The organism is Helicobacter mesocricetorum (assembly GCF_900198605.1).
GTDB classification, from domain to species: Bacteria; Campylobacterota; Campylobacteria; order Campylobacterales; family Helicobacteraceae; genus Helicobacter_D; species Helicobacter_D mesocricetorum.
The window spans coordinates 1-53,505 of record NZ_FZPJ01000034.1 but is presented as its reverse complement, the minus strand read 5'-3'; the positions used below and the strand labels follow the sequence as shown (position 1 = coordinate 53,505).

Here is a 53,505-nt window from a genome sequence, read left to right as displayed (position 1 = left end):
TCTAAAAGATTAGAATCAATTTTTACAGAAGATAGGCTTGGTGGAGTAGCTACAAGAGAAGGCATTATTGCCCCCCCCCCCCTAATATTTATTATATTGTTAGTTGGTTGCTTGATAGAGTTTTTTGTCATAATTCACCTCATTTTTATTTTTTTTGGAGTATAGCTAAAATATGATTAATCTGTATTTAATTTTATTTGGAAGAATGTTGTAGTAAGAATGTTTTTAGGGAGATTTTAAATATCTATGGCAGAGAGGAAGGGATTCGAACCCTCGAAAGCTTGCACTTTACACGCGTTCCAGGCGTGCTCCTTCAACCACTCGGACACCTCTCTATATCCCCATTAAGGGGAAAGGTTATTTGATAGCTACCATTTTACGACGCAAATAAGCAATCTTGCTTTGAAGCGGGAGGTCTTTTGGGCAAACATCGTGGCACGCAAGTAAGCTCATACAACCAAAAACCCCGTCATCATCTCCTATTAGTTCGTAATAGTCTTCATTGTTTCTTTCATCGTGTGGGTCAATCATAAACCTAACAATACGATTAAGCCCGGCTGCTCCTACAAAGTCTTCTCGCATAAGTTTTGTCCCGCAAGCTGCAATGCAACAACCACATTCGATACATCTATCAAGCTCAAAAACTTCTTGGGCTACTTCTGGTTCTACTCTTTCTTCAAGCTTACTCATATGCTCTTCGCTTTTTTCTTGAGCGTGAATCCAGCTTTCTACTCTCTTACTCATTCCATTAAACCAATTTCCTGTATCAACGGATAAGTCTTTAATAAGCTTAAAGGCTGGTAGAGGCATAAGCGTAATAATACCATCTGGAAAGTCTTTTGTTAAGGTTCTACAAGCAAGTCTTGGACGCCCATTAATCATCATTCCACAGCTTCCGCAGATTCCAGCTCGGCATACAAAGTCAAAGCTTAAATCGGGGTCATATTGCTCTCTAATCATATTTAATACGATAAATACAGTCATTGAATGCGCTTCTTGGAGTTTATACTCTACAAAATGTGGTTTTGAAACCGCACTATTGGGGTTAAACTTTAATACTTTAATTGTTAGCGTTCTACCGCTATTTTCGGTTGCTCCACTCATTGTTTGTCTCCTATTCTTTCATTGCGGGTTTTATAATATGCTTGTAAATCAAAGGGCATTAATGCTTCTTGAATATCGTATCTATCTTTGCCTTGTGCTTCCATATCAGAACGTATTCTATCAATTTCCTCTTGTCTTCTTAGGCTTTCTGGGTTTTCGATAATCATTCCTTTAGCACCATATCCACGGAATCCCGGAGCAATTTCCATTGTTGCAATATCTAAGGATTCATAGGTAAGTGTTGGTAAGGTTTGATTGGGGTCTTCCCAAGAAGCCAAAGTTCTTTTTAGCCAATTAACATCATCACGTTTTGGATAGTCTTCACGGCTATGCGCTCCTCTTGATTCTGTTCTATCTAAAGCTCCTTTGGCGACACATAGAGCGATTTTAAGCATTTTTGGGACGCGGTAAGCTTCTTCTAGCTCCGGATTAGCCTCTAATCGCTTTGTGCTAATGGAGATATTTTTGCAACGAATGTAGAGTTGTTCAAGTTCATCAACGGCTTCTTTAAGGTGAGTCCCATCACGGAATATGCCGACTTTATCTCCCATAATCTCTTTCATTCTATTTTTGATCTCAAAAACATTTTCTTTGCCCTCACTAGCTAAAATGCTATTAAGATAGGTTTGTTGCTTTTGGATACATTCTTCTACAAGTTTTGTCTCGATGGTTGCGTAAGTGCTTTGGCAACTCTCTGCGAAATAGTCTCCGATAATCATCCCAGAAACCACCGCTTCGCTCACAGAATTTCCACCTAATCTGTTAAATCCGTGTAAATCCCAACAAGCAGCTTCTCCTGCAGAGAAAAGCCCTTCTAGTGCAGTCTCTCCTTTGTAGTTTGTGCGGATACCACCCATTGAGTAGTGTTGCATAGGCTTAACGGGAGCCCATTTTTCAGCAGGGTCGATTCCTGCAAAGCATTCGCAAATTTCTTGCACATCTCTTAAATTGGTTTCGATATGTTGTCTGCCTAAGATAGAGATGTCAAGCCATAAATGCTCTCCATAAGGAGATTTTACTCCTTTGCCTTCTCGTATTCTTTGAATCATTCGACGCGCAACGACATCACGACTTGCAAGTTCCTTTTTTTCAGGCTCATAATCGGGCATAAAGCGGTATCCATCCACATCTCTTAATATCCCACCATCTCCGCGACAACCTTCAGTTAGTAAGATTCCGCTAGGGAAAAGTGCGGTGGGGTGGAATTGCACCGCTTCCATATTGCCTAATTTTGCTACACCTGTTTCTAGGGCAATGGCACTTCCTATCCCCTCGCAAATTACCGCATTAGTTGTGTCTTTGTAGATTCTGCCATATCCACCTGTGGCGATTAATGTGCCTTTGGCGACATAGCCGATTAATTCTCCTGTGATTAAATCCCTTACAATCGCTCCATAGCATCGTTTGTCTTTGTGGATAAGGGCAATGGCTTCTTTTCTATCGTGGATGGTAACATTATGCTTTAAGGCTTCGTTGGCTACGGCAAATAGCATAGTGTGTCCTGTGGCATCTGCTGTGTAGCAAGTTCTCCATTTTTTTGTCCCGCCAAAGTCTCTGGAATGGATTAAGCCGTGGCGAAAATCTTCTTCGGTGATAGTTGTTTTTTGCGCATTAATAATGGCTGTTCTATCTCCCTTTTTAATCCTTGTCCAAGGCACACCCCAAGCGGCTAATTGTCGGATAGCTTTAGGGGCGGTTGTAACAAACATTCTTGCTACCTTTTGGTCGCAACCCCAATCACTCCCTTTTACGGTATCTGCAAAGTGCAAGTCTTCATTATCCCCATCACTCATTTTAGAATTACCAAGGCTTGCTTGCATACCACCTTGTGCGGCTGCAGAATGGCTTCTCTTGACAGGAATTAAGCTTAAAACGATAGTGTTTAAGCCTTTTGATTGACAAGCCACAGCTGCTCTAAGTCCTGCTAACCCTCCACCAATTACTAGTGAATCGCAATATATAATTTTCATTGATAACTCCTCATTTTTTGCCATAGAGGGTATGATCTAAGGTTCTCATATCCTCAATACTTGTATCGGGTGATACATTTTGGTTTAGACCTATTTTTACATAGGCTCCAAAGGTTAATAAGCCAAGAGCGATAAAGAAAACGCTCATACCTTTTTTGATGTTTCTTAAAGTGTTTAAACCTAAGTTTTCAAACCAACCCCATTTTACACAGAGGCGGTATAAACCAATAGAGGCGTGTAATTCCACAGCAAAAAGTAAAAAGATATATAAAATCCAAAAATGTTGATGCACGAAGCGGTAAGCAGAGGCGTTAGGTCCAATCGTATCTGGAGCGGTTAGCATTACAAAGAGATGCACGCTTGCTAAAAAGAATAATGCAAATCCGCTACAGGCTTGAATCCACCATAATGAGGTATCGCCGTGTTGCATTAGGGTTTTATGTATTTTAAAAACACTGAATTGCTGAAAATTAATAGGAAACTTTCTTAATGCTAAAAAAGCATGGATAACAAAGGCTGTGATTACAATTATTGCAACAATACTAACTAGGAATGGTTGCTCTTTTTCTAAGAATACACTGCCTTCAAAAAATTTTGTTACTTTATACATAATCTCTTCGCCTAGTAAAATACTAGAGACAAAAAACATATGTGCTATCATAAAAAGTGCTAGAAATAAACCTGTGGCACTTTGCCAAAAATCTAAACGCGCAGGAAGCTTACTTTTCTTGCGCTCTGAAGTTATTTTTAAATAACCTTGGATAATTCCTTCATCATTTTGCATAAAATCCTCCCGAAGTGGAATATTTGAGTGCTTTTGCACGACATTTAGCTTGAGACTATAAAACCTGCATTATAAAATAAAATCAATTAAATTTTATTAAATACTTAAACATAGAATGCAAAAAATGTAAAATCCCTATTGATGTAGTTATGGAATCGATAAAAATGCAACTTTTAAAGAAACTTAAAGGATAAAAAAGTATTATCGCTTGGGTTTGTTATGAAACCTGCAAACTCATTAATAACCTAAAAATTATATTAATATTTGTCAAAAGTTATATTATTAAGGAGAATTGCAATGATGCCCTTTAGTGATGAAGAGTTAGTAAAACCTGTGGAAATTGTAATTGATAAAGTTCGTCCAATGTTGGTAGCTGATGGCGGAAATGTAACTTTATTAAGGATTCAAGAGGGTAAAGTGTATGTCCGTTTAGAGGGAGCCTGTAAAGGCTGTGCTAGTAGCTCTAAGACTTTGAAATTTGGTATCGAACGAGCTTTAAAAGATGAGATTCACCCAGAGATAGAACTTATTAATATCGCTTAAAGTAAAGACAATGGCTTACTATTGGAAAAATAAAATCAAAGAGCACTTCATTAAGCGACATTATTTAGAGGTTTTGAAGCATTGTTCTTACTTATATGCAAAAATCATAGCGGAGTTAGATTCTAAGAAAAAACCATCTAAGCTTAAGGAGATTAAAACGGTTGAAATGTTTTCTATGCTTGCAGATATGGCATTAGAACATGAAGAGGAAGCAAGAGCTTTATTTGAATATTATCAAGTAACAAAAACAAAGAATAATTGGCAAACTGAAGAGAATATTATAGAAATGATTGGGAATTTTGATAAGAATCTTTGTGAGTTAAGTATGGTTATCCAAAGTATCCAAGATATTGATATTGATAAAAATGATGGAATTTTATACAAAGATTTTGAAGCATTAGAAAAAGATATTGGCTTTAAAGAGGCTTTTGAGGATTTAATGTTTAGCTCTAAAATCATTTTTACAAACAAAAATGATTTTTTATATTTTGTTAAAAATCTTGTGAAATTTGGTTTTGAAGATATTGCTATGAATTATTTTGAAAATTCCGGAAATTTTTTGTTTTTTGATAGAGATTTTTTAAATTTTTATAAAGAAATTTTACAAAATAGAAAACATCAATGAAGCTTTTACTAAGGAATCCTAAAACCTTTCGTTTTATTAGTGATGATTCAAGAGAAGATTCTAAGGATTGTGCGTTTTTAGTTACGCAAAGTTCTAAGAAATATTTACAACAAGCCAAAGAAAATGGCTTTAAAGATTTCTTAAGCCCACAGGAGTTGGGAGAATTTTTAGATTTAAATTTAAAAATCATTGGAATCACTGGAACTAATGGTAAAACAACGACAGCTGCAATGATTTATTCTATTTTATTAGATTTAGGTTGTAAAGTAGGGCTTTTAGGGACAAGAGGGTTTTTTATTAATGAAAAACAAAGACGTCCTAAAGGCTTAACTACCCCTAGTCTTTTAGAGATTTATTCTGCTATTGATGAAGCTAGATTAGAAGGATGTGGATATTTTGTTATGGAGGTTAGCTCTCATTCTATTGTCCAAAACAGAATAGAAGGCTTAACATTTGCCTTACGCATATTAACAAATATTACAAGCGATCATTTAGACTATCATAAGACTTTAGAAAACTATATTGCTACGAAAAATTCTTTTTTTAGGAATCCTAATGATAAGAAACTTATCAATAAAGATGAACCCAAGGCTCAATATGCTTTGCAAAATACACTTACTTATGGGATTGAATCTAATGCGACTTTTAGCGTGAAAGCGTATAGTCTTAGAAATGGAATTATTGCACAGATTGCCTATGGTAAAGAAGAATCCACACTTGAGGCGACATTTTTTGGAAAACATAATCTTTATAATGCCCTAGCGGCTATTGGGGCTATTAAGATTTTAGAGGATTTACCTTTAGAGGATATTGTTACTAAGTTAGAAAATTTTGGTGGAGTTAAGGGGCGTATGCAAGTAGTTAATGAGAATCCTCTTGTTATCGTGGATTTTGCTCATACAGAAGATGGAATGGAGAAAATTTTTGAATCTTTTTTGCATAGAAAAATCGTTGTTGTCTTTGGTGCTGGAGGAGACAGGGATAGATTTAAGCGTCCAAAAATGGGACTTTGTGCAGCAAGATATGCCCATACAATTTATCTTACAAGTGATAATCCAAGAAGTGAAAACCCTCGAAACATTTTAGAGGAGATTTTAGCGGGAATCCCCGAAGAATTACAAAAACAAAGAAATATTTATTTAGAGGAAAATCGTTCTGTTGCTATCAAAAAAGCCTTAGAGAATCTGCAATTTGATGAAGTATTGCTTATTTTAGGGAAGGGTGATGAGAGTTATCAAATCATTGGTGATGAGATTTTGGAATTTGATGATTGTAAAGAAGTTGAAAAATATATCCAAGCAAAGCACTAAGGCTTTACTTATTTGCTAGGATAGAGATAGTTTTCTTTTACTAGTAATTCTACTACTTCTTTGAATAGCGGAACAGCTGTTGTTGAAGCAAAATAGGCTTCTATCTCATTAGGTTCAAATACACTAATTCCAATGGTGTATTCATTGCCTTTGCTATCACTTACAAAACCAAAGAAAGAGCTATTGTATTTGCGGATATATTTGCCCCCTTGTGCTATGTGTGCAGTCCCTGTTTTACCACCTATGGTTAGCCCTTTAACTTGAGCGCTCCTGCCTGTCCCTTCTTTTACTGTTTTAATAAGCGTATTTTTAACTTCTGTGGCTGTTTTGTCGCTTAAGATTCTAAGTGGTTCTTGGTGTTTTAGTTTGTAGCGAACTTGCTGGGAATCTTGTAGGTATTCTACGATATAAGGGTCATAGGCTATTCCGTGATTGACAATAGTGTTATAGCCTTTTAACATTTGCATAAAGGTTGTCCTTAAGCCATAACCATAAGAAACGGTTGCTTTATAAACTTCACTTCGAAATCTTGCTATATCTGGAATGGTCCCGTTTTTTTCATAGGGTAAGTCAATGCCTGTTTGAGTCCCAAACCCAAAAGCCTGTAAGCTTGCGTAATATTCTTGAGGTCCTAGACGTTGGGCGATTTTTGCCATTCCTATATTGCTTGAGTAGAGTAAAATTTCTTCTACGCTAGAGGATTGGAGTTTGTGTGTATCAGTGATGTAGAAGTTGTGTAATTTATAGCGTCCATTTTCTAAAAAAATATTTTCTGTGGGGGAGATGAGATTTTTATCTAATAAAATAGAATAAATGATAGGCTTTATAATGCTACCTGGCTCATAAGAGTATTCAACTGCACTTGCATTTAAGGCAGGATAATCATTTTTGGTAATAGCATTAGGGTTAAATCTAGCACTACTAGCTAAAGCAATAATTTTTCCACTTTTGCTCTCCATAATGCCTACTAGGATTTCTTTTGCCCCTAATGCGATTTTGTTTTTATCTGTTAGTCGTTCAATCTTTTTTTGGAGTTTTAAAGGAATGCTTGAGATAATATCATATCCATCTATTCTGTCTTGAAAATTGGAATCTTTGTTTAAAATCACATTAAAGCCAATATCTCTTATACCAGTCATTAATAGATTGCTAATGGGCTTTAATTCTTCATTAAAGCTTCTTTCAATCCCTTTAACACCCCTTACTCGGGTTATTCTTTCATCATTTTCTTTATAAATATAGCCTAAAATTGGCTCCATTGCATCATTATAGAGATAATCTCTTGATTCCCCGCTCTCAACAATGGATAATCCATATTTAAAAATATTTCCATTTTTGTCTTCATAGGAGCGGAATACATTGAGTGCGTTGAGTTTGATATTGAGTTGTTTTAAATGGCTCGCACTTTTAGAATCAATATCATAAGAGAGAACAACATTTCCCTTTTCTTGGAGCTTTAGTTCAATCTCATCGCGTGGGATTTTACTATAAATCGAAAAAAGACTAACGAATAAATCTTTTTTTTGTGGGTCAATATTATAAGTATTTACTACTGCTTTATAGATTTTTTTACTAGAGGCTAAGAGGAATCCATCGTTACTATAAATAGAGCCTCTAATAGCACTTTCTATTTTTTTAGCTTGAAAGTTAGGGAGTTTTCTATCGGTGATAAATTGGTAAAAAGTAGTGCCTAAAAAAATGCAAAATCCCCCTGCTATGGTAAGAAAAAGAAGTAGGATTTTTCCTGTTTTTTTAGAACCAGAATTGTGCATTACATTTGAGTTTTAATAAGCTCTTTGTAGGCACTAATAGCTTTGTTTCTTACTTCTAGCATTAATTTCATACTATTTTCAGCTTTTCCTATGGCAACAGCAGCTTGGTGTAAATCTTTAATTTGTCCTGTTGCCATATCTGCCATAGCTTGTTCGCTAACTTTTTGGCGGGTATTGACTTCATCCACCGCTTCTTTTAGCATACTTCCAAAAGTTTTATTTGGAGCATTGAGATTATGGTTTGGCGATAGATTTGGGACATTTTGTAATTTTGATTCTGATTTTTCTAAATCTATACCGTATTTTTTAATTTCCATTTATATTCCTTTATGCTTGGAACATAGAAATAGCAGTACTCGCCATATTTTTGGCACTTTGGAATGCTGCAACATTGGCTTGATAAGCTTTAGTTGCTTCGATTAAATCTGCCATTTCCACGACAGGATTGATATTGGGATAGGCAACATAACCTTCTGAGTTTGCATCTGGATGGTTTGGCTCGTATTTCATTTTAGGTTGTGTGTCATCCCTGACAATCCTATCTACATATACGCTCATAAGCGTAGGTTTAGGCTCTAATCCTTTATCAAAAATATCCATTTCATCCAATGGATCTTCGTATTTTAGCAAATTATTGCTTTTTTCATACTTTTGGTTTAAAACTTTATCAAAATCAAAGGCTTTAAGGATTAGTTCTCGTCTTCTATAAGGACCACCCTCATCAGTTCTTGTGGTATTTGCATTTGCAATATTGCTAGAGATTACATTTACTCTTTGACGCTGTGCAGATAGTCCATAACCACTTATATCAAAGCTTGATAAAAACATTAGAACTCCTTAAATATTTCTTGAAGATTCAAGGGCATAGGCGTAAATTCCTGCCTGTTTTCTTAAAGCACCCACTAAAGCTTGATACATAATGTCATTTTTCCCCATTTCGGTAGTTTCAATATCTATATCAACACTATTTCCGTCGTTTCTACTTAGATGTCCATCACGATAAAAGATGGTTGGTAGATTGCTATTCTTATCTTCTAAAGGCAGGAGATGATTGGTGTTAGTAATAGCTACTTTTAATTCTAAGTTTCTCTTATTATCAAATATTTCCTCGGATTTTTTTGCCATCATTTGCTCAAAATTTAAATCTTTTGGGCGATACATAGGGGTTGAAATATTAGCAATATTACTTGCAATCATATCTCTTCGTAAAGCCCTATAATCTAGTGCTTCTTGTGCTAATTGTCTTGCTTGACTATAATTAAAAATACTCATTTAATCTCCTTAAGAGATAATATATACACAAGCTATTAAGCAAGTATTATTCCAATTTTAATAATATAAATTTAAGGGTAAAAATTATAGTCTTAGTTTAAAACACATTGATGAAATTTAAGAGTTCAAATGATGAATAATAAAATAAAAGTCTCTTTAATCCAAATGTCTAGTATTTCAAGGGATGTTGAGGGTAATTTAGAGATTGCTTTAAAGTTAGCCAAAAAAGGCGTTGAAAATGGTTCAAAGCTTGTTGTCTTTCCAGAGCTTTTTGATAGTGGTTATTGTGTGGAATTAGAAGATTATAAATATGCAAGTGATTTTGAAAACTTTGAAGATTCTAAAACTTTGACTACCCTTTTAGATTTTTGTTTAAAATATCAAGTTTATGTTGTAGGCTCTATCATAGAAAGAGATTCTCATAATAAAGTATTTTATGATACGGCTTTTATTCTTAGTCAAAAGGGTTTAGTGGGCAAATATAGAAAGATTTATTTATGGGGAGATGAGATCAGACGCTTTTGCAGAGGTGAGGATTATCCTGTTTTTAGCTTAGATTTTGGGGGTTTTAGGGCTAAGGTTGGTTTGCAGATTTGCTATGAGATAGGCTTTAGTGAGGGGGCTAGAATTTTGGGTTTAAAGGGTGCAGATATTTTGATATTTCCATCAGCTTTTGGGAGGGCAAGGCTTTATGCTTGGAATCTCGCAAGTAGAGCTAGAGCATTAGAAAATGGAGTGTTTGTTTTAGCGGTTAATCAAAGCAGGAGTCAAATTAGCCAATTCACCCACCAAAAAATAAATTTTGCGGCAAATTCTCAAATTATTAATCCCCAAGGGGAAGTTTTAGCAAGAGCAAGAAAAAGCAATGAAGTTTTAATATGTGGGCTTGATTTAGGAGAGTGTGCCAAACAAAGAAAAGCAATCCCTTATTTGCAAGATATGGATGTGTCTTTGCAAATAAAGGCTTTGCAAAGCTTAGAGAATAGACTTTAATCTAATTTAAAAGGAGTAAAAATGGCAAAAGAAATTTTAGTTGGTTATGGCATAGATATTGATGCAGTGGCAGGTTGGCTTGGAAGCTATGGAGGTGAGGATTCCCCTGATGATATTTCACGGGGATTGTTTGCTGGAGAAGTTGGAATCCCACGACTTTTAAAGCTTTTTAAAAAATATAATCTTAATGTTACTTGGTTTGCCCCGGGACATTCTATTGAAACTTTTCCAGAGCAGATGAAAATGATTATTGATGCGGGGCACGAGATTGGAGCGCACGGGTATTCTCACGAAAATCCTATTGCGATGACTCCTAAGCAAGAAGAAGATGTTTTGCTTAAAAGCATTGAGCTTATTAAGGATTTAACAGGCAAAAAGCCCACAGGTTATGTCGCTCCTTGGTGGGAGTTTTCTAATGTAACAAATGAACTTTTATTAAAACACGGAATCAAATATGATCATTCTTTAATGCATAATGATTTCACTCCCTATTATGTTCGCGTTGGGGATAAATGGACAAAGATTGATTATAGTGCAGAGGCAAAAGATTGGATGAAGCCTCTTGTTAGGGGAGAGGAAACAGATTTAGTAGAGATTCCAGCAAATTGGTATCTTGATGATTTGCCTCCTATGATGTTTATTAAAAAGTCTCCCAATAGCTTTGGGTTTGTTTCTCCTCGTGATATTGGGCAGATGTGGATTGATCAATTTGATTGGGTATATGAAAATATGGATTATGCGGTATTTCCTATGACTATTCATCCTGATGTAAGCGGACGCCCACAAGTGCTTTTAATGCATCAAAGAATTATAGAACATATTAATAAGCACGAAGGTGTGCGATGGGTAACTCTTAATGAAATGGCAGAAGATTTTCTAAAAAGAAATCCTAGAAGGAAATAAAGAGGGTTTAGCCCTCTTAAAATAGGAGATTTTATGTGTGTTTTATGCGGAGAGTTAATTACAAATATTCATTGGAGTGAGGGTGTAAATTCTGATGAAAGGGAAGTTATTGTAGGGGATAAACAAAGGGAGAGGATGCGCCAAAGGTTGCAAAAGGTAAAGGTTGTAAATATGGTTTTAAGTTTCTATGGTTTGCAATTAAAAGAATGGAATGCCTCTAAATTTGTCTTAAGTGATAAAAAGGGAAATACAAAGATTATTAATCATTTAGGAGAGCTTTGGGAAAGGGCAGATTCACTAACTTCTAAAGATATTGATGTTTTAGATATAAAACTTTTAGAGTTTTTACAAAAAAATTATGGCTAAGATACCCCTTACAATTATTACGGGCTTTTTAGGGAGTGGTAAAACAACTTTTTTAAGCGAAGTTTTACAAAACAATGCGGATAAAAAGTTATCCGTTATTGTTAATGAGTTTGGTGAAGCGGGATTAGATAACACTATTTTAAACCAAGCAATTTATCACATAGAGGAAAGAACGATTTTATTGCAAGGTGGTTGCATTTGTTGCAGCAAACGTGAAGATTTGGTGTTTCAGCTTAAAGAAATTTTAAATAATGGGGATGTAGAGTATGTTATTATAGAAACTACGGGACTTGCTAATCCCGCTCCTATTATTTTTAGTCTTTTGACAGATAGTGTCTTGCAACACCATTTTTTTGTGAATGAGATTCTAACTTGTGTTGATTGCTTGAATGTATTTTCACATTTAAAGCACGAGGAGGCAAGGCTACAAATTGCTATCTCTGATAAGGTTGTATTAACTAAACAAGAGCTTTTTAATGGAAATATTCAAGAGATTATAAATTGTATTGCAAACCATAATGCTTTTGTTGAGATTCTGCCCAAAAATTTAGTAGATTTTAGGGATATTTTAACTTCAAGAGAGATTAAACATTCAATTCCAATACAAACAAACTTGCATAAAGATACTACCTATTCCCTCTCCATAAGTTTTCAAGAGTTTTTAGATTGGAATGTTTTTAGTGTATGGCTTAGTATGCTTTTGTATAAATATGGCGAGAAGATTCTACGATTCAAAGGTATTTTAGATACTAATGAAGGGTATCCTATTGCTATTAATAGTGTCTTACATATTATTCATCCTCCTTTACACCTTAAATCTTGGGATAAGAAAAGAGGTTCGGAGATGGTGTTTATTTTTAGAGATATTCATAAAGAGGAGCTATTGGAGTCTTTTGAAGTTTTTGCGGGTTTATTAAAGCAAAAAATCGTGATTAACATTCATTGATTTTAGTTTGTGTTGGTTGATGAAGGTTTGATAAATGCTGAATTTATGCAAAATAATCATTTAATAAGAACTAAGTTTTTGGTTGGAAAAGTCGTTAAAATTTATTATTCATTGTTTTTATATTTATCAAATAAATGTTAGAATTTTAGAGTTAAGGAGAGAGAATGAAAGTATTATTATTGCAAGATGTCAAAGGCTTGGGCAAAAAAGGAGAGATTTGCGAAGTCAAAGATGGCTATGGAAAAAATTTTCTTATCGCAAAAAAGATGGCAGATTTTGCGACTAATGAAGTGATTAACCGCTATAAAGCAGCGCAAAAAAAAGCTTTAGAAATCGCTGCAGAAGAGAGGGCTTTAATGGAAATGACTGCAAAAAAGATTGCGGAAATTACTTTAAAGATTCAACAAAAGGTTGGTGCTAATGGTTCGCTTTATGGTGCTATAACAAAAGAAGATATTGCGGAACTTTTACTAAAAGAGCATCGCTTAAATATTGATAAAAAAACCTTAGAATTAAAAAACCCCATTAAATCCACCGGCGTTTATGAGGTGGAAGTTAAATTAGGGCAGGGTATTCACGCTACTTTAAAAGTCGATGTTGAGGGGATATAATGTTTGAGGCAACAACGATACTTGCGTATAGGAATGAAAAGGGTGCGGTAATTGGTGGAGATGGGCAAGTAACATTTGGGAATTGTGTATTAAAGGGAAATGCTACAAAGATTCGCTCTCTTTACCATAATAAAATTTTGAGTGGCTTTGCAGGTAGCACCGCCGATGCTTTTAGTCTTTTTGATATGTTTGAAGGGATTTTGGAAAACAAAAAAGGAGATTTATTAAAGTCTGTGATAGATTTTTCTAAAGCTTGGCGTAAAGATAAATATTTAAGAAGATTAGAAGCTATGATGATTGTGCTTGATAAAGAACATATCTTTATCCTAAGTGGGACAGGAGATGTTGTAGAGCCAGAAGATGGCAGAATTGCCGCTATTGGAAGTGGTGGAAATTATGCACTCTCTGCCGCTAGAGCTTTGGATAGATTTGGCAATCTCTTAGAGCCTAAGGATTTGGTTTTAGAATCTCTAAAAATTGCTGGAGAGCTTTGTATTTATACCAATGAAAATATTAAAATTTTAGAGCTTTAAAGGGGCTATTTTGGAAAAATTTTTAAACTTGACGCCTAAAGAGATTGTTGCTTATCTTGATGAATATATTATTGGTCAAAATGATGCTAAAAAGGTCGTTGCCATAGCACTTAGAAATCGTTATAGGAGATTAAAACTCCCTAAAGAGATACAAGAAGAGATTATGCCAAAAAATATTTTGATGATTGGCTCTACGGGTGTGGGTAAGACAGAGATTGCAAGGCGAATGGCAAAGATGATGGGGCTACCTTTTGCAAAGGTTGAGGCAAGCAAATATACGGAAGTAGGGTTTGTAGGGAGAGATGTTGAATCTATGGTTAGGGATTTGGTGATTGCCTCTATCAATCTTGTAAAAGAGGAACATCAGGTAAAAAATGTAACTAATATCGAAAAATATGTGCTAGATAAGATTATCCAAAAGCTTATTCCTCCTCTGCCAAAAGGTGCGAGTGAGCAAAAAATAGAGGAATACGAAAAAGCAGCGGCTAAGATGCGATCTCGGGTTGAAAGTGGGGAGATGGATCATTTAAAAATAGAAATTGAGATTATCAAGCGTCCCTTAGAAATTGATGATAGTAATATGCCAGTAGAGCTTGCAAAAGTGCAAGAGACTGTCGCAAAGGTGTTTTCTGGTTATTCAAAAGGGGATTCTAAAAAAGAAGTAACGATTAAGGAAGCTAAAAATCTCTTGAGGACTGAAGCTAGTGAGGCACTTTTAGATATGGAGAGTATTAGGCAAGAGGGATTGAAAAGAGCAGAGAGTAGCGGGATTATCTTTATTGATGAGATTGATAAGGTTGCTGTAAGCTCTAAATCTCAAGGTAGGCAAGATCCTAGTAAAGAAGGGGTACAAAGGGATTTATTGCCTATTGTAGAAGGGAGTCTTGTTAATACCAAATATGGTAGCATTAAAACCGATCATATTTTATTCATCGCAGCGGGTGCTTTTAGCCTTAGTAAGCCTAGTGATTTGATTGCGGAATTGCAAGGGAGATTCCCTTTGAGAGTGGAGCTTGATAGCCTTGATGAAGAGGTTTTGTATAAAATACTAACTCAAACTAAAAATTCTATTTTGCGCCAATATGAAGCACTTTTAAAGGTAGAAGAAGTGATTTTAAAATTTGAGGATGAAGCCATTAGGGCATTAGCGCATTATTCTCAAAAAGCTAATGAAAAGACAGAGGATATTGGAGCTAGGAGGTTGCATACCGTCGTCGAACAAGTGCTTGAAGATATTAGTTTTGAAGCAGAGAGATACCAAGGAGAAGTTGTCAATATTACTAAGGAATTGGTAAAAGAAAAGTTAGAAGCACTTGTTGCAAATGTTGATATGGCGCGTTATATTTTATAATTGGGAATACATTGGATACTAAAGCAGGATTTGTAGCAGTGATTGGGCGTCCAAATGCTGGTAAAAGCACTTTGTTAAATACTCTCTTAGGGGAGAAATTAGCTTTAGTTTCACATAAGGTAAATGCTACAAGAAAAAGGATGAATCTTGTTTTTACTCAAGATAATGTGCAGATGATTTTTGTCGATACACCCGGAATTGATAAGCAAGAGAAGATGCTTAATGCCTTTATGCTAAAAGAAGCAATTAGGGCTATGCAAGATTGTGATTTTTTACTCTTTTTATCTCCTATTCACGACAAGATTGATTTTTATCGAGAATTTTTAGAGAATATCGGAGATAAACCCCATATTTTATTATTGACTAAAGTTGATACAGCCTCTAAAGAAGAGATTTTAAAGAAAATAAAAGAATATGAGCAATACCAAGATTTTTATAAAGCACTCATTCCTGTATCTTATAAAGATAATGGAAGCTTGAAAAAGATTATAGAGGTATTAGCTGGATTTATGCCCAAAAATCCTTTTTATTATGATAATGCAATTTTAAGCCCCAATACTATAAGGGAAATTGCAAAAGAAATGATTAGGGAATCTTGTTTTAATAATTTAAGTGAGGAATTGCCTTATGAGAGTGATGTTATTGTGAAAACCTATAGAGAAAAACTTGATATTGATTATATTAAAGCAGAGATTATTGTATTAAAACAGAGTCAAAAAGGTGTAGTCATTGGTAAAAATGCAACAACGCTTAAACGCATTGGAAAAGAAGCTAGGGAGATTATTGAAAGATTCCTTAACAAGAAAATTTATTTAGAACTTATTGTAAAGGTGGTGCCAAATTGGAATAAAGAAAAAGATAAGCTTAAAAAAATTGGTTATAACCTTGAAGATTAAAATGGAGATATTATGAGAATTATTTTATTGGTTTTATTGGTAGCATTGGTAGGTTATGCGCAGCAGTATGAGTGGATTGAACTCTATCGCAATGGTGGCGTGAAGGCTTTAGAGAAAAAAATTGATGAGACTTTACAAATTAGCGAGTATTGGAGAGAGGTTTTAGAAAAGAAGGATACTCGCTTTGGCTATTATGAGGATTTAAAATATTTATTTCTTGCTACTAAAGATGAGCCTATATTGAAGCTTTATGAGTTTGAAAATAATAAATGGGAAGAGAAATTAAAGGCTAATAGTTTGGTAGGCTCTAAAAAGGGAGATAAACTAAAAGAAGGAGACTTGGCAACGCCCATTGGGGTTTATACCTTAAATGCTCGTTTGGTGAATTTAGATCAATATTATGGACCTTTAGCCCTAAGCACTTCTTACCCTAATCTTTATGATAGATTGCAAATGCGAACAGGCTATGGGATTTGGATACACGGGATGCCTTTAAATGGCGATAGAGAAGATTTAAACACTAGAGGTTGTATCGCTATTGAAAATGATTTGTTAGTGGATGTGGATAAAATTATTGATTATAAAAAATCTCTTTTAATCACTTTTGAACACCAAATCAAAGAAGCTTCCAAAGAGGATTTAGCGACCATTTTAGCGGATTTATTTAGTTGGAGAGATTCTTGGATTAATAATGATGCTGAAGCCTATCTTTCTTTTTATGATAAAGAATTTATACGTTATGACAGACAAAAATATAAAGAATTTGCAGAAACTAAGCGTAGAATTTTTAAGAAAAATGAAGTCAAAAAGATAGAATTTAGCCAGATTAATATCTCCCCTTATCCTAATGATGAAGAGAGGAATATTTTTAAAATTAGCTATCATCAAAACTATAAAGCGTATTTGGGTAATCGTTTAAATTATTCCTCTAATGGGGCTAAAGAGCTTTATATTGAGCTAAAAAATGGAAAAATGCAGATTCTAGCCGAACAATAATGCCCTAAGGATAAAGTTTGCTCTTTTTAGTGCGATTCCTCTATGTGAGATAGCATTTTTTTCCTCACTAGTTAGCTCTGCAAGGGTTTTTTTAAATCCTTTAGGGATAAACATCGGATCATAGCCAAAGCCATTATCGCCTCTTGATTCTGCTATGACTTGCCCATACATAAAGCCGTGTGCGCTAAAGTCTCCATAAAAGCTACTAACTCCAATAGCGACGCAATAATAGGCTTTTGAAGTTTTTGCGGGTAGATTAGCAATCTCTAATAGAAGCTTCTTTAAATTAGCTTTATCATCTCCACCGCTATATCTTGCGCTATAAATTCCCGGAGCTCCTTGTAATGCTTCCACACAGATTCCGCTATCATCAGAGAGAATAATATCCTTTTGGGACAAAAGATTTTTTGCCTTTAAAGCCTCAAAGACTGCTTTTGATTTTAGCAAAGCATTTTCTTGAAAGGTTGTGCCATTTTCCTCTATTTCAAAGGATTGTATCAAAGAAGCAAAAGATAGGATTTTAAGCGTATCTTTATAAAGTGGTGCATAGATTTTTTGAATCTCTTGTAATTTGTTTGGGTTAGAAGTGGCTATAATTAATCGCATTTTATGCCTTGTTTATGGTATTTTAGATAAAATTTTAGCTTATTTAGTATTTTAACAAATTGGTGAGTTTTATGAAAGAATCTTTATTAAAACAAGTCATTCCTTTGGGGTTTATTATAGGATTTCGCTTTTTTGGGCTTTTTGTAGTGATGCCACTTTTGGCTCTTTATACTTTATCTTTAGAGGGGGTAACCCCGATTTTAGTAGGAGTTGTTGTAGGTGGTTATGCACTCACACAAGTGTTGTTTCAAATCCCATTTGGGATTTTGAGCGATAGAATTGGGCGCAAAAGTATTATTTTTATAGGGCTTTTAATCTTTGCCTGTGGTTCTTTTATTTGTGCTTTAAGTGATAATATTTATATGCTTATTATAGGGAGATTGTTACAAGGTGCTGGTGCTATTGGTGGCGTGGTTAGTGCGATGATTGCAGATTTGGTAAAAGAAGAGAGTAGGACAAAAGCTATGGCGTTAATGGGGGGGATTATTTCTTTAAGCTTTACCGCAGCACTAATTATAGGACCTCTCTTAGGAGCAGCCCTTGGCGTTAAAAGTTTATTTGGAATCACCTGTGCTTTGGGAATATTGGGTATAGCTATTTTAGTGTTTTTTGTGCCAAATGCCCCAAAAATAACTTATAGTTTTAATGGAGATGATTTTAAATATAATGATATTTTAAAAAATAAAAATCTTTTAATTATGAATCTTACAAATTTTTTGCAAAAAGGTTTTATGACTTTGGCTTTTTTAATCATTCCTATTGCGCTTGTTAAAGCATTTGATATGTCTAAAAACGAACTTTATCAAATCTATATTCCCGCTGCTGTTTTAGGGTTTTTAGCTATGATACCAGCGGCTATTGTGGCAGAAAAAAGAGGCAGGTTTAAGAGCGTGCTAGTTTTTGGTATTTTGCTGTTTGTTTTGGCGTATTTTTTGATGGGGAGTTCTAATCAATGGATTTTTATTGCAGGAATTTTGATATTTTTCATTGGTTTTTCTATGCACGAACCTATTATGCAAAGCCTCGCTAGTCGCTATTGTAAGGCACATCAAAAAGGAAGCGCTTTAGGCGTTTTTACTTCTTTTGGGTATTTAGGCTCTTTTTTAGGGGCATTGGTAGGAGCGCATTTGTATGAATTTTTTGGAATGTTTTCTATTAGCATTTTTGTTGCTATTGTTTCTTTGCTATGGATTTTATCTTTGGTGTTTTTAGCAAACCCCACTTTTCATAAGATGCTTTATTTGCCCCTAAAAGAGAGTGAGGGGCTAGAATCTTTATCCTCGCTTCAAGGAGTGTTAGAATGGTATATTAATGAGTGTGAGTGTATAGCTGTTATCAAATACGATAAGCACTTAATATCAGAAGAGGAGATTATGAGGTTTGTGAAGTTAGAAATGGCAGATAAGTTTCTTTTGGGGTAAGACAATGGAAAGTCTTAATTTTTCAGGTTTGGATAATAAGGATTTTAAAGAAGATTCTGTGCGTGAGTTTATTATCGCCGTGCTTTTAAAGGAGCTGGGCTTTGTTGATAGGGATTTGAAGAATCCCAAGCCCTTAGAGTTGGCATTAAGCCTCAAAATCACCAGCCCAACGATACTAGGAAGCAATGAAAAAATCACTTTTACAAGGTTTCCTGATTATGTGCTATATGTGGATTGTAAGCCCCATTGTGTGCTTGATGCCAAAGCCCCAAAGGTAAAGATTGATTGGCAAAGCAAGGCAGAGCGACAAGCGTTTTATTATGCGATTAATCCAGAGCTAAAAGCTCCCTTTTATGCGCTTTGTAATGGCGAAAGCTTTATGCTATTTGCGACCAATGGACAGAGTCTTTTAAAAGAGTTTTCTTGTGAGGAGCTTTTTGCCAATGGCTTTAAAAATAAAAGTTTCGCACTTCTTAGGCAATATCTCACCACTCCGCTAGAATCTCTGAAGCAAACCTTAGCCCAAGATGCTAAAACACCCCAAAAAAGTGAGGAATGGTATTTAAATAGAGAGTTGCCTAGAGCGATTGTAAATCCTAAAAAACAAGCCAAAGCGCGCTATTTTGGCTGCACGGCGTATTTCACGCGTCAAAGCTGGGATATTGTTACACAAAATATTAAGAATTTCACCGATAAGGGTGATGTCGTGCTTGACCCCTTTGGAGGCAGTGGCGTAAGTGCGATTGAGGCGATGGTAAATGGTAGGATTGGAATCCACACAGATTTGAACCCTCTAAGTATCTTTATGGCAAAAGCCTTAAGTGTGAAAGTAGATTTAAGCGCATTGTATGATTTGGGTGAAGAGATTTTAAAAGAATTTGAGAATCTTAAACCCAAAAATGAAAAAGAGGCAAAAGAGATTCTAAAAGGTGCGAAATATTATCCCAATGCGCTAGATAGTGAGTTTGGAGAAATCGCTACGCAAAAGCAACAGGATTTCCAAGAGATGAGCTTTTGCCAAAGGGGAGCGATGTGGATTGCGTTCTAAAGCTCTTTAGCAAAATGCAACTTGCCGAACTTGCCATTTTACGCAAACTTATTTTGAAACACACCACACCCAGTGGAAGCAGGGAGGCTAGAATCCATAAGAGGAATCTGCGGTATTCGCTGATGTTAGCGTTTTATAATACTTTGAGTTTAATTAATTTGACTTATCATAAGACACCAAAAGGTGGGGGAAACCATTTTGCATTTTATGGTCGTTATAGAATAGCTAAAGAGCCTTGTTTTTTAAATGTATTAGAAATTTATAGGCGTAAAATTAGGCTTGTGATACGAGGCAAAAGAGAATTAGAATCTACCCCAAGTGATGCATTCTATCAAAGCTATTTTTATCCCCTAAAGAGAGTGATTAAAGACTTTAGCTGTGCTATGATAAGCCAAAGAGAAAATATAGAAAAAACTGATTCTTTGCTTGATAAAACCAATGGAGAAAAGATTTTCCAAGCTGATGCAACGAACTTAAAAGAAATAGAATCTTTAAGCATAGATTTTATCTACACCGACCCCCCTTATGGCGCAAAGATTCCTTATCTTGATTTAAGCACGATGTGGAATGTATGGCTGGATTTGCCTGTGGATAGTTCTTTGAAAGAAAAAGAGTGCATAGAAAAGGGAGGTTTAGAAAAGAGTAGAGAGGAATACCACACGCTTATGATAGCAAGCCTAAAAGAAATGTATCGTGTGTTAAAGTTTAATCGCTGGCTTGCCTTTGTATTCCAGCACCAAGACCCGCAGTTGTGGCAGATTCTCGTAGAAGAGGCTCAAAAGATTGGCTTTGAGTATGTCGGCTCTATCAGGCAGGATAATGGGCAAACAACCTTCAAAAAGAGGCAATTTAAGGCTTCTGTGTTAAGCGGGCAGCTTATTATTTATTTTAAAAAGGTGCAAAACCCCAAAACTTTGGCTAAAGAATCGCTAGGAGATGATATTGCCGCCCTTGTGCTCAATCACATTGAAGCCTTGATTGCTAGAGATGATGGGGCGAGTTTGGAAGAGATTCACGCTGAAATCACGATTAAAGGCTTGGAGCTTGGCTTTTTGCACGAGTTAAGCAAAAATTATGTAGATTTAACGCCTTTGATTAGCTCAAATTTTGACCTTGATGAGACAAGCGGAAAATACCATATCCCCAAAGGACAGAAGTTTAAAAGCCACACAATCCCGCTGGAACTCAGAACAAAATATTTTTTGCTCTCCTATTTGCGTGGGGCAAAAAGGCAAAATAAAAAGACTTATTTTGATGATATTTGTTTAGAGATTATCCCCTTGCTTAAAAATGGCATAAGCCCAAGCAAAGCACTCATTAAAGAGGTTTTAGAAAGCATTGCTACCCCTATGCAACAAAGTGGAGAGTGGGTTTTAAAAGGACAAAAAGCGGGATTGTTTGATGAGATGGATTTGTTGTAAGGGGTAAGAGTGGATAAGGTGGGATATATCGATAATGCAGCAGGGCAGAAGCTAAAAGTGGAATTTGTGTTAGATAAAAATAATAATGTTATCCCAAAGAGTGAAAGTGATAAAGAGAATCTCATCAATTGCTGGGATATAAATGATGAAGTTTTAGAGGCATTTATAAATTTTGTGAATAATAAAATAAAAGATGATGAAGAAAAAATTACATTGCTTACCAATACGCAAGAATATGAGTTTTTAGCGGATGAGGAAATCTACAACATAGCAACTTTTAAGCTCGGAGAAGGGGCTACGCAAGAAAAAATAGAATCTTTGATTGATAAGGTTTATACTGATGCGATTTTTGGGTATGAAAATTTAATACTTTGTCTTAAGAGCATTACAAGATAGCAAATATTTAAGGTAGGAATGCAAATGGCTAAAACTAAAGAAAATATAGAGATTAGTAAAAAAATTTTAAGAATTACAGGAAGCACGAATGCGAAGCTAAAGCTTATCGGGGAGGGTGATAGGATATTGCTTGGGCTTAGTGGCGGGAAGGATTCTATACTTTTGGCTACTCTTTTGGCAAGACTAAAGCAATATGCACCTTTTGACTTTGAGTTTAAAGCCTTGACGGTGGATTATGGGAGAGGGGGGGAGTATGAATATATTTTTGAGTATTGTGAAAAACTTGGAATCCCTTATGAGCTGTATCGCACGGATATTTATAAGATTTTAGAGGAGAATAAAAGGGAGGGGACGATTTATTGTAGTTTTTGTTCAAGAATGCGTAGGGGGGCTTTGTATTCTAAGGCACTTGAGGGAGGGTTTAATAAAATAGCTTTAGCACATCATTTAGATGATGCAGCGGAAAGTTTTATGATGAATCTAAGCTATAATGGGGCTTTGCGTTCTATGCCGCCAATTTATAAGGCAGAGAATGGTTTATATGTGATTAGACCTTTGATTTTTGTGCGCGAGAGACAGATTATTGATTTTATTGCTAAAAACAATATTTATATTGCCCCTGATTGTAATTGCCCTATTATGTGGCAAGGGGACGATAAGCGTCCCTATGCAAGGGCAAAAACTAAGCAAATGCTTCAAGAAATAGAATCCTTAAATCCAGATTTTTTTACTTCCTTAAAAGTGGCGTTAGGAAATGTGCATTTAAAAAGCCTTTTTGATGAGAGGTATTTGGATAAATAAGATTGTGATTCTCTTTAGCTTATGAGATGATTTATTGGGTGTTACTCTTTTTGCTGAAATATTACAAGTAAAATCGCTACTAGAAAGATTGCTCCTAATGCGATCCAAAAAAGGCTTAGTGATTTAAGAATAGTTGGAAGCAAAAAGGGAGACCAAGATTCCACCAAGTGGGAAAGCAATGGCATTACATAGCATCATAGAGGGCAGGACAATTTTAAAATCCTGTCCTTGAAATAAAAGCTGTCTTTTTGTCCTTAACCCCACAGAAAAAAGGCTATCTGCTAAAATGATTAGGGTTATGCAAACTAACACTCAAAGCATTTGATCTAAAAAGTATTGCAATATAGCAGAGAAAACCCCTATGCCAACAATTAAGGCTAAAATCACGATAATAAATGGAGAGTGAGGAATGATTAAAAGTTCTTACCACTTAAAAGAAGTGGCAAGAAACTTATAGGTTTATAATAATATTTTTTGTATCTCGTGCTATCATTAATTCTTCATTGGTGGGGATAACACAGACTTTGACTTTAGAATCTGGAGTAGACACAATGCCTTCTTTGCCGACGGTTTCTAGGTTTGCTTTCTCATCAAGCTTAATGCCTAAGAATTGTAAATGGGAGATAATCATTCCACGAATGAATTTAGCATTTTCGCCTACTCCTGCGCAAAAGGAAATAGCATCGACAGTGGTCAATGCAGCTGTATAAGAACCAATATATTTTGCAACACGATAAGCAAAGGTTGCTCTAGCAAATTTTGCCTTTTGGTTACCAGCTTCTTCTGCTGCTAATAAATCTCTAAAATCACTAGATAACCCAGAGATGCCAAGCACTCCGGATTTTTTGTTGAGGATATTCATCATTTCTTTGGTGCTGATATTTTCTTTTTGGCAAATATAATCAACAATAGCGGGATCTAAATCTCCACTTCTTGTCCCCATAATTAGCCCCTCTAGCGGAGTTAATCCCATACTTGTATCAATGCTCTTTCCATTTTCAATAGCACAGATACTAGAGCCATTGCCTAAATGACAGGTAATGATTCTAGAGTTTTCTAAAGGGATATTTAAAAATGCTGCGGTTCTTTTAGAAACATAGCTATGGCTTGTTCCGTGAAAGCCATAACGGCGAATTTTATATTTTTCATAGTATTCAGAGGGGATACCATACATAAAGGCTTTGGGGGGCATAGTTTGATGGAAAGCGGTATCAAATACTGCTACCATAGGGGTATTTGGCATTAGGTGCTGACAGGCTCTAATTCCAGATAGATTTGCAGGATTGTGCAAAGGTGCTAAATCTATACATTCTTTGATTTGGGTCATAACTTCATTGTCAATAAGGGTTGATTGTGTGAAACATTCCCCACCATGCACAACTCTATGTCCTACGGCTTTAATATCATCTAAGGACTTGATGACACCAATTTGAGTGTCAGTTAAAGTCTCTAAAACAATCTTGATTGCTACTTCGTGGTCTTTCATATCAATTTTTTTCGAGAGTTTTTCTCCATTTGTTGGTTTGTAGCTAAATTCTCCATCATTAATACCTATTCTATCGCACATTCCAGAAGCTAATACATCCTCTGTATCAGCATTAATAATTTGGTATTTAAGCGAAGAGCTTCCACAATTAATAACTAAAATATCCATTTTTTCTCCTTTATTTTTGTTTTGTTTGTAACATTATTATTTTTCAATCACGAATTAATTTTTTATTTTATTTTGTTGTGCCTGTAAAGCTGTCAGCGCAACAACGGCTACAATATCATCACTGCAACAACCCCTAGATAAATCATTAACAGGTGCGGCTAAACCTTGCGTGATAGGTCCATAGGCTTCTGCATTACCTAATCTTTGGGTGAGTTTATATCCGATATTTCCAGAATCTAAATCAGGAAAGATTAAAACATTTGCTTTTCCGGCAATTTTGCTATCAGGTGCTTTAGATTTTCCAATGCTTGGCACAATAGCTGCATCAAGCTGGAATTCACCATCTAATGCAATTTCTGGTGCTAGAGATTGCGCAATTTTTGTAGCTTCTAGGACTTTATCAACATCAGGATGTTTAGCACTTCCCTTAGTAGAATGTGAGAGCATCGCTACAATAGGCTCTTTGCCAACAAATGTTTGGAAGTTTTTTGCAGAGTCAATAGCAATGGAGGCAAGTTCTTGTGCATTTGGGTTTTGTACCAATGCGCAATCAGAAAATAAGAGGATTCCATTCTCTCCATAATCGTGGTTTGGAACTAGCATTAAAAAGAAAGATGAAACAATTTTGGAATCTTTTCTTGTTCCTAAAATTTGCAAAGAAGCTCGTAAAACATCTGCCGTAGAATTAATAGCTCCTGCAACCATTCCATCAGCTTTTTGAGTTTTCACTAAAGCTACACCAAAATAAAGCGGGTTTTCTAAGAGTAAAGTTCTTGCAGATTTTTCACTAAGCCCTTTGTGTTTTCGTAGTTTTACAAAAAGTTCCACATAACTATCTAGCTCATCGCAGTATCGTGGGTCGATGAAAGTTGCATTGGCTAAGTTTAAATGCGGAGCCGAGTTTTTTATGAATTCTTCCTCTCCAACTAAAATGAGATTGGCGATTTTTTCTTCTAAAATCTTATGTGCCGCCTCTAGTGTTCTTATATCTGTCGTTTCTGGTAGGACTATGGTTTGGGGAGCGTCCTTTGCCTTTTGTTTGATAGTATTAAGAAAACCCATAATAAATCCTTATTTATATGTTTTAATTAATGTAATATTGTAAGGTAAATATTCTAAAGATAGACAAGCAAAAAGCAAAAAAATATGGAATTTTATTTTAAATGTGTAAATTTTTCTCTTAAGACTTTTTTACCAAATTCAACTCCGGGTTGATTATATGTATCAACTTGTAACAAAATTCCTGCACAAGAAGTTAGTAATTCATAATAAAAAATAAGTTCCCCGACACTTTCTTCGCAGAGTCTTTCTAAAGTTATAGAATCCATAGGAATGTTTTCTTTCATAATGCTTTGTTTGGTTGCGACACATTGGAGATTTAACAGCTGATTAAAAGATGATTTATTAGCAAAATCTGTGCTTTCTAATCCTTCTAAACTGATATTGGGGATATAAAGGGATTCTTCTGTAAGGTTTTCTACATTTAAAAAGGTAATGGTTTTATTGCGCGTTCCTTGCATAATGAGTTGTAAAAATGAATGTTGATCAATACTTCCAATTAGCGCAATGGGTGTTAATCCTCTCCTTTGCTGGTGAATATCAAGCTTTCCTAAAGATTCTCCCCATAATTGCATATACCATAAATTAAAATGTTTAAAGACATTACTATAAGAGAAAAGCACATTAATGGGAAAATTTTTTTCATTATTAATAAGAAACAATGCCTTTTTTAAAATCTCCTCTTTTCTTTCTACAAAGAATTGTTGGCTAATTTTTTCAGCACCTTTGAGTAGTTTTTTAATATCATACCCTAAAATACCCAATGGCAAGATTCCTATAGCGCTTAATACAGAAAACCTTCCACCAATATTGGGTTGAATAGTGATAGATTGTATGTTTTCTTTGCAACACCATTGGTGCAAAGGAGAATTTATATCTGTGATAACAAGGAGATGATTTTTATGTTTAAGTAGTGCATATTTTTTCAGCACAAACTTCAAAAGTGAAGTAGTTTCAATAGTTAATCCTGACTTTGAAATAGCAATAAATAGCGTTTTTTGCCAATGAATATGTCGCAGGTGTTTTTGGATTGTAATAGGGTCTGTATGCTCTAAAAAATATAGTTTTATCTTCTTTCTGTGGGGTTGGTGAGAGAGTAGAGTATCAATAGCCTTTGTGCCAAGAGAGCTTCCTCCAATACCTATAATTACGAGTGTTTTAATAGAATCTAAAAAAGATTCATTATTTTTAAGGTATTCAAAAATTGTTGTGTTATCCGCAAAGGGTAAGTGATAATATCCAGTTACATTGCTGTTTTTTTCGATTAATACTTGTTGAAAAAAATGATTTAAATGATCTTTTTGGAAAAGATGAGGATTGTTTTGTAAAAAATTTTCATAAGTGTTACTTGTTTTTAACATTTATAGAATGTTTTTACCTATAAAACTTGCCATATCTACAAGCCTCGTTGAATATCCCCATTCATTATCATACCACGCTACGACTTTAAGTTGATTCTTATTTACTACCGCTGTGCAATCAGGAATAAAAATCGCACTATAAGGGGAGCCTATGAAATCACTAGAAACGCGTTTATCCTCATCGACTAAGATAAGATCTCGCATTGTGGTTTTTGAGGCTTTTAAGAAAGTTTCATTAATGAGTTCTTTAGTAACTTCTTTTTCTACAACACAAGTTAAATCTACAATACTAACATCAGGAGTTGGCACACGAATAGCAAATCCATTAAGCTTACCTTGCAACTCTGGCATTACAAGCCCAATTGCCTTTGCTGCACCTGTTGAGGTCGGAATCATATTTAATCCTGCGGCTCTTGCACGACGAAAGTCTTTATGCTTAGAGTCAAGGAGATTTTGGTCATTAGTATAGCTATGAATAGTAGTCATTAAACCGCTTGTAATGGTAAAATTTTCGTGTAGAATCTTCGTAATAGGTGCTAGAGCATTGGTTGTGCAGCTTGCATTTGAAATAACAGATTCTTGTTGGTATGCTGTGTGATTTACTCCATAGACAAAGGTAGGGGTATCTGTTGCAGGAGCTGAAATAACAACTTTTTGTATTCCTCCATAAAGGTGAGTGCTGGCTTTATGAATATCATTAAAAGCACCCGTGCATTCTATAACAAGTTTTGCACCATAATTTCCAAAATTTAATGCTTTAATATCTCTTGAGCTGATAATTTGAATGTTTTTTTGTTTGCCAATATGAATTTTATCATTAGAGACTTTGATGACTTCGCTATTTTTATGTATAGAATCATATTTAAGTAAGTGGATAAGTGTATCAATAGGCATAGTGGTGTTGATAGCAACAAGCTCTAAATCTTCTCTTTGTTCTAAAATTTTGCAAACACATAAACCAATCCTTCCTGTCCCATTAACTGCTATTTTTAAAGCCATTCTTTCCCTTTATAGAGCAATTTTGTATCCTTATTATGGTATGGAAAATATCCTTTAAAATTGATAAACAAAGCAATAAATGAATGTTTTTGCTGTGAAAATGCTTGAAAAAGCCTAAATTTATGTTAGAATACTTGCCTAAAATTAATTTTTCGGAGGTTATTTCAGATGAATAAATCAGAATTTGTAGACTTAGTTAAGAGTGTTGGCGAGTATGAAACAAAAAAAGATGCTGAAAAAGCCATCAGTTCTTTTGTAGCTGCTGTTGAAAAAGCTCTTTCAAAAAAAGAAAGTATCGAATTAGTTGGTTTTGGTAAATTTGAATCAGTTCTTCAAAAGGGTAAAGAAGGCACTGTTCCTGGAACTAATAAAAAATATAAAACAAAAGATAAATTCGTTCCAAAGTTTAAAGCTGGAAAAGGTCTTAAAGACGCTGTTGCAGCAGCAAAAAAATAAAAATTCTTCTTTTTCCCTCTTTGGGAATCTTCATTTCTACATAATAACATTGTCCTCGTAGCTCAGCTGGATAGAGCACACGATTCCTAATCGTGAGGTCATGCGTTCAAATCGCATCGTGGACACCAAAGTTACACTATGATGTCTTCGATGCAGTTTTAAGCATTATTTGTATTTTAGTTTAAGAAATTCATATTTAGGTAGTGATAGTGTTGGTATTTTAGGGATTTGGTATTTATAGCATTATTGTTACTTTGAGTTTATCAGGCTATTGGTATATATCAAAGGTCGTAGTTAGAGAGAAATTGTCGTTAATGCAATGATTATAAAAAATGAATTTTTGAATAATGGGTTTTGAAAGATTAAGGATATTAGCTTTCAAGCTCTACACATTATAGATAGATTGGGGAATCTTATGGGTAAAAAAGGGGAATATCGCTTTAAAAACTTCTTAAGGATTTTGGCATCGTTAATTGTCATAAATACCCCTCATAGTAAGATTTGAATGATTTCTACCATTGAATATCATCTATAAGGATTGATTTAATAAGCTTTTAGTAGAAAATTTGTGATAATTATAAAAATTTTTAAGTAGGGTTAAATTTTATGGTTATTAAAGGTGCTATGGTTTGTGATGCTAATGGAGAGCAAAGAGGTGATATTAGGATAGAAGAAGGAAAAATCCTTAAGGTAGAGAGGAGTATTATACCTCAAGCTAATGAAGAGGTTTTAGACGCCCAAGGTTTAGTGTTAATGCCAAGTGCAATAGATTTAAATGTTCGGGTTCAAGATTCTATACTTACTAAAGAAAATCTTTTGAAGTTATCCGCTAAAGCTGCACTTGGAGGCATTGGTTTGGCAGTTTTGATGCCAGATTGCAAACCCCTTTTAAGCACGGAAATGGGAATAGAACTTTTAAATACTCTAAAGGGTGATTTTAAGGCTAAAATTGTAGGTGTTGTAGGTAGTAAAGGGGAGGAACTAGAAAAAGGCAAATATGCTTTACCCCCTCTATCAATTTTACATAAAAAGGGTGCTGTTGGTATTTATTCCCAATCTAGTGAAGATGGGAATTTATTGCGGAGAGCTTGTGAATTTGCTTTAATGTTAAATATTCCTATGTTTTTTAATTGCGAAGATGAATCTTTAAGTGCTAATGGGGTGATGAATGATGGTAAGCTTAGTGCTAAACTTGGATTGCCTTCTATTCCTGTATTAAGCGAAACTAAAGAAGTCGCAATGATGAGTGAGATTGCTTGTTTTATGCAAGTAAGGGCGATTTTTAATACGATTGCAGCAGATAGGAGTGTGGAGATTTTGCAAGAAGCTAAAAAAAGTAATCCTCATATTTTTATCCAAACTTCTATTCATCATTTATTATTAACAGAAGATTTGTGCAATAACTATAACACTGCTGCTAAGATAAAGCCTCCTTTAAAACCTGAAACTACTAGAGTAAAGTTCATCAAGAGAGTAAAAGACCTAGAAATTGACTTAATTACTGCTTTGCAATCAGAAAAATCCTTGACACAAAAGGACTTAGCGTTTGAAGAGGCTGCTTTTGGTGTGGATATGATTGAATATTTTTTACCAATGTGTTATAGTCTTTTTGTGAAAAATGAGAGAATGACTTTAAAAGAGATGAGTAAAATTCTATCCCTTAATCCCGCTAAAGCTCTAGGTATTGATTCTCATAAAGGTTTGGTTAAAGAAGGGTATGATGCGGATTTATTATTGTTTGATACCAAGCAAACACAAATTATTGATAATCCAAATTCTCCTTTTTATGATTGGATTTTTAATGGTAAAGTGAAGCAATTATTTGTCGGTGGTAAAGCTGTATAAGGAGAAGTATGGAAACAAAGATGATAATAGTTTCTGATAAAGTTATGGAGTTGTTGATTAGCTTTGCGCCTAACTTAGTGAGTGCTAGTTTAATTTTGTTTTTTGGCTATATCTTAGCAAAACTTCTTTCAAAATATATTGCAAAACTCTTAAAGAAAGTTACAAGAGATGAAACTTTGGGAATATTTTTTAAGAATGTTATTTTTGTGGGTGTTTTGTTATTAACAATTATCACAGCTTTAACAAATCTTGGAGTAAAGACAACTTCTATCATCGCAGTTTTAGGGACAGCAGGGTTGGCTATTGCCTTATCTTTAAAAGATTCTTTAACAAACTTAGCTGCGGGTATTTTGTTGGTTGTGTTAAGGTTTTTTAATCGAGGTGATACTATTAGTGTAGGTTCTATTACAGGAAAAGTGGATTCTATTAATCTTTTTGAAACAAGGCTTACAACTTTAGATAATCAGATGGTTATTTTGCCCAATTCCTCTATTATCTCATCCCCTGTTGTTAATATTAATGCTAATCAAACAAGGCGAATGGATTTGATTTTTGGGATAGATTATAAGAGTGATATATTACAAGCAAAGCAAGTCTTAGAGAGTATTTTTAAAGAAGATGAGATTGTATTAAGTGAGCCAGAACCTGTTGTGGGTGTGAATGCGCTTAATGCAAGTAGTATAGATTTGGTGGTGCGCTTTTGGGTAAAAAGTGAGCATTATTTTAGAGCTAAGATAATTCTTACTCAAAAAGTCAAGATGGCTTTTGATGAGAAAGGTATTGAGATTCCTTATAATAAGCTTGATATTAATATTAATCCCACACAATTTCCGATTATTAAAGATAGACAATAATGCAGTTAATTGGTGCGGATTTTCTTTTAATATGTGATGAAAAGTTTGAGATACTCAAAAATGCAGGAATCTTATTTGATAAAGAGCAGATTTTAGAAATTGGAGAATATAATGAGCTTGTCAAAAAATCTCCCCAAAATACACAATATTATAAACAATCCGTTATAACTCCTGCACTTTGCAACCTACATTTACATTTAGAATTCGCTCAAAATAAGGGTATTTTAAATTTTGGGAATTTTGGTAGATGGTTAGATAGCATAATTGTCAATAGAGACTTGCTTATGAGTGGTAATTTAGAGAAAGAGATGCAAAAGGATATTAAGCATTTGTTGCAAAGTGGAATTGGATTTGTTGGGGCTATTAGTAGCTATGGATATGATTTAGAGATTTTAGCCCATAGCCCTTTAAGGGTTTTGTATTTTAACGAAGTTATAGGGTCTAAGGCAGAAATGGTGGAGGCTTTATACCAAAATACTCTAATGCGTCTAAATGCTTCTAGAGAATTTGCCTCTGAACGATTTTTTCCTGCATTAGCTATCCATTCTCCTTATTCTGTTCATCCTATGCTTTTCTCTGAAATTCTTACCCTAACAAAACAAGAAAATTTACCCCTTAGTATTCATTTTTTAGAATCTTATGAAGAAAGGGAATGGCTAGAGCATAAAAGGGGTTATTTTAGAGATTTTTTTAAGAAATTTTTTCATACTACAATGCAACCTTTTTATAGTATTGAAGCTTTCTTGGATTCTTTTAAAGAATTACAACCTTATTTTGTGCATTGTTTGCAAGCCAATAAAGACGAATTACAAAAGATTAAAAACTTAGGAGGGCGATTGATTTCTTGCCCAAAGTCTAATCGGTTATTAAATAATACCCTGCTTGATTTAAGTCTTTGTCAAGAGGTGGGTATAAGCCCTATTTTTGCGACAGATGGTAAAAGTTCTAATGATACACTCTCCCTTTTAGATGAATTAAGGGTTGCTTTATATGCTTATAAAGGATACGATTTAGAAGAACTTGCAAAAATATTACTCTTAGGCGTTACTTATTATGCAGGGAAGAGTTGTAACATTAAAATAGGGAGTTTGCAAGCAGGCTATAAACCAGATTTTGCAGTGTTTAAGGTGGAAGCAAGGGAGCAAATTGCCCTTTCTTTGTTGTTGCAAGCAAAAACTGCAGAAGCTTTGTATATTGCAGGAGAAGAGATTAATTTAAGGGGTGATATGTGAGCGTATTAACAATTTTTAGAGAATATGATATTCGGGGTATTTTTGAAAAAGAATTAAATCAAGAAAATGTCGTTAAGATTGGTTATTTATTGGGAATGGAACTACAAAAACAGGGGGGAAAGAATCTTGGCATTGGTTATGATGCTAGAGTGCATTCTAAAAAAATTTTTGATTGGTTTTGTAGTGGAGTAGCTAGAAGTGGTGCTATACCTTATGGGTTAGGAGAAATTCCAACGCCTATTGGTTATTTTTCGCTTTTTTGTGATTTTGATGGATTGGCTTTAGATGGCAATGTGATGATTACAGGCTCACATAATCCTCCACAATACAATGGCTTTAAAACAACTTTTTTTAAAAAACCTTTTTTTGGAGAGGAGATTAATGCCCTAAAGAAGAAGTTTGATGTTTTGGATTCTTTAGAGTTTATAGCTACTAAACCTAAAGCATTGAATGTATTAGATAAATATGTGGATTTTTTGGTTCAAGAATTTGAGCATTTAAAAGGTTTTTGCTTACCGCTTTGTATTGATTGTGGAAATGGAATTGCAGGTGTTGGGATTAAAAAGATTCTGGATAAATTGCAAATTCCTTATAACGGACTTTATTTTGAACCCGATGGAAACTTTCCTAATCATCATCCAGACCCTAGCGAAGAAGAAAACTTAAGAGATGTTAAGAAAAATATTGCTAGAAATGGAGGTGTTGGGTTTGCTTTAGATGGAGATGGTGATAGATTGGCTGTGATTAAGGGAGAGAGGGTTTATAAAGGCGATGAGTTAGCCATTATATTTGCGTATAAGATTCCTAATCCTATTGTAATTGGAGAGGTAAAATGCTCTTTAAATATGTATGAGAGCATTAACAAGATAGGTAGAGCTATTATGTATAAAACAGGGCATAGTAACTTAAAAGTAAAACTAAAAGAAGAGAATGCGCATATGGCATTTGAAGTAAGTGGGCATATCTTTTTTAATGATAGATATTTTGGGTATGATGATGCTACTTACACTCTTTTGCGGGTTTTAGAGCTTTTAAAAGAAGAGGGAATGGAGTTTGATAGGATTCTTGGTAATCTTCCTAAGCTTTATGCAACAGATGAGATAAAAATACCCGCTTCTGATGAAGAGAAGTTTTTACTTATAGATAAGCTAAGAGAAGCCCTTAAAAACCCTCCTAAGGATTTTCCTGAAATAATGGATATTATCACTATTGATGGTATTCGCGTGATTTTTAAAGAGGGTTGGGGATTAATTAGGGCGAGTAACACCACTCCCGTGCTTGTAACGCGTTTTGAAGCAAAGAGTGAGGCATTCAAAGAAATTTATCAACAAAAATTGTTAGAATTATTAGAAACCATTAAAGGATAAGCTTGGAAACATTGACTTTGAACTCACCTTTTGATATGCACCTTCATCTCCGTGATGGAGAAATGTTAGAAAATGTCATAAAATACACAGCGCAAAATTTTGCTTCAGCATTAGTTATGCCAAACTTGCAAACGCCCATTGTAAATGTCGATTTAGCAATAGCCTATAAACAGAGAATCCTACAAGCTTGTAAGATGCAAGGGATTGAGAATTTTATGCCACTTATTAGTCTTTATCTTACTCCTTCTCTTGATAAAGCAGAATTAACAAGGGCTAAAGAAATGGGGATTTTTATTTTAAAGCTTTATCCAAAAGGTGCAACTACGGGCAGTGAAAGCGGTGTTAAAGAGATTTTAGATTCTAGGGTTTTAGAGATTTTAGAGATTGCGCAAAGTCTTGGTATGGTATTAAGTATCCACGGGGAGAGTAATGGGTTTGTTATGGAGAGAGAGGTGGAGTTTCATCCTGTTTTTGAAGCTTTAGCCAAGAATTTTCCAAAACTTCGAATTATTTTTGAGCATTTAAGCGATCATCGCTCTATTGCTTTAGTGGAAAAATATGAGAATCTCTTTGCTACCCTTACCTTGCACCATATTCTATTAAGCTTAGATAATGTCGTTGGAGGTATGTTAAATCCTCATTATTTTTGTAAGCCTATTTTAAAAACCAAAAAAGACCAAGAAGCCCTTTTGCAAGTAGCTCTAAGTGCGCATTCTAAATTTTCTTTTGGAAGTGATTCTGCGCCTCATTTAAGAAGTGCCAAAGAGAGTTCAAAAGGTGCGGCGGGAATTTTTAGCGCACCTATTTTATTGCCTCTTTTGGCACAAACTTTTGCGTCCAAAAACGTCTTAGAGAAATTAGAATCTTTTGTCAGCCATAATGCGCATAAGATTTATCAATTACCTCTTAGTCAAAAAAGTGTCAAACTCTGTAAAAAGCCTATGACAATCCCGCAAGAATGCTATGGTGTGGTGCCAATGTTAGCTGGAGAAACTTTAGAGTGGAGTGTTGCATAAATGCAAAGAATTGCGATTTATCCCGGAACTTTTGATCCTATTACTAATGGGCATTTAGATATTATTAAGAGAGCTTCTTTGTTGTTTGATGGCTTAATCATTGCTGTGGCAAAATCAGAGAGTAAGAATCCTTTTTTTAGTGTAGAGAAACGTTTTGCGATGGTAAATCTTGCTTTAGCAGATATAGAGATTGCTTGTGAAGTGAAGGTATTAAGCTTTGATAATCTTGTAGCGGATTTAGCTAGGCAACAGAGATCAAATATCCTCATAAGGGGACTTAGAGCTGTAAGTGATTTTGAATACGAATTACAAATGGGTTATGCCAATGCTTCTTTAAATGAAACTTTAGAGACTATTTATTTGATGCCCTCTTTGCAAAATGCCTTTATTAGCTCAACGATTGTCCGCTCGATTTTATTGCATAATGGAGATATTTCTCATTTGGTGCCACAATCTGTGAGGGATTTTATTAAGGAGAATCAATGTATATTGCCTTAGAAGGGATTGATACAAGTGGTAAAAGCACACAATTACAAGCTTTAAAAAATGTTTTTAAAGAGGCAATTTTTACATTTGAACCCGGAGGGACAGAGCTTGGAAGGAAGCTTAGGGATATTTTATTAGAAGATTCTATTATCTTAGATAGTAGGACGGAAATGTTGCTTTTTTTAGCCGATAGAGCAGAGCTTATTGCAAAAGTTATAAAACCCAATCTTCATAAACTTATCATATCAGATAGGAGTCTTATCTCCGGTATGGCTTATGCTAAGGACTTTGATTTAGAGATTTTAAAGACTTTTAATCTTTTTGCAACACAGGGGGTTTTACCCAATAAAGTGATTTTTTTAGAATTGCAAGAAGAGGAATTAAAAAGACGTTTAAATCATAAAGAGAATGACAAGATAGAATTAAGAGGCTTAAACCATCTCTTAGAATCCCAAAAAAGATTCCAAAGTATCATTAAAGACTTATCTCTGCATTTATCTCTGCAAGCTTTGACTTTAGATGGTGCGTTGCCAAGAGAGGAAATTACACAAAAAATTATCGCTTTTATTGAGCAATAATGCGGTGTCTGCTCTGTGGTAAATGGTGTTTTGGTGTTTTTTGTTCGCTTTGTTGTGATGGAATTAATATCTCTCCAAAATTGCGTCAGCTTCCTTCTGATTTTAGGGTTTATAGTTTTTATGAATATTCCCATATTCAGTATTTACTACAAGCAAAATACCATCTTATAGGGCATAGAATCTATGAGATTTTATGCTATAAGGCGATTGTTTATTTACAGGATTCTTTAAAAATACCTTTGAATGCTTATGGAATAGGTATTGATGATAAAGTAGGTTTTAGGGGGTATGCGCACAATGCGATTTTTTTAAAGCATTTAAAAAAGTTGGGGATAAAACCACTTTTTCATACACTTCTTGCGCGTAATAATGTGTCTTATGCAGGAAAAGATTTAAAGTTTCGTCAGAATAATCCAAGAAACTTTATTTTGCAAAGAAATGTTGAGGGCAAGGAAATTATTTTAATTGATGATATTATTACCACAGGATTGACACTCCAAGAGGCAAAAAGAAGCATAGAATATGCTGGGGGCAAGGTATTAATGGCACTTGTTTTAAGTGATGCTGACACTTAATAAATGAGGGTTTTATGCAATAAGTCAAGCAATTTTACATCATTACCAAAGCCTTGTTGGTAAATCACATAATTTGCTAAGACTTTTTTTCCATAAGTTCTTGTTTCTTCATAAGGAATCATCTCCATACTATACCAAGGATCAAGAGGATTATTTTTCTTAAAAAGATAGTTTTTCTCCAAGAGCCTACGGGTAAATCCCGGTCCTCCATTATAGGCATAAGAGACAAAGAGTGGATGTTTAAATTCGCGCACTAAGGGTCGTGTGAAGTATTCTGCATAGGGAACATTAATGGCTGGATCAAACATATCAAGATAGCCAATTTTATCGCTTTCTCCTAATTCTTTGGCAATAGTTGTTACATTAAAAGGCATAAGCTGCATAAGACCTAGAGCATAGGAAGTTGAAATAGCAGTAGGGATAAATAGGCTCTCCTGTCTTCCTAATGCGTATAGAAGTGCTTGTTTATCGTGAGAAAAAGCCGAGAAGACTTCTTTATAGGGCATCAAGAAATATTCTATCTCTTGTTGCCTATTTAGCAAGGTATAATGAGCCTTTGTGTTGGTGTAATTTACTTTTTCTAAAAGTTTCGTTTTATCTTGTGAGGTTTTATAAGAATCTCTAATTCTTTGCCACTCAAAAGGATTGTGTATATTCCATTGTGCGGGGGCATTATTGGTATCTATATCACGGACAATCGTAAATTGCGCTTTAGCATTGGTAAGCTCTAAGCTTGCAAGGGAATAAATATCCAAGGTTTTAGATTGTGTTAATGCTTGTAAATATTTCGTATCTTGACTAATAAGATAAGCCCAAAAAATTCCGCGATTTTTATAAAACGCATATTTTGCCTTTTGTGCAGAGTGATTAAAAAATGCTAAGGCTTCTTGATATTTATTGTATTTTGCAGCATTTAATCCTAAGTAAAAAGCAGCTTCTGCGTCAATGTAGGGGAGAACTTCTTGTGGATTGATATGAATAAGAGATTTGTTGAATCTTTGCATAGTAGGGTTTAAAATACTATGCCTTAAGGCTTTTTGAAAAAGTGCGCTTTGTGTTTTGAGATAATCCTTTAAGATATTTACAGGAATGGGTCGATTGAGCTTATGGCGATAGTTTGAACTAACTTTAAGGTAGAAATCTGCAAAATCGTTGGCATTTGTTTTAATGAGGCGATTAAAAGGGTTGTTAGAGGAAAGAATCTCTATATTTTTAGATAGGGCAGAGTGTGTAGTAGATAATTTTTTTGCTAAATTTAGTAGGCTTTGTTTATCAAGGGATTCTGCTTTTTTGAGTGTAAGCGCATACGCAATACATTGGGAATCTTGCTTAAGAAGTGTTTGTAAATTCATCTGTTCGCAATGTGTTTTGCGGGAGAGTGTTTTGTTGTCTCCTTTTTTGTAATAAAGCCCAAAGAGTTGCTGGTTTTTTCTATTGGCGAGTTGATAGGCTTCAAAGGCTTCTTTGGGGGTAATATTTTGTTGCAAATAAAGCCAAATATAGAAATCACGAGAGATTCCATTGGGCTGTTTTTTTAGATAATCTAAAGTAATGGTGTTAGCATAGGTGAAAATAAAAAAGAAAGGGCAAAGAAGAAAGAGTTTTTTCATTAGTATTCCTTTAGAGGCTTCTTGCTAGATTAAAAAGTAATTTGACAAAAAAAGCGTTAATAAAATGTAAAGCTATTATGATAATAAATGGTGTTAAATCTATCCCCCCGATAATGGTTGGGATAAAAGAGCGAATTTTTGCATAAAGTGGCTCTGTTAGTTTGTAGAGAATTTGCACAATGGGGTTATAAGGATCAGGTCTTACCCAAGAAATAATAGCTGCAATAATGACAATCCAAATGTAAAAATTTATTATCATACTTAAAATTTGTGCCACTGCTTCAATAAAAGTTCCTAAGACCATCTTACCTCCTTAAAATATCTTGTAAAAAAAATCTTAAAATTGGGAATAAATCACTAAGTTCTGGACCATTGCTAGCACCTGTTAATAAAAACCTTAGAGGTTTAAAAAAATGCTTACCCTTAAGATTAGAATGTTTTATGGCTTCATTTTTAAAGTCTTCATAAGAAATGTGTTGTTTATCCATAGTCTCTAGCATTGCTAGAAGAATATTTTGTAAGTCAAGAATTTCTTTTTGGAATTCTGGATTTTCTGTTTTTAAAAGTAGTGATTTTTTAACAAAGATTTTATCAATTTTTTGACGCAATTCATTGAGTGTGCTAGATTCTTGTAAATAAAGTTTTGCTAAGGCTCCAATACTTATATCCTTATAGCCTAAAAGCAAAGCTAAATCCTGTTCATTCATTCGTTTAAAGTGTTCGCGGTTTAAAAATCTTAATTTGTCTAAATCAAATTTTGCTGGAGCTTTGGCTACTTTGGAAATATCAAACCAAGCAATGGATTCTTTTAGGGTAAATACTTCTTGTGGTGTTTTATTGCCTATTAAAATTAAATAATTAGCAATAGCTTGTGGTAGGAATCCCTCATCAAGTAGCCATTGCACACTAGAGGCATCATCGCGTTTGCTCATCTTTTTGCCTTGATTGTTTAGCAAAATAGGCAAATGCGCAAAAGCGATATTTTTAGAATAATTGAGGTATTGATGGATTAATATTTGTTTGGGGGTATTGCTAACATGATCCTCCCCTCGTATAATATAATCTACATCATAGAGTATATCATCTGCTGCACAAGCAAAGTTGTAAGTGGGGGTTAAATCTTCTTTTAAGATAACAAAGCTATCAATCTCTTCCCCTGCAAATTCTATCTCTCCTTTAATAATGTCTTGAAAGCGCAGGGTTTTTTTGGGGCTTTTTAGTCGAACAACTGGATGATTATTGCTTTCTTTATGGAGTGTAGCCCAATTATCATCATAACGAAAAGCTTGGTGTTTATCTTTAGCTTCTTGACGCTTTTGTTCTAAGAAATCTTTGGTGCAGTAACAATAAAAGGCTTTGCCTTGTGCGATTAGGTATTCTGCTAATTGTCGATGATGCTGAAAATTATGGCTTTGATAGATGAGGGTATCCCATTTAATCCCAAAGAGTGTAAGTAAGAACATAATATCTTTATCTTTATCTTTGATATTTCTTGCTGTATCTGTATCTTCAATCCTTAAGAGAAATTTTTCGTTTTTTTGCTGTGCTAAGATGTAATTAAAAATTGCTACGCGTAAATTTCCTATGTGCATATCACCTGTTGGGCTTGGTGCAAATCGAAGCATAGAAGACCTTTATTGATGGTATAGACTTTAATTAGGTTGGGATTTTACCATAAAGAAAATTACAAATTATTTTAGTTTTGGGAAAAATTAGAGTTTATGGATTCTTAAAATAAGGACTTCATTTTTTTAAAATGTAATGTTAAAATTCTAAGAAACTTGCTAGTCTTTTAATGCTTTTATGAAGACTTTAGTGAGAATGTATAGAGGGGATTAATGTATAGAATCTTATTAGTAGAAGATGATTTAGAAATGCAAAGATTACTCATAGGATATCTCAAACAAAGCGGTATGGAGGTGGTAGCTACGGATAGTCCCAATAAAGCTTTGGAGATGTTAGAGAATAAAGAGAAGTTTCATTTAGCTGTGTTAGATATTATGTTGCCTGAAATGGATGGCTTAGAGCTTTGTAAAAAAATACGCAAAATCAATGATTTGCCTATTATTATGTCTTCTGCTAGAGGGGATATTAGCAGTAAGGTGTTAGGTTTTGAATGTGGAGCTGATGATTATTTGGCAAAATCTTATGAACCCTTAGAGCTAATTGTTCGGATTAATGCGCTTTTAAAACGTTATTCTACAAATGCTGTGATTATTTATAAGGATTTAGAATTAGATACAATGAAGCACAAGGTTAGTTTGCAGGGTTATTTATTGGATTTAACTCCAGCAGAATTTGAAATTTTAAGCCTTTTGCTTACCCATAAAGGGAAGCCTTATTCCAGAGAATCTCTAGCGCAAGCCATTTCAAGCATTGATAGTAATTCTTCTTTGCGGAGTATTGATACACATATTAGAAATTTGCGCTCAAAACTAGGAGATGATGCCAAACATCCAAAATATATCCAATCTGTTTGGGGGATTGGGTATAAGTTTTGTGAGTGAAAATGAAAATAACCTCTAAATTTATGCCTTCATTGTTTGTGCAGATTTATAGCTTATTTCTTATTTCTATGGTTTTAAATGCTATGATTGCTTATTATTCTAGTGTCGCAAGTTTAAAGCAAAATGAAGAAAGCATTATTACCCAAGTTGCCCTTTTAGCCCAACAATCAATGATTGAATTCATTAATGGCAATAAAACGCTTGTAGAATCCTTTGTAAAGTATTATGGATTTTCAAGGGTGGAGAAGATGGAAGCTGATGCCCATATTGTTTATGGGTATGGCAATGATTTGACTTTAATAAAGATTTTTAGATTTCAAGAAAATTATGGCTTTATGTTAGAGTATTCAGGGGATACTTATATCGCACAGAAGGATTTTTCTAAAGAGTTTATTAGCAATGATGCGAATTTGTGGATATTTTTGGATTTTTTTGTTTTAATTCTTACTTTTGCCATAATTTTGGCTATTTTGCATCCTATGAAGATTTTGCGCTTTTCTTTGGAAGAATTTACAAAAGGGAATTACAATATTAAGATCCCCATTCCAAAAGAACCACAATTAGCACTCTTAGCAAAGAGCTTTAATGCTATGACGACAAAGATTTCAAAGCTTCTTACTACAAGAGAGTTTATTTTGCGTAATATTGGGCATGAGTTAAAAACACCGCTATCAAAAGCAAAATTAGCTTTGGAGTTAATGCCTCCAAATACCCAAAAACCTATTGTTTCTAAATGTATTAGGAATCTTGATAATCTCACAAGCCAAATATTGACTTTTGAGAGAATTCAAGAAGGTAGAGATTTGCTAGATAAAAAAGATTTTTTTGTAGAAACTTTAATTTTAAGAGCGTTAGAGACTTCGTTTTTACAAGAAGAAGATTTAAATTTGGAGATTTCTAAAAATTTTAAAATTTATGGAGATTTGGATTTTTTAGCAATTGCCTTAAGGAATCTTATTGAAAATGCTAAAAAATATAGAAGCGGGGGCAAGATTGGAATTATCGCTAAAGAGAGTGAGGGAGGATTTGTTTTAGCAGTTAGCAATCAAGGGGAGAGGTTACAAAAGGATATGCAAGAATATTTTGAGCCTTTTTATAGGGATAAAAATCACGAATTAATAGCAGGTTATGGGCTTGGTCTTAGTATTGTTAGAGGAATTTTGGAGTTGCATAATATGCAACTTATGTATGAATATCAAGACCATAAGCATATTTTTTATTTTTTGATACACAAGTAAGACTATGAAAGAATATATCGGGATAGATTTAGGGAGCAATTCTTTGCGATGTGTGCGGATGAATGAAGAATTTCAAGTATTAGGGGAATACGAAGAGACGATACGGACAGCAGAGGGCTTAGAGAAGAATAAGATTATAGGGGAAGCGGCATTAAGCCGTATTATTAAAGCTTTAAAAAGAGCAAAAGAAGTTTTAAAAATTTCTCAAGATGATGAGGTAATAGCCCTTAGCACACAAGCATTAAGAGAGGCTAAAAATAGAGATTTTATTTTAGATTCCATTAAGAAAGTTACTCATATTACCTTTGAAGTGATTTCTGGGGAGGAGGAATCTTTTATTACTTCTTTAGCACCCCAAAGGGCGATTTTAGAATTATCGCAAAAATCTTTGAAATATAAGCAAGATTGTTTTTTGCTAATTGATATGGGCGGAGCAAGCAGTGAGTTTATTTTCTGCACCAACAAAGGTATTTTTGCAAAAAGTTTTGCCATAGGGATTGTAAGCGTCAAAGAGAGGTATGAGACTATGGAGAATTTTCTAGCTCATAAGCAAAAGATTATAGAACCTATTGGAGACTTTATTAAGCAAAATGCTAAAGAAGGCAGAGTGGCTAAGTTTTTAGTCGCCAATAGTGGAACGCCTACGAGTGTTTGTGCGATGAAGCTTGGGTTGAAAACTTATGATAGCAAAAAGATTTTTGCAATGGAGCTTCAAAGGAGTGATTTTGAGGAAGAATTACGAAAGTTTCTATTGCTCCCCAAAGAACAAAGGGAATCTTTGTGGGGCATTTTTAAGGCTGATGTTGTGCCTTTTGGGATTTTATTATTCTTATCTTTTATGGAGGTTTTAGGATTTATGGAAGTGCTAGTAATTGATGAGGGTTTAAGGGAAGGTGCTGTGATAGCTAGAGTATATGGCAAGATTTAATCCACCCTTTTAGGATTAGGAAGTGGAATCTTGTTTGCAATCTTGATATTTTGCGGGAAGTTTCATCCAAGTTTGAGCAGATTTTTTGGTAACTTCTAAGGTGGCGTCCATTCCTCCTGCGAGTGAGAAAAGCCAGAATTTATGCGCATAAATCCAATCAATTTGTTTGACTTGTTTATCAATAATAGTCCTCATTGGACGCGTGGCAATTTTTGCAAATTCTAATTCTTGATGCACAATGTAAGATTGCACCGCATCGGAGAATATTTTAATAAACTTATCTTCTAAAAAAAGATTCTTTATATCATCAATCTCTTCTAAGAGTTTATCCATTTTTTTAAAATTGATTTTTTCTAATTTATTTTCTTTGTTTAACCTTTCTAGTTCTTCAGTCATTTTAACCACTTTTAAAAAGAGCTTTTCAACATCTTTTTTCTTTTTGTAGCCATAATCTAAAAATTCTTTGATTTTGGCTTTAATGAGTTTTTCATTGTCTTTGATTTGCTGCTTTGTTGGGGGTTTTAAAGAAATTGGTTTTTTCTTTTTCTTAGAGAGAGATTTTAATGCTTCTTTAAATGGCATTTCTTTAGTTCCTTGGATTCTAGCTCCCCCCTCTGTTGCATTGATGATTTCTAGCTCATAGGGAGTTTCTGCAATATCTTTTTCAAAGAAGTTTAAAAACATTTTCCAAACAGGAGTAGTCTCTACATAGCCATTTCCTCCATAAGCTGGGATAAGAAGTTTTTCTGAAATATTTTCTTTTTGTAGGTATTGCTCTTCTTTCTCGCCAAAAAGTGAATCTTTTGAATGTGTTTTGCCTTCAGGAGAGAAAGATAAATCTTGTCCTATAAAAATGCAATGTTCAAATCGTGCTAATACAACAATTTCATAAGCCATATTTGCCGCACTCATACCAATGCCTGCATAGCCATATTCTTTTAAATCAAAGAAGCGGGTATAACCAAATGGGCGCATACTATAAGTTTTAATCCCTCGTGTAATAGCATTTGTAGTAGCACTATCTACGATACTTGTAATAGCAAAAATAACATCTTTTTGATATTGTGATGGTGTTTTAAGATAAAAATCTGCAGTTAGTTCTACTCTCTCTAGGGTTGTTACAACATCAGGCTTGATTCCGTATTTGGTTAAAATTGGATAAGAAGCATCAACGCTTATAATAGTAAGATAGGGGGCATATTCTTTTAAAAGCGGTAGTTGTTTATAAAGTGAAGGTCCTGTTGAAACAATGACAGCAGTATTGGTGTTTTTAATATTATGAAGTAGCTCTTTAAAAGAAGGTGTGGTAATAAGCTCTGGGAGATTTAAAATATGATGATTTAATCCAATAAGGGCATCTGTTGAATCATTCCCTACGGAAATCACATGATGTTCAAAGCTTCTTGTGATAATGGCATTCATATCAAGGCATTCTTGAGAATATCTTCCATAGTAATTATTAAAAATATGCAAGTTATAAATTTTAGAATAAATCCATTGCCCATCTTTGACTAAATATTGATCTAAAGCCCCAAAATTGCTTGTTTTTGTCCAAAAAAGCATTAATCGCTCACTAAGAATCTCTTCTTCAAAATCTGCAAAATTGAGTGCAATATAAAGGATTTCTAACTCGGGTTCAAAAACAAAAATTTTTTCAATATTTTTCTCGTGAAGTAAAAGTTTAAAAAAGACACCATTTCCAATACCAAAAAAATACAAAAAAGGATAAAGTTTAAAGGATTCAAACTCTTGCATTTTTTCTTGAGTTTCTACCAAGGGTTCTTTATGAAAAATAGCAATTTTATTTTCTTTATCGTAAATATTGATATTAAGAGGATCTTTACCGATATAAACCTCATATTTTTTATTAGGCTCTAAGATTTTAAGTTGAGCTGCTAAGAGGGGATTTTTTTGATGAAGGGCTTTCAAGTTTTTTTCAAATCTTGGGTTTAGATGTTGGGACATAGGAATCCTTTAAGAATAAAATAAGCTCATAAGAGCCTATGTGTTATTGTAAGAGTCTAAGAACATTTTGTTGGACTTGATTGGCTTGTGCCATAGCAAAGCTTCCTGATTGCGCTAGAATATTTGTTTTTGAGAAGTTTGATGATTCTTCTGCGAAGTCTGTATCGCGGATTTGAGATTCTGCAGCTTTAACATTGACTTGTGTTACGGTAATGTTATTGATAGTTACCACAAGTTGCTGTTGCACAGAACCTAAATCTGCACGAATCTTATCTAAATGCTCTTGTGCGGATTGTGCCATATCCATAACCGCCATTGCCCCTATTAAGCTTGTAACTCCTGCTCCAATTCCATTGGCATTAACTACTCCTATGGAGGTATTAGCATTAGCTCCAATAGCAGAAGCGATATTGGCATTAAATTCTCCATTAACGCTTCTTAGATTAACAGTATATTGAGCTAATCCCGAACCAGTTTGAATATTGGCTGCACCAGAGTGAAGACCAACTTGCGAGAAATTTGTTCCAGAGACTAGAATATCTCTAGCATTTAAGCGGATGAGTGTTAAGCGACCAATAATAGCATGGTCTGTCCCAGAAGCACCAGCAAACGAGCCTCCCCCGATAATTGAAGAACCGCTTGTAACTTGCATAGAAATAGCTCTACCATCCCTACTTGTAAGTTGCAATGCCCCAGAGATACTTAAAGAAGCTTGAACCCCTGTCCTTTCCTTTTGGGCATTAATAGCATTGATTAATCTTCCATCGTTGTCATTTTTTTGGACATCATTAATATCCCCAATAGCAATTCCATTAATAATTAATCCACGAATAGTTCCAGAACCAATAGCTTGCGCTCCTTGACCCATAACCTTATGGGATGCCCTAACTCCTAAAACATCAGAGTTTTTATTGATAGCCTCTGCTAAAGCCCCAATACCGGTTCCAGCACTTGTAGAGATTCTTATAGATTCTATGGAGTAGTTATTGGTTCCATCGGTATTAAGGAAATTTAATGTAACTTCATTAAAGCTACTAGCACCCCCACTTACAGACATTTCTGCTGCTGTTTCATAGCGGACATGCCCTATCTTATGAGAGTTTGTTGGTTGGATAGAAGCTTTGACTGTTGTATTAGAATACGCACCAATTTGGAATTCTTTATTGGTAAAAGCACCAGAGAGCATTTGCTGACCATTGAAGCTCGTGGTATTTGCAATATTGTCTAATTCCTCTAAGAGACGCAAGATATCGCTTTGAAGTGCGTTTCTTGTGGTGGTAGTTTGACCATCTTGTGCGGCTTGTGTGGCTTTGGATTTAATAGTATCTAAAATTTTGATTTGCTCATCCATAGCTTTATCTGCAGTTTGAATCATACCAATGGCATCATTAGCATTTCTTGTTGCTTGCCCTAGTGCTGATGCTTGAGAACGCAAACTATCAGCAATTGCCATACCCGAAGCATCATCTGCTGCTTTATTGATTCTTAAACCAGAACTTAGTTTTTCTAGGGCTTCTGACATATTCCTGTTTGTAACGATACCAGAAGTATGTGCATTTAGCGCATTAACATTTGTATTTATCCTAAAACTCATTATGCATCCTTTGCAAAAATATTTTTAAAATGGATAAAAAGCAATTGCTATTCCACTTTTGTTTTTATCTCCAATGTTTAGCTATTTAGTGTGCTGAACTCTTTAAAGATTAAAGGAAGTGTTATGAAAGTTTTGTTAGAATGCGACGATTTTTAACAAAATTAAAAAGTGGCAAGATTATTTATGCAAACACAAGAGATTTTCACTCGTTTAGAGGTAGCAACAAACAAACAAGAGTTAAAAGAAATATCAATGCTTATGCGCGCATTTGGCAAGGAGTGGCAAGAGGGCTTGGATACAGAGGCAAAAGCGCAGATTATCCAGCTTTTGCGCGATAAAGCTTTAGAAATAGTCTTATTAAAAGGCGATGTGCTAGAGCGGGATTTGTTGTGGGCTTATGGGTTGTTTGATGAGGCTTGTAAGGATGAGAGGTTTGAGAAATATATCCAGATGTGTTTGCCCTATGTAAGAGATACTACTTTATCAGATTATGAGAAACTTTTGTTTATTGATTTTTTAAGTGTGGCTTATTTGCTAAATGGGCAAAGAGAGAAAGCTATGGAGAGCTTTTTTTCTAATATCATTTATTTAAGCATTCGTGAAAATTATATGATAGAGCTAGATCCTTTTGCTACAAGTTTTTTATTTTATTATGAAATCCCCATTGAATGGATTTTAAAGATTCAAAGAGAGGCTTTAGAGGGGGAATATTACTGGGGACTTGATGATGAACACAAAAAAAGTGTTTTTTTGTGGAGTATGCACTGCTTTTGGAATGTGAAGCATTATCTGAATAATCTTAAATGGGTGGATAATTATCCTTGTTGGTTAGGAGCTTTAAAGAAGTTCCTAGAGATGGGGAATCTTGATTTAGCAATGTATGTGCAGTTTTATATTTATCACAAGTTTGGAAACTCTGCTAAAGGGATTGAGGATTGGCAGCGGTATAATGATGAAGTGGTGAAGCTTATGGAGACTTATTATATCGAGTATGGCAAAACTTTGCCAAAATGCAAAGAAAAAATCGATAATAGTCAAGGGAGAAAGATTCGTATTGGAATCTTAAAAGATAGGATTGTAGAAAATTCTCCTTATAAGGTGGAGTATTCTTTGTGCAAGGCGTTAATGCAAGATGAATCTTTTAAAGAAAAATACGAAATTATTGTTTTTTCTATGTCCTATATCCAAAAAAGTCAAGATGCTATGCCCACTATGCAGAGTTTTTGCCAAATTGGTATCCCCGTAATTTCTCCTGCTTTTAGGTTTATTACTGAACACACTTATTACTACTCTCATTTGCAAAGAGCTATACTTTTAAGACAGGCTATTTTTAATGAAGGGATTGATATTTTAATCTCTACGGTGGGTATGGATGCTAGTGATTTTTTGTTTGCCACTAGAAGCGCTCCTAAACAAATCTTTTGGAGTCATGGCAATGGGGTGTATGATATAGCAGGGATTGATGTGAGGATAAGTCATTTTTTACCCAAAAGTCCTTATGAAATCCGAAGTTTTAATGTTCCTATGGATATTGATAAATTTTATAATCCCCCTTGTGATTTAGAAGTAATAGAGCAAGAGAGGACAAAATACCCTATTACAAAAGATACCATAGTGCTTGGAGTTATTGGAAGGCTTGTAAAGGTTGATAGTGAGGAATATTTGCAGTGTATAGCTCAAGTGATGAAAAAGTTTCCTAATACGATTTTTATTGCGGCAGGAACAGGGAATATCCCAGTTATTCGAGAAAAAGTAGAAAAACTAGGTATTAGCGAGAGATTTTTTATGCCCGGATTTGTAAATCCGCATATTTATGGACACATTATTGATATTTTTTGCAGCACTTTTCCACTGGATCAAGGTGAGAGTTTAAGTGAGTTTATGGCTAAGGGAAAGGCTTGGATATGCCTTGATTTAGGAGGGTATTATGATAGATTTCAAAAGCAAAATTATCCCCAAAAACTTGTAGCACTAAAGTATTCTACTAAAGTTTTAACTTATATTAAAAATATGGATAAAATAGATGAGAAATTAAAAAACCTTAGTGAATTATTGGATTTAAGCGATATGGTGTTGCTCTGTCCTAAGAAAAATCGACCAGCGTTATCAAAGTTACCAAAGTTAAAATGTGAAATTTTAGAGGTTGAAGATGATTGTAATATTGAGACTTTAACCGATACGACTTTGGAAGTTAAAGAAAAGTCTCTTTATCTTGTTGGGGGTGCGTGGGTATTTGTCAAGAAACCTGTTTTTAGACTTTTGCCTTATTATAAAGACAATGAAATTTATAATGATCTTTATGCGGTGTTTCTTCCTAAATATCCTGATATTTTCGAAGAAGATGGTGGCAATAGTGCAGGTATATTCCGCCAAACTTTTGCTTATACTCCTAAGCAATATAGGGAATTTTTATCTTCATTGATTGATAACTCTAAACTTAGAAATAAGATTGCAAAAGCTATTGCTATGGAGTTACAAGAATTACATAAGATTCGGCAAAGATTATGTATGAGAGAGATTCAAAATATTCTAGGTGCTAAATGATTCAATCTTTCCCCTCTCGTATCGTGTTAGAGCTTACCCCGCTTTGTAATCTTGCTTGTTTTATGTGTCCTAGACATTATATTGGTGAAAAAGATGGCTATATGGAGGAGAATCTCTTTTTACGATTGGTTGATGAGGTAGCGCAAGAAAACCCAAAGGCGGTCGTGCTGCCTTTTTGGAGGGGGGAGAGCTGTTTGCATAAACTTTTTGTCCCTTTGCTTCAATATGCTATTGATAAGGGATTGAGAATACATTTATCGACAAATGGGCATTTTATGAGTGAGGAGAATTGCAGGATTTTTTATCAATGTGAGTTTATTACTTTTAGTATCCATACAGACATTGGCTATCAAAATGCCTTAAAACTTATTCAAAATAAACCAAAAGATTCTCAAACGACCTTTCAAATCTCCTTTGTCGATACCGAAAAAACGACTAATAAATATCTCCAAGATTGCGTGAGGGATTCTAGCCTTTTGGAGTTTGATAGTGTGCGCTTGTATAAGCAACACACCATTGGTGGAGAGTTTGGCAAAAATGGTGAAAAAAAGCATCAAAAGCGTCATTTTTGTCCAAAGCTCGTGCATACTTTTGTGGTGAGCAGTGATGGGTATTTTAGCCGTTGTAATCATATTTGGGAGCCTTGCAAGGAGATGAACTTAAAAGAATCTAGCATTAAAGAAGTGTGGCATAGCAAGATAATGCAAAAAATAAGACAGGAGTATCCCGATAAGCATTGCGATCCTTGCGATCAATGGAGTGGGCATACTTGTGGGGAAGTGTGGAATAAGAAAAATGGACAAATAATCCATAAAATCTTTAATTAATAAAATATGAGGTGATAGATGATTAGAGTTTTGTATTTTTCTATAAATAATGCGGTTGATGTCAGTGCAGAGGTGTGTGTGGATGGTGGAGATTCTTTGGGTGATTTGCCAAATGCGCTTGTAGTAAAGCCCGGGTATTATACTCTTTGGGATAGCTCTACTCTGCGGGGGGGGGGCTTTTGCTCTCAAAAGAGGGATTATATAGAGTGATGGATTATAGTAGTTCCCGCTCTTTTCAGGTGATTGTGTATCAAGAAAAGATTTTTGAGCTTTTTGCGGCTTTGGCTCGAATCTTTATGCACGGCTATACCGATCATAATTGCATTTTGGATCAGTGGATGCAAAGGGCAGTTTTTAGGAATGTGTTAATGGAGTGCGGACCTACTGCAACAAGTATTTTTAAGATTTTGCAATTTCTTGGAATCCCTTGTCGCATTGTGGGGTTGAATTGTCATAACAATAAGTATTGTGGGCATGTGATTAATGAGGTTTTTGTGAATAATCAATGGATATTGGTTGATTTTGACAGAAAGGTTTTTGTCGTTGATGCTAAGAATCAATACCTCTCTTTAAAAGATATTATTCTCCATAATGGGTTTTATTCAAGTAAGCTAAAGCCTATGTGTGAGGGGAGTGTTTCAAGTAGTGGTATGGCTTATGGCACTACACAGAGAGGATATTTGCAAAATAATGGCTTTTTAGCAGAATTTTATAGCTTAGATTTTCCTAAGAATTTAAAGGATTGGTATGATTCATATAATGTCTTTATGAATTCAGAAAATCCTGTTTATGAGATGTTTGTCTGTGATGATGCGCAAAATCCTTTTAAAAATCATCCTTTAATGCAAGATAAGCGACAAAAATCTTATTATAAGGTTTTATCCAAAGAGGAATTTTTGACGAAATTTTATGGAGAAGATAATGCAAATCCCTATTAGTAAGCCTTATTTTGATGAAGAAGATGAGAAGATTATAATAAAGCCTTTGCAGAGTGGTTGGGTGGTGCAAGGTCCTTTTGTCAAAGAGTTTGAAGAGCAATTTTCTACGCATACTAAAATACCCTATGCAGTGGCTTGTAGTAATTGCACGACGGCTTTGCATTTGAGTTTAGTCGCACTTGGGATTGGTGCAGGTGATAAGGTAGTTGTTCCTTCTTTTACTTATGTTGCCTCTGCAAATGCTATTGAATACACAGGGGCTACCCCGATATTTTGTGATATTGATTTAAAAAGCTTTAATTTAGATGTCCAAAAGCTTGAAGAGATTGTCGCTAAGGATAATATCAAGGCTATAATGCCTGTGCATCTTTTTGGGCTTTGTGCGAATATGCCTAAAATTATGGAGATAGCTAGAGAATATCAGCTTAAAGTGATTGAGGATTGTGCTTGTGGCTTTGATTCTTGGATTGGAGATAGGCATAGTGGAAGCTTTGGGGATTGCGGTTGTTTTAGCTTTCATCCTAGAAAGGCTATTAGTACAGGTGAGGGGGGGATGTTGGCTACAAATGCTAAAACTTTCGCAGAGAAAGTAAGGTGTTTAAGGGATCACGGAGCAAGTAAATCAGACTTAGAGCGGCATTTAGAGGAAGGGGGTTCTTTGTTGCCACATTTTAATACTTTAGGCTATAACTATAGACTTACAGATATGCAAGGGGCTTTGGGTGTAACGCAAATGCAAAAGGCACGAAAGATTATGCAAGAGCGTAGAAAAATCGCACGATGGTATGATGAGGCTTTGAGAGATTTTCCTTTGTTGCTTTTGCCCAAAACTCCAGAGGGCTTTACACACAGCTATCAAAGCTATGTCGCACTTTTTGCACCTTCTTATGAGGGATTGACTTTAGAGATGATTGATAAATACAACAAAAAAAGAAATCTTTTAATGCAAAAGTTAGAATCTCTAGGAATATCTACAAGACAAGGCACGCACGCAGTTCATACTTTGGGCTATTATCACCATAAATATTCTTTAAAAGAGGAGGATTTTTTAGTCTCTTTAGCCGCTGATAGACTTTCTATCTCCTTACCATTGTATCCGCAAATGCGTGAAACAGAGTTTTCTTATGTGATAGAAGGCATTCAAAAGGTATTTAGCTAATGTGTGGAATCGTGGGCGTTATTGCTTTTAACAAATGCCCTATTGCGACGAATAATCTTGTTAAAATGGTTGATTTATTGCAACACAGAGGGATTGATGATGCGGGTTATTTGTTTTTTCATACTGGATTACACCATAATATAAAAGTTTCTTTTCATCAAGCATTCTGCGATGAAAAGTTTAAATCTCTTTCGCCCTTTTTGCCCTCCATTCAAGACAAAGCTAGTATTCAAGAGATAAATTCGCACGATTGGGATATTTTCTTAGGGCATCGTAGGCTATCTATCATCGACACTACTTCTGCAGGACATCAGCCAATGAGTGATTTATCTAAGAATCTTTGGGTGAGTTATAATGGGGAGATTTATAACTTTAAAGAAATTCGTGCAGAATTAGAGAAGTTAGGCTATCAATTTTATACAAAAAGCGATACAGAAGTTATTCTCTATGCCTATGCAAAATGGGGCATTGAGTGCGTGCATAAGTTTAATGGAATGTTTGCCTTTGCCCTTTATGATAATTTTAAAAAGAAGTTTTTTTTGGTGCGGGATAGGTATGGAATCAAACCTCTTTATTACCAAATAGATAATGAAAAGCTTATTTTTGCGAGTGAGGCTAAGGCGATTTTGGCTTATGAGGGGGGTGGGAAACTTGATTATGAAGCATTATTAGAGTATTTCACCTTCCAAAATATTTTTACTAACAAGACTTTGTTTGAAAATATCTCTTTGCTAGAATCAGGGCATTATTTAGAGATAGATTTAGTGAGTAAGGAATGTATTAAGCGGCAATATTGGGATTTTTGTTTTGAGGATTCTTGGTGTTTGAAAGATGAGAGAGAATATATTGTTGAGCTAGAGCGTTTATTTACTCAAGCAGTTAAAAGGCAGTTACAAGCCGATGTTTTGGTGGGGAGTTATTTAAGCGGGGGCATTGATAGTAGTAGTATTTGTGCGGTTGCTTCGAGATTTTTGCCTTATTTAAATACTTTTTCTGTCGGCTTTGATTTGACTTCTGCTAAGGGCATTGAGCTTGGATTTGATGAGCGAGAGATTAGCGAATATCTTTCGTATTTGTTTAAAACAGAGCATTATGAGATGGTATTAAAAAGTGGAGATATGGAGAGATGTCTAAGGGACTTTAGCTATCATTTAGAAGAGCCAAGAGTAGGGCAGAGTTATCCAAACTTTTATGCCGCGAAGTTAGCAAGTAAATTTGTGAGAGTTGTATTGTCTGGTTGTGGAGGAGATGAACTTTTTGGCGGGTATCCTTGGAGATATTATAGAGGAGGGGATAATCCAGATTTTAAGAGTTATGTGCAGGAGTATTATGTTTTTTGGCAAAGGCTTGTTCCTAATAGTTGGCTCAAAAAACTTTTTGCACCTATTGCCAATAGAGTCGATAGTGTCTGGACAAGAGATATTTTTGAAAATGTCCTAAGGCGAGCAAACACTCATCCAACTTGTGAGGAAGAGTATATTAATAATTCTTTGTATTTTGAGGCAAAAACCTTTTTACACGGGCTTTTAGTGGTCGAAGATAAACTTTCTATGGCACATTCTTTAGAGAGTAGAGTGCCGTTTTTGGATAATGATTTAGTGGATTTTGCACAAAAGATTCCACTTTCTTTGAAGCTTTCTTTAAGGGATAATCCACAGAGGGTGGATGAAAATAGTGTGATTCAAAAGAATAATATACGATTTTTGCAAACCAAAAACAATAAAAGGATTTTTAGAAAAATGGTGAGTACATTTATCCCAAAAGAGGTTGTAGAGGGAGCAAAAAAGGGATTTTCTAGCCCAGATAGCAGTTGGTTTAGCGGGGAGAGTATGGCATTTGTCAAGGAAAAGTTATTTTGTAAGGATTCTTTACTCTTTGAATTTTTGGATTATAACACTTGCTATGAGTTGGTAAGTAGCCATTTAAGAGGGGAGCATAATTACCGATTACTAATTTGGTCGTTATTAAACTTCAATGAATGGTGTGAGATTTATTTGCGTAAAGCTTGATATTCGCTTCTCCCTCATCAATCTTAATATTTGTAG

At 34.7% G+C, this 53,505-nt stretch carries 52 protein-coding genes and 2 tRNA genes; 36 read left to right on the top strand and 18 right to left on the bottom strand.

Going from position 1 to position 53,505, the window contains the following annotated elements; genetic code table 11:
* Window positions 1–247: 247 nt before the first annotated feature.
* From C6H18_RS07155 to C6H18_RS07140, 4 genes are all read right to left on the bottom strand, one after another.
* Window positions 248–335, bottom strand: a tRNA-Ser gene (locus tag C6H18_RS07155).
* 22 nt (window positions 336–357) lie between these two features.
* A complete protein-coding gene (locus tag C6H18_RS07150) occupies window positions 358–1,104 on the bottom strand; it encodes a fumarate reductase iron-sulfur subunit (RefSeq protein ID WP_104722421.1) in 747 nt (248 codons plus the stop codon).
* Window positions 1,101–3,074, bottom strand: a complete 1,974-nt coding sequence (locus C6H18_RS07145) for a fumarate reductase flavoprotein subunit (protein ID WP_104722420.1) — start codon at window positions 3,072–3,074, stop codon at window positions 1,101–1,103. The genes C6H18_RS07150 and C6H18_RS07145 overlap by 4 nt, the downstream gene beginning before the upstream one ends.
* A gap of 10 nt (window positions 3,075–3,084) precedes the next feature.
* A complete protein-coding gene (locus C6H18_RS07140) occupies window positions 3,085–3,858 on the bottom strand; it encodes a fumarate reductase cytochrome b subunit (RefSeq protein WP_104722419.1) in 774 nt (257 codons plus the stop codon).
* A gap of 297 nt (window positions 3,859–4,155) precedes the next feature.
* On the opposite strand from C6H18_RS07140, the gene C6H18_RS07135 reads away from it, so the two are divergent.
* Genes C6H18_RS07135 through C6H18_RS07125 form a run of 3 tightly spaced genes read left to right on the top strand, consistent with a single transcriptional unit; the run spans window position 4,156 to window position 6,336 of the window.
* Window positions 4,156–4,401 carry a NifU family protein gene (locus C6H18_RS07135; protein WP_104722418.1) on the top strand — a complete coding sequence of 82 codons (246 nt, stop codon included), beginning with the start codon at window positions 4,156–4,158 and terminating at the stop codon, window positions 4,399–4,401.
* 10 nt (window positions 4,402–4,411) lie between these two features.
* The gene (locus C6H18_RS07130) at window positions 4,412–5,026 is read left to right on the top strand and encodes a hypothetical protein (RefSeq protein ID WP_104722417.1); all 615 of its coding nucleotides are present in this window, start codon (window positions 4,412–4,414) and stop codon (window positions 5,024–5,026) included.
* The gene (locus tag C6H18_RS07125) at window positions 5,023–6,336 is read left to right on the top strand and encodes a UDP-N-acetylmuramoyl-L-alanyl-D-glutamate--2,6-diaminopimelate ligase (RefSeq protein ID WP_104722416.1); all 1,314 of its coding nucleotides are present in this window, start codon (window positions 5,023–5,025) and stop codon (window positions 6,334–6,336) included. Before C6H18_RS07130 ends, C6H18_RS07125 begins: the two co-directional genes overlap by 4 nt.
* 8 nt (window positions 6,337–6,344) lie before the next feature.
* Here C6H18_RS07125 and C6H18_RS07120 read toward each other — a convergent pair whose 3' ends face one another.
* Genes C6H18_RS07120 through flgB form a run of 4 tightly spaced genes read right to left on the bottom strand, consistent with a single transcriptional unit; the run spans window position 6,345 to window position 9,380 of the window.
* On the bottom strand, window positions 6,345–8,108 hold the full coding sequence (locus C6H18_RS07120; RefSeq protein ID WP_104722415.1) for a peptidoglycan D,D-transpeptidase FtsI family protein: 1,764 nt from the start codon (window positions 8,106–8,108) through the stop codon (window positions 6,345–6,347).
* The gene (gene fliE / locus C6H18_RS07115; protein ID WP_104722414.1) at window positions 8,108–8,425 is read right to left on the bottom strand and encodes a flagellar hook-basal body complex protein FliE; all 318 of its coding nucleotides are present in this window, start codon (window positions 8,423–8,425) and stop codon (window positions 8,108–8,110) included. Before fliE ends, C6H18_RS07120 begins: the two co-directional genes overlap by 1 nt.
* Window positions 8,426–8,435: 10 nt before the next feature.
* Window positions 8,436–8,936: a flagellar basal body rod protein FlgC gene (gene flgC / locus C6H18_RS07110; RefSeq protein WP_104722413.1), complete on the bottom strand. Its 501-nt coding sequence runs from the start codon at window positions 8,934–8,936 to the stop codon at window positions 8,436–8,438.
* Between the two features lie 9 nt (window positions 8,937–8,945).
* Window positions 8,946–9,380: a flagellar basal body rod protein FlgB gene (gene flgB / locus C6H18_RS07105; protein ID WP_104722412.1), complete on the bottom strand. Its 435-nt coding sequence runs from the start codon at window positions 9,378–9,380 to the stop codon at window positions 8,946–8,948.
* Between the two features lie 129 nt (window positions 9,381–9,509).
* Between flgB and C6H18_RS07100 the strand changes: the two genes are divergently transcribed.
* From C6H18_RS07100 to C6H18_RS07060, 9 genes are all read left to right on the top strand, one after another.
* Window positions 9,510–10,373, top strand: coding sequence for a carbon-nitrogen hydrolase family protein (locus C6H18_RS07100; RefSeq protein WP_407645608.1), 864 nt, complete (start codon window positions 9,510–9,512; stop codon window positions 10,371–10,373).
* A 21-nt stretch (window positions 10,374–10,394) separates the two neighbouring features.
* Window positions 10,395–11,276: a polysaccharide deacetylase family protein gene (locus C6H18_RS07095; RefSeq protein WP_104722411.1), complete on the top strand. Its 882-nt coding sequence runs from the start codon at window positions 10,395–10,397 to the stop codon at window positions 11,274–11,276.
* A 33-nt stretch (window positions 11,277–11,309) separates the two neighbouring features.
* Complete coding sequence (locus C6H18_RS07090; protein ID WP_104722410.1) at window positions 11,310–11,642, top strand: hypothetical protein; 333 nt, start codon at window positions 11,310–11,312, stop codon at window positions 11,640–11,642.
* The gene (locus C6H18_RS07085; protein WP_104722409.1) at window positions 11,635–12,588 is read left to right on the top strand and encodes a CobW family GTP-binding protein; all 954 of its coding nucleotides are present in this window, start codon (window positions 11,635–11,637) and stop codon (window positions 12,586–12,588) included. The genes C6H18_RS07090 and C6H18_RS07085 overlap by 8 nt, the downstream gene beginning before the upstream one ends.
* Window positions 12,589–12,752: 164 nt before the next feature.
* Window positions 12,753–13,199 (top strand): 50S ribosomal protein L9, encoded by a 447-nt coding sequence (gene rplI, locus C6H18_RS07080; RefSeq protein WP_104722408.1) that lies wholly within the window; start codon window positions 12,753–12,755, stop codon window positions 13,197–13,199.
* Window positions 13,199–13,732, top strand: coding sequence for an ATP-dependent protease subunit HslV (gene hslV, locus C6H18_RS07075; protein WP_104722407.1), 534 nt, complete (start codon window positions 13,199–13,201; stop codon window positions 13,730–13,732). The genes rplI and hslV overlap by 1 nt, the downstream gene beginning before the upstream one ends.
* 28 nt (window positions 13,733–13,760) lie before the next feature.
* Complete coding sequence (gene hslU / locus C6H18_RS07070) at window positions 13,761–15,083, top strand: HslU--HslV peptidase ATPase subunit (RefSeq protein WP_104722422.1); 1,323 nt, start codon at window positions 13,761–13,763, stop codon at window positions 15,081–15,083.
* A gap of 11 nt (window positions 15,084–15,094) precedes the next feature.
* A complete protein-coding gene (gene era / locus C6H18_RS07065) occupies window positions 15,095–15,979 on the top strand; it encodes a GTPase Era (RefSeq protein WP_104722406.1) in 885 nt (294 codons plus the stop codon).
* Between the two features lie 12 nt (window positions 15,980–15,991).
* Entirely contained in the window at window positions 15,992–16,975 is a 984-nt protein-coding gene (locus tag C6H18_RS07060) for a L,D-transpeptidase family protein (RefSeq protein ID WP_104722405.1), read from the top strand.
* On the opposite strand, the gene rdgB is transcribed toward C6H18_RS07060, so the two are convergent.
* Window positions 16,961–17,581, bottom strand: a complete 621-nt coding sequence (gene rdgB / locus C6H18_RS07055; protein ID WP_104722404.1) for an RdgB/HAM1 family non-canonical purine NTP pyrophosphatase — start codon at window positions 17,579–17,581, stop codon at window positions 16,961–16,963. The genes C6H18_RS07060 and rdgB overlap by 15 nt on opposite strands.
* 71 nt (window positions 17,582–17,652) lie before the next feature.
* Here rdgB and C6H18_RS07050 point away from each other — a divergent pair, with 71 nt between their 5' ends.
* From C6H18_RS07050 to C6H18_RS07030, 5 genes are read left to right on the top strand one after another with little or no spacing between them, the layout of a single operon-like run.
* On the top strand, window positions 17,653–19,002 hold the full coding sequence (locus C6H18_RS07050; RefSeq protein ID WP_104722403.1) for an MFS transporter: 1,350 nt from the start codon (window positions 17,653–17,655) through the stop codon (window positions 19,000–19,002).
* A gap of 4 nt (window positions 19,003–19,006) precedes the next feature.
* A complete protein-coding gene (locus C6H18_RS07045; RefSeq protein WP_104722402.1) occupies window positions 19,007–20,050 on the top strand; it encodes a DNA methyltransferase in 1,044 nt (347 codons plus the stop codon).
* The gene (locus tag C6H18_RS07040; protein ID WP_104722401.1) at window positions 20,035–21,471 is read left to right on the top strand and encodes a DNA methyltransferase; all 1,437 of its coding nucleotides are present in this window, start codon (window positions 20,035–20,037) and stop codon (window positions 21,469–21,471) included. Before C6H18_RS07045 ends, C6H18_RS07040 begins: the two co-directional genes overlap by 16 nt.
* Before the next feature lie 9 nt (window positions 21,472–21,480).
* Window positions 21,481–21,867, top strand: a complete 387-nt coding sequence (locus C6H18_RS07035; protein ID WP_104722400.1) for a hypothetical protein — start codon at window positions 21,481–21,483, stop codon at window positions 21,865–21,867.
* A gap of 24 nt (window positions 21,868–21,891) precedes the next feature.
* Complete coding sequence (locus C6H18_RS07030; protein ID WP_104722399.1) at window positions 21,892–22,668, top strand: tRNA 2-thiocytidine biosynthesis TtcA family protein; 777 nt, start codon at window positions 21,892–21,894, stop codon at window positions 22,666–22,668.
* Between the two features lie 451 nt (window positions 22,669–23,119).
* Here the strand turns inward: C6H18_RS07030 and C6H18_RS07025 are convergent, their stop codons facing one another.
* From C6H18_RS07025 to gap, 4 genes are all read right to left on the bottom strand, one after another.
* Window positions 23,120–24,322, bottom strand: coding sequence for an acetate/propionate family kinase (locus C6H18_RS07025; protein WP_104722398.1), 1,203 nt, complete (start codon window positions 24,320–24,322; stop codon window positions 23,120–23,122).
* Window positions 24,323–24,376: 54 nt separating this feature from the next.
* On the bottom strand, window positions 24,377–25,384 hold the full coding sequence (pta, locus tag C6H18_RS07020; RefSeq protein ID WP_104722397.1) for a phosphate acetyltransferase: 1,008 nt from the start codon (window positions 25,382–25,384) through the stop codon (window positions 24,377–24,379).
* Window positions 25,385–25,476: 92 nt separating this feature from the next.
* Window positions 25,477–26,742 carry a glucose-6-phosphate isomerase gene (locus tag C6H18_RS07015; RefSeq protein ID WP_104722396.1) on the bottom strand — a complete coding sequence of 422 codons (1,266 nt, stop codon included), beginning with the start codon at window positions 26,740–26,742 and terminating at the stop codon, window positions 25,477–25,479.
* The gene (gap, locus tag C6H18_RS07010) at window positions 26,743–27,741 is read right to left on the bottom strand and encodes a type I glyceraldehyde-3-phosphate dehydrogenase (protein WP_104722395.1); all 999 of its coding nucleotides are present in this window, start codon (window positions 27,739–27,741) and stop codon (window positions 26,743–26,745) included.
* A 168-nt stretch (window positions 27,742–27,909) separates the two neighbouring features.
* On the opposite strand from gap, the gene C6H18_RS07005 reads away from it, so the two are divergent.
* The 10 genes from C6H18_RS07005 (at window position 27,910) to C6H18_RS06960 (ending at window position 36,150) form a co-directional block, all read left to right on the top strand.
* The gene (locus tag C6H18_RS07005; RefSeq protein ID WP_104722394.1) at window positions 27,910–28,197 is read left to right on the top strand and encodes an HU family DNA-binding protein; all 288 of its coding nucleotides are present in this window, start codon (window positions 27,910–27,912) and stop codon (window positions 28,195–28,197) included.
* A gap of 51 nt (window positions 28,198–28,248) precedes the next feature.
* Window positions 28,249–28,325 (top strand) — tRNA-Arg (locus tag C6H18_RS07000).
* Window positions 28,326–28,803: 478 nt separating this feature from the next.
* Window positions 28,804–30,042 (top strand): amidohydrolase family protein, encoded by a 1,239-nt coding sequence (locus C6H18_RS06995; protein ID WP_104722393.1) that lies wholly within the window; start codon window positions 28,804–28,806, stop codon window positions 30,040–30,042.
* 8 nt (window positions 30,043–30,050) lie between these two features.
* The gene (locus C6H18_RS06990; protein WP_233704094.1) at window positions 30,051–30,896 is read left to right on the top strand and encodes a mechanosensitive ion channel family protein; all 846 of its coding nucleotides are present in this window, start codon (window positions 30,051–30,053) and stop codon (window positions 30,894–30,896) included.
* Complete coding sequence (mqnF, locus tag C6H18_RS06985) at window positions 30,896–32,128, top strand: aminofutalosine deaminase family hydrolase (protein WP_104722391.1); 1,233 nt, start codon at window positions 30,896–30,898, stop codon at window positions 32,126–32,128. Before C6H18_RS06990 ends, mqnF begins: the two co-directional genes overlap by 1 nt.
* Window positions 32,125–33,495, top strand: a complete 1,371-nt coding sequence (locus C6H18_RS06980; RefSeq protein ID WP_104722390.1) for a phosphomannomutase/phosphoglucomutase — start codon at window positions 32,125–32,127, stop codon at window positions 33,493–33,495. The genes mqnF and C6H18_RS06980 overlap by 4 nt, the downstream gene beginning before the upstream one ends.
* Before the next feature lie 2 nt (window positions 33,496–33,497).
* Window positions 33,498–34,511, top strand: a complete 1,014-nt coding sequence (pyrC, locus tag C6H18_RS06975; protein ID WP_104722389.1) for a dihydroorotase — start codon at window positions 33,498–33,500, stop codon at window positions 34,509–34,511.
* Window positions 34,512–35,009 (top strand): pantetheine-phosphate adenylyltransferase, encoded by a 498-nt coding sequence (gene coaD, locus C6H18_RS06970; protein ID WP_104722388.1) that lies wholly within the window; start codon window positions 34,512–34,514, stop codon window positions 35,007–35,009.
* Window positions 34,994–35,575 (top strand): dTMP kinase, encoded by a 582-nt coding sequence (tmk, locus tag C6H18_RS06965; RefSeq protein WP_104722387.1) that lies wholly within the window; start codon window positions 34,994–34,996, stop codon window positions 35,573–35,575. Before coaD ends, tmk begins: the two co-directional genes overlap by 16 nt.
* On the top strand, window positions 35,575–36,150 hold the full coding sequence (locus tag C6H18_RS06960) for a phosphoribosyltransferase family protein (RefSeq protein WP_104722386.1): 576 nt from the start codon (window positions 35,575–35,577) through the stop codon (window positions 36,148–36,150). The genes tmk and C6H18_RS06960 overlap by 1 nt, the downstream gene beginning before the upstream one ends.
* Here C6H18_RS06960 and C6H18_RS06955 read toward each other — a convergent pair.
* From C6H18_RS06955 to gltX, 3 genes are read right to left on the bottom strand one after another with little or no spacing between them, the layout of a single operon-like run.
* Window positions 36,147–37,760, bottom strand: coding sequence for a lytic transglycosylase domain-containing protein (locus C6H18_RS06955; protein WP_104722385.1), 1,614 nt, complete (start codon window positions 37,758–37,760; stop codon window positions 36,147–36,149). The two genes, C6H18_RS06960 and C6H18_RS06955, sit on opposite strands and share 4 nt — an antisense overlap.
* Window positions 37,761–37,770: 10 nt before the next feature.
* Window positions 37,771–38,064, bottom strand: a complete 294-nt coding sequence (locus tag C6H18_RS06950; RefSeq protein WP_104722384.1) for a YggT family protein — start codon at window positions 38,062–38,064, stop codon at window positions 37,771–37,773.
* 1 nt (window position 38,065) lies between these two features.
* Window positions 38,066–39,385: a glutamate--tRNA ligase gene (gene gltX / locus C6H18_RS06945; RefSeq protein WP_104722383.1), complete on the bottom strand. Its 1,320-nt coding sequence runs from the start codon at window positions 39,383–39,385 to the stop codon at window positions 38,066–38,068.
* Between the two features lie 213 nt (window positions 39,386–39,598).
* Between gltX and C6H18_RS06940 the strand changes: the two genes are divergently transcribed.
* The 3 genes from C6H18_RS06940 to C6H18_RS06930 are packed head-to-tail and all read left to right on the top strand — an operon-like array spanning window position 39,599 to window position 42,433.
* The gene (locus C6H18_RS06940) at window positions 39,599–40,267 is read left to right on the top strand and encodes a response regulator transcription factor (RefSeq protein WP_104722382.1); all 669 of its coding nucleotides are present in this window, start codon (window positions 39,599–39,601) and stop codon (window positions 40,265–40,267) included.
* Between the two features lie 2 nt (window positions 40,268–40,269).
* Window positions 40,270–41,505, top strand: a complete 1,236-nt coding sequence (locus tag C6H18_RS06935) for an ATP-binding protein (RefSeq protein ID WP_104722381.1) — start codon at window positions 40,270–40,272, stop codon at window positions 41,503–41,505.
* Window positions 41,506–41,509: 4 nt separating this feature from the next.
* On the top strand, window positions 41,510–42,433 hold the full coding sequence (locus tag C6H18_RS06930; RefSeq protein ID WP_104722380.1) for a Ppx/GppA phosphatase family protein: 924 nt from the start codon (window positions 41,510–41,512) through the stop codon (window positions 42,431–42,433).
* A gap of 15 nt (window positions 42,434–42,448) precedes the next feature.
* Here C6H18_RS06930 and C6H18_RS06925 read toward each other — a convergent pair whose 3' ends face one another.
* Window positions 42,449–44,398 (bottom strand): motility associated factor glycosyltransferase family protein, encoded by a 1,950-nt coding sequence (locus C6H18_RS06925; protein ID WP_104722379.1) that lies wholly within the window; start codon window positions 44,396–44,398, stop codon window positions 42,449–42,451.
* A gap of 43 nt (window positions 44,399–44,441) precedes the next feature.
* The gene (locus C6H18_RS06920; protein ID WP_104722378.1) at window positions 44,442–45,992 is read right to left on the bottom strand and encodes a flagellin B; all 1,551 of its coding nucleotides are present in this window, start codon (window positions 45,990–45,992) and stop codon (window positions 44,442–44,444) included.
* A gap of 183 nt (window positions 45,993–46,175) precedes the next feature.
* On the opposite strand from C6H18_RS06920, the gene C6H18_RS06915 reads away from it, so the two are divergent.
* The 6 genes from C6H18_RS06915 to asnB are packed head-to-tail and all read left to right on the top strand — an operon-like array spanning window position 46,176 to window position 53,469.
* Window positions 46,176–48,536, top strand: coding sequence for a glycosyltransferase family protein (locus C6H18_RS06915; RefSeq protein ID WP_104722377.1), 2,361 nt, complete (start codon window positions 46,176–46,178; stop codon window positions 48,534–48,536).
* A complete protein-coding gene (locus C6H18_RS06910; RefSeq protein WP_104722376.1) occupies window positions 48,533–49,363 on the top strand; it encodes a radical SAM/SPASM domain-containing protein in 831 nt (276 codons plus the stop codon). The genes C6H18_RS06915 and C6H18_RS06910 overlap by 4 nt, the downstream gene beginning before the upstream one ends.
* A gap of 18 nt (window positions 49,364–49,381) precedes the next feature.
* Complete coding sequence (locus C6H18_RS06905) at window positions 49,382–49,573, top strand: hypothetical protein (protein ID WP_104722375.1); 192 nt, start codon at window positions 49,382–49,384, stop codon at window positions 49,571–49,573.
* Window positions 49,573–50,301 (top strand): transglutaminase domain-containing protein, encoded by a 729-nt coding sequence (locus tag C6H18_RS06900; protein WP_104722374.1) that lies wholly within the window; start codon window positions 49,573–49,575, stop codon window positions 50,299–50,301. Before C6H18_RS06905 ends, C6H18_RS06900 begins: the two co-directional genes overlap by 1 nt.
* Window positions 50,285–51,460, top strand: coding sequence for a DegT/DnrJ/EryC1/StrS family aminotransferase (locus C6H18_RS06895; protein ID WP_104722373.1), 1,176 nt, complete (start codon window positions 50,285–50,287; stop codon window positions 51,458–51,460). The genes C6H18_RS06900 and C6H18_RS06895 overlap by 17 nt, the downstream gene beginning before the upstream one ends.
* Complete coding sequence (asnB, locus tag C6H18_RS06890) at window positions 51,460–53,469, top strand: asparagine synthase (glutamine-hydrolyzing) (RefSeq protein ID WP_104722372.1); 2,010 nt, start codon at window positions 51,460–51,462, stop codon at window positions 53,467–53,469. Before C6H18_RS06895 ends, asnB begins: the two co-directional genes overlap by 1 nt.
* Window positions 53,470–53,505 lie beyond the last annotated feature (36 nt).

Excerpts from the sequence above, each read along its gene's own strand:
- C6H18_RS07025 (WP_104722398.1), bottom strand. The coding sequence starts at position 24,322 with ATGGATATTTTAGTTATTAATTGTGGAAGCTCTTCGCTTAAATACCAA.
- C6H18_RS06940 (WP_104722382.1), top strand. The coding sequence starts at position 39,599 with ATGTATAGAATCTTATTAGTAGAAGATGATTTAGAAATGCAAAGATTA.
- C6H18_RS06915 (WP_104722377.1), top strand. The coding sequence starts at position 46,176 with ATGCAAACACAAGAGATTTTCACTCGTTTAGAGGTAGCAACAAACAAA.
- gap (WP_104722395.1), bottom strand. The coding sequence starts at position 27,741 with ATGGCTTTAAAAATAGCAGTTAATGGGACAGGAAGGATTGGTTTATGT.
- flgC (WP_104722413.1), bottom strand. The coding sequence starts at position 8,936 with ATGTTTTTATCAAGCTTTGATATAAGTGGTTATGGACTATCTGCACAG.
- C6H18_RS06900 (WP_104722374.1), top strand. The coding sequence starts at position 49,573 with ATGGATTATAGTAGTTCCCGCTCTTTTCAGGTGATTGTGTATCAAGAA.
- C6H18_RS06895 (WP_104722373.1), top strand. The coding sequence starts at position 50,285 with ATGCAAATCCCTATTAGTAAGCCTTATTTTGATGAAGAAGATGAGAAG.
- gltX (WP_104722383.1), bottom strand. The coding sequence starts at position 39,385 with ATGCTTCGATTTGCACCAAGCCCAACAGGTGATATGCACATAGGAAAT.
- C6H18_RS06925 (WP_104722379.1), bottom strand. The coding sequence starts at position 44,398 with ATGTCCCAACATCTAAACCCAAGATTTGAAAAAAACTTGAAAGCCCTT.
- asnB (WP_104722372.1), top strand. The coding sequence starts at position 51,460 with ATGTGTGGAATCGTGGGCGTTATTGCTTTTAACAAATGCCCTATTGCG.
- rplI (WP_104722408.1), top strand. The coding sequence starts at position 12,753 with ATGAAAGTATTATTATTGCAAGATGTCAAAGGCTTGGGCAAAAAAGGA.
- C6H18_RS06995 (WP_104722393.1), top strand. The coding sequence starts at position 28,804 with ATGGTTATTAAAGGTGCTATGGTTTGTGATGCTAATGGAGAGCAAAGA.
- C6H18_RS07030 (WP_104722399.1), top strand. The coding sequence starts at position 21,892 with ATGGCTAAAACTAAAGAAAATATAGAGATTAGTAAAAAAATTTTAAGA.
- C6H18_RS07085 (WP_104722409.1), top strand. The coding sequence starts at position 11,635 with ATGGCTAAGATACCCCTTACAATTATTACGGGCTTTTTAGGGAGTGGT.
- C6H18_RS07130 (WP_104722417.1), top strand. The coding sequence starts at position 4,412 with ATGGCTTACTATTGGAAAAATAAAATCAAAGAGCACTTCATTAAGCGA.
- C6H18_RS06905 (WP_104722375.1), top strand. The coding sequence starts at position 49,382 with ATGATTAGAGTTTTGTATTTTTCTATAAATAATGCGGTTGATGTCAGT.
- C6H18_RS06910 (WP_104722376.1), top strand. The coding sequence starts at position 48,533 with ATGATTCAATCTTTCCCCTCTCGTATCGTGTTAGAGCTTACCCCGCTT.
- C6H18_RS06955 (WP_104722385.1), bottom strand. The coding sequence starts at position 37,760 with ATGAAAAAACTCTTTCTTCTTTGCCCTTTCTTTTTTATTTTCACCTAT.
- pta (WP_104722397.1), bottom strand. The coding sequence starts at position 25,384 with ATGGGTTTTCTTAATACTATCAAACAAAAGGCAAAGGACGCTCCCCAA.
- C6H18_RS07120 (WP_104722415.1), bottom strand. The coding sequence starts at position 8,108 with ATGCACAATTCTGGTTCTAAAAAAACAGGAAAAATCCTACTTCTTTTT.
- C6H18_RS07090 (WP_104722410.1), top strand. The coding sequence starts at position 11,310 with ATGTGTGTTTTATGCGGAGAGTTAATTACAAATATTCATTGGAGTGAG.
- flgB (WP_104722412.1), bottom strand. The coding sequence starts at position 9,380 with ATGAGTATTTTTAATTATAGTCAAGCAAGACAATTAGCACAAGAAGCA.
- C6H18_RS07095 (WP_104722411.1), top strand. The coding sequence starts at position 10,395 with ATGGCAAAAGAAATTTTAGTTGGTTATGGCATAGATATTGATGCAGTG.
- fliE (WP_104722414.1), bottom strand. The coding sequence starts at position 8,425 with ATGGAAATTAAAAAATACGGTATAGATTTAGAAAAATCAGAATCAAAA.
- C6H18_RS06930 (WP_104722380.1), top strand. The coding sequence starts at position 41,510 with ATGAAAGAATATATCGGGATAGATTTAGGGAGCAATTCTTTGCGATGT.
- C6H18_RS07150 (WP_104722421.1), bottom strand. The coding sequence starts at position 1,104 with ATGAGTGGAGCAACCGAAAATAGCGGTAGAACGCTAACAATTAAAGTA.
- rdgB (WP_104722404.1), bottom strand. The coding sequence starts at position 17,581 with ATGCGATTAATTATAGCCACTTCTAACCCAAACAAATTACAAGAGATT.
- hslV (WP_104722407.1), top strand. The coding sequence starts at position 13,199 with ATGTTTGAGGCAACAACGATACTTGCGTATAGGAATGAAAAGGGTGCG.
- coaD (WP_104722388.1), top strand. The coding sequence starts at position 34,512 with ATGCAAAGAATTGCGATTTATCCCGGAACTTTTGATCCTATTACTAAT.
- C6H18_RS07135 (WP_104722418.1), top strand. The coding sequence starts at position 4,156 with ATGATGCCCTTTAGTGATGAAGAGTTAGTAAAACCTGTGGAAATTGTA.
- C6H18_RS06960 (WP_104722386.1), top strand. The coding sequence starts at position 35,575 with ATGCGGTGTCTGCTCTGTGGTAAATGGTGTTTTGGTGTTTTTTGTTCG.
- C6H18_RS07045 (WP_104722402.1), top strand. The coding sequence starts at position 19,007 with ATGGAAAGTCTTAATTTTTCAGGTTTGGATAATAAGGATTTTAAAGAA.
- C6H18_RS06935 (WP_104722381.1), top strand. The coding sequence starts at position 40,270 with ATGAAAATAACCTCTAAATTTATGCCTTCATTGTTTGTGCAGATTTAT.
- C6H18_RS07145 (WP_104722420.1), bottom strand. The coding sequence starts at position 3,074 with ATGAAAATTATATATTGCGATTCACTAGTAATTGGTGGAGGGTTAGCA.
- C6H18_RS07015 (WP_104722396.1), bottom strand. The coding sequence starts at position 26,742 with ATGTTAAAAACAAGTAACACTTATGAAAATTTTTTACAAAACAATCCT.
- C6H18_RS06990 (WP_233704094.1), top strand. The coding sequence starts at position 30,051 with ATGGAAACAAAGATGATAATAGTTTCTGATAAAGTTATGGAGTTGTTG.
- C6H18_RS06920 (WP_104722378.1), bottom strand. The coding sequence starts at position 45,992 with ATGAGTTTTAGGATAAATACAAATGTTAATGCGCTAAATGCACATACT.
- C6H18_RS07060 (WP_104722405.1), top strand. The coding sequence starts at position 15,992 with ATGAGAATTATTTTATTGGTTTTATTGGTAGCATTGGTAGGTTATGCG.
- C6H18_RS07100 (WP_407645608.1), top strand. The coding sequence starts at position 9,510 with ATGATGAATAATAAAATAAAAGTCTCTTTAATCCAAATGTCTAGTATT.
- C6H18_RS07140 (WP_104722419.1), bottom strand. The coding sequence starts at position 3,858 with ATGCAAAATGATGAAGGAATTATCCAAGGTTATTTAAAAATAACTTCA.
- C6H18_RS07005 (WP_104722394.1), top strand. The coding sequence starts at position 27,910 with ATGAATAAATCAGAATTTGTAGACTTAGTTAAGAGTGTTGGCGAGTAT.
- C6H18_RS07050 (WP_104722403.1), top strand. The coding sequence starts at position 17,653 with ATGAAAGAATCTTTATTAAAACAAGTCATTCCTTTGGGGTTTATTATA.
- C6H18_RS06950 (WP_104722384.1), bottom strand. The coding sequence starts at position 38,064 with ATGGTCTTAGGAACTTTTATTGAAGCAGTGGCACAAATTTTAAGTATG.
- tmk (WP_104722387.1), top strand. The coding sequence starts at position 34,994 with ATGTATATTGCCTTAGAAGGGATTGATACAAGTGGTAAAAGCACACAA.
- mqnF (WP_104722391.1), top strand. The coding sequence starts at position 30,896 with ATGCAGTTAATTGGTGCGGATTTTCTTTTAATATGTGATGAAAAGTTT.
- C6H18_RS07125 (WP_104722416.1), top strand. The coding sequence starts at position 5,023 with ATGAAGCTTTTACTAAGGAATCCTAAAACCTTTCGTTTTATTAGTGAT.